59 protein-coding genes (1 of these 59 running past the window's edge) are annotated in these 54,982 nt (G+C 44.9%); 27 read left to right on the forward strand and 32 right to left on the reverse strand.

Annotated elements, in window-relative coordinates; translation table 11 throughout:
• The 3 genes from AWH66_RS04305 to AWH66_RS04315 form a co-directional block, all read left to right on the forward strand.
• Positions 1-300, forward strand: partial view of a hybrid sensor histidine kinase/response regulator gene (locus AWH66_RS04305; protein ID WP_063604295.1) — the final stretch only. 3,126 nt of this gene lie to the left of the window's left edge; 300 of the gene's 3,426 nt are visible here — the last part of the coding sequence; the start codon falls outside the window, past its left edge; the stop codon is at positions 298-300.
• A 161-nt stretch (positions 301-461) separates the two neighbouring features.
• Positions 462-794 (forward strand): DUF3316 domain-containing protein, encoded by a 333-nt coding sequence (locus AWH66_RS04310; RefSeq protein WP_063604296.1) that lies wholly within the window; start codon positions 462-464, stop codon positions 792-794.
• A gap of 254 nt (positions 795-1,048) precedes the next feature.
• A complete protein-coding gene (locus AWH66_RS04315; protein ID WP_063604298.1) occupies positions 1,049-1,384 on the forward strand; it encodes a DUF3316 domain-containing protein in 336 nt (111 codons plus the stop codon).
• Positions 1,385-1,450: 66 nt separating this feature from the next.
• On the opposite strand, the gene AWH66_RS04320 is transcribed toward AWH66_RS04315, so the two are convergent.
• The 6 genes from AWH66_RS04320 to aspA all read right to left on the reverse strand — a co-directional run bounded on the left by AWH66_RS04320 (position 1,451) and on the right by aspA (position 9,365).
• Entirely contained in the window at positions 1,451-3,154 is a 1,704-nt protein-coding gene (locus tag AWH66_RS04320; RefSeq protein ID WP_006075414.1) for a sodium:solute symporter family protein, read from the reverse strand.
• Between the two features lie 11 nt (positions 3,155-3,165).
• Positions 3,166-3,432, reverse strand: coding sequence for a DUF4212 domain-containing protein (locus tag AWH66_RS04325; RefSeq protein WP_006075415.1), 267 nt, complete (start codon positions 3,430-3,432; stop codon positions 3,166-3,168).
• A 323-nt stretch (positions 3,433-3,755) separates the two neighbouring features.
• Positions 3,756-4,391, reverse strand: coding sequence for a response regulator transcription factor (locus AWH66_RS04330; protein WP_063604300.1), 636 nt, complete (start codon positions 4,389-4,391; stop codon positions 3,756-3,758).
• A 109-nt stretch (positions 4,392-4,500) separates the two neighbouring features.
• Entirely contained in the window at positions 4,501-6,318 is a 1,818-nt protein-coding gene (locus tag AWH66_RS04335; protein WP_063604302.1) for a protein-disulfide reductase DsbD, read from the reverse strand.
• 136 nt (positions 6,319-6,454) lie between these two features.
• Positions 6,455-7,765, reverse strand: a complete 1,311-nt coding sequence (locus tag AWH66_RS04340) for an anaerobic C4-dicarboxylate transporter (protein ID WP_063604304.1) — start codon at positions 7,763-7,765, stop codon at positions 6,455-6,457.
• A 148-nt stretch (positions 7,766-7,913) separates the two neighbouring features.
• Positions 7,914-9,365, reverse strand: a complete 1,452-nt coding sequence (aspA, locus tag AWH66_RS04345) for an aspartate ammonia-lyase (protein ID WP_063604305.1) — start codon at positions 9,363-9,365, stop codon at positions 7,914-7,916.
• A gap of 352 nt (positions 9,366-9,717) precedes the next feature.
• Here aspA and AWH66_RS04350 point away from each other — a divergent pair, with 352 nt between their 5' ends.
• The 3 genes from AWH66_RS04350 to mutM are packed head-to-tail and all read left to right on the forward strand — an operon-like array spanning position 9,718 to position 11,548.
• Complete coding sequence (locus AWH66_RS04350) at positions 9,718-10,221, forward strand: FxsA family protein (RefSeq protein WP_031493359.1); 504 nt, start codon at positions 9,718-9,720, stop codon at positions 10,219-10,221.
• A gap of 4 nt (positions 10,222-10,225) precedes the next feature.
• On the forward strand, positions 10,226-10,729 hold the full coding sequence (locus AWH66_RS04355) for a hypothetical protein (protein ID WP_063604307.1): 504 nt from the start codon (positions 10,226-10,228) through the stop codon (positions 10,727-10,729).
• Positions 10,730-10,738: 9 nt separating this feature from the next.
• Positions 10,739-11,548, forward strand: a complete 810-nt coding sequence (gene mutM / locus AWH66_RS04360) for a bifunctional DNA-formamidopyrimidine glycosylase/DNA-(apurinic or apyrimidinic site) lyase (protein WP_063604309.1) — start codon at positions 10,739-10,741, stop codon at positions 11,546-11,548.
• A gap of 70 nt (positions 11,549-11,618) precedes the next feature.
• Here the strand turns inward: mutM and lpxM are convergent, their stop codons facing one another.
• The 4 genes from lpxM to coaBC all read right to left on the reverse strand — a co-directional run bounded on the left by lpxM (position 11,619) and on the right by coaBC (position 15,554).
• Positions 11,619-12,575 (reverse strand): lauroyl-Kdo(2)-lipid IV(A) myristoyltransferase, encoded by a 957-nt coding sequence (gene lpxM, locus AWH66_RS04365; RefSeq protein WP_063604310.1) that lies wholly within the window; start codon positions 12,573-12,575, stop codon positions 11,619-11,621.
• Positions 12,576-12,587: 12 nt separating this feature from the next.
• Positions 12,588-13,529 (reverse strand): LpxL/LpxP family Kdo(2)-lipid IV(A) lauroyl/palmitoleoyl acyltransferase, encoded by a 942-nt coding sequence (gene lpxL, locus AWH66_RS04370; protein ID WP_063604311.1) that lies wholly within the window; start codon positions 13,527-13,529, stop codon positions 12,588-12,590.
• 5 nt (positions 13,530-13,534) lie between these two features.
• A complete protein-coding gene (gene slmA, locus AWH66_RS04375) occupies positions 13,535-14,125 on the reverse strand; it encodes a nucleoid occlusion factor SlmA (RefSeq protein WP_006075426.1) in 591 nt (196 codons plus the stop codon).
• A gap of 220 nt (positions 14,126-14,345) precedes the next feature.
• Positions 14,346-15,554 (reverse strand): bifunctional phosphopantothenoylcysteine decarboxylase/phosphopantothenate--cysteine ligase CoaBC, encoded by a 1,209-nt coding sequence (gene coaBC / locus AWH66_RS04380; protein ID WP_063604313.1) that lies wholly within the window; start codon positions 15,552-15,554, stop codon positions 14,346-14,348.
• A gap of 210 nt (positions 15,555-15,764) precedes the next feature.
• Between coaBC and radC the strand changes: the two genes are divergently transcribed.
• From radC to rpmG, 3 genes are all read left to right on the forward strand, one after another.
• Positions 15,765-16,439 carry a RadC family protein gene (gene radC, locus AWH66_RS04385; RefSeq protein ID WP_063604315.1) on the forward strand — a complete coding sequence of 225 codons (675 nt, stop codon included), beginning with the start codon at positions 15,765-15,767 and terminating at the stop codon, positions 16,437-16,439.
• Between the two features lie 299 nt (positions 16,440-16,738).
• Positions 16,739-16,975, forward strand: coding sequence for a 50S ribosomal protein L28 (gene rpmB, locus AWH66_RS04390; protein ID WP_004728407.1), 237 nt, complete (start codon positions 16,739-16,741; stop codon positions 16,973-16,975).
• A gap of 13 nt (positions 16,976-16,988) precedes the next feature.
• Positions 16,989-17,156, forward strand: coding sequence for a 50S ribosomal protein L33 (gene rpmG, locus AWH66_RS04395; protein WP_002535344.1), 168 nt, complete (start codon positions 16,989-16,991; stop codon positions 17,154-17,156).
• Positions 17,157-17,235: 79 nt separating this feature from the next.
• Here the strand turns inward: rpmG and trmL are convergent, their stop codons facing one another.
• The 4 genes from trmL to AWH66_RS04415 all read right to left on the reverse strand — a co-directional run bounded on the left by trmL (position 17,236) and on the right by AWH66_RS04415 (position 21,213).
• A complete protein-coding gene (gene trmL / locus AWH66_RS04400; RefSeq protein ID WP_063604316.1) occupies positions 17,236-17,712 on the reverse strand; it encodes a tRNA (uridine(34)/cytosine(34)/5-carboxymethylaminomethyluridine(34)-2'-O)-methyltransferase TrmL in 477 nt (158 codons plus the stop codon).
• 205 nt (positions 17,713-17,917) lie between these two features.
• Positions 17,918-19,042 (reverse strand): M14 family metallopeptidase, encoded by a 1,125-nt coding sequence (locus AWH66_RS04405; RefSeq protein ID WP_063604318.1) that lies wholly within the window; start codon positions 19,040-19,042, stop codon positions 17,918-17,920.
• Positions 19,043-19,141: 99 nt separating this feature from the next.
• Positions 19,142-20,527: an envelope stress sensor histidine kinase CpxA gene (cpxA, locus tag AWH66_RS04410; protein ID WP_063604320.1), complete on the reverse strand. Its 1,386-nt coding sequence runs from the start codon at positions 20,525-20,527 to the stop codon at positions 19,142-19,144.
• 2 nt (positions 20,528-20,529) lie between these two features.
• Positions 20,530-21,213, reverse strand: a complete 684-nt coding sequence (locus AWH66_RS04415) for a response regulator (protein WP_063604321.1) — start codon at positions 21,211-21,213, stop codon at positions 20,530-20,532.
• A 171-nt stretch (positions 21,214-21,384) separates the two neighbouring features.
• On the opposite strand from AWH66_RS04415, the gene AWH66_RS04420 reads away from it, so the two are divergent.
• The 3 genes from AWH66_RS04420 to pfkA all read left to right on the forward strand — a co-directional run bounded on the left by AWH66_RS04420 (position 21,385) and on the right by pfkA (position 24,274).
• Positions 21,385-21,906 (forward strand): CpxP family protein, encoded by a 522-nt coding sequence (locus tag AWH66_RS04420; protein ID WP_063604323.1) that lies wholly within the window; start codon positions 21,385-21,387, stop codon positions 21,904-21,906.
• A 218-nt stretch (positions 21,907-22,124) separates the two neighbouring features.
• Positions 22,125-23,036, forward strand: coding sequence for a CDF family cation-efflux transporter FieF (gene fieF, locus AWH66_RS04425; protein WP_063604325.1), 912 nt, complete (start codon positions 22,125-22,127; stop codon positions 23,034-23,036).
• 275 nt (positions 23,037-23,311) lie between these two features.
• Positions 23,312-24,274, forward strand: a complete 963-nt coding sequence (pfkA, locus tag AWH66_RS04430) for a 6-phosphofructokinase (protein ID WP_062461752.1) — start codon at positions 23,312-23,314, stop codon at positions 24,272-24,274.
• A 122-nt stretch (positions 24,275-24,396) separates the two neighbouring features.
• Here the strand turns inward: pfkA and tpiA are convergent, their stop codons facing one another.
• Positions 24,397-25,170, reverse strand: a complete 774-nt coding sequence (gene tpiA / locus AWH66_RS04435) for a triose-phosphate isomerase (RefSeq protein ID WP_063604327.1) — start codon at positions 25,168-25,170, stop codon at positions 24,397-24,399.
• 253 nt (positions 25,171-25,423) lie between these two features.
• Here tpiA and AWH66_RS04440 point away from each other — a divergent pair, with 253 nt between their 5' ends.
• Together AWH66_RS04440 and AWH66_RS04445 are read left to right on the forward strand one after the other, a co-directional pair.
• A complete protein-coding gene (locus AWH66_RS04440; RefSeq protein WP_038223817.1) occupies positions 25,424-25,771 on the forward strand; it encodes a 5-carboxymethyl-2-hydroxymuconate Delta-isomerase in 348 nt (115 codons plus the stop codon).
• 14 nt (positions 25,772-25,785) lie between these two features.
• Positions 25,786-26,211, forward strand: a complete 426-nt coding sequence (locus tag AWH66_RS04445; RefSeq protein ID WP_063604329.1) for a DUF805 domain-containing protein — start codon at positions 25,786-25,788, stop codon at positions 26,209-26,211.
• A 49-nt stretch (positions 26,212-26,260) separates the two neighbouring features.
• On the opposite strand, the gene AWH66_RS04450 is transcribed toward AWH66_RS04445, so the two are convergent.
• The 3 genes from AWH66_RS04450 to glpX form a co-directional block, all read right to left on the reverse strand.
• Positions 26,261-26,590 carry a DUF3135 domain-containing protein gene (locus AWH66_RS04450; protein WP_063604331.1) on the reverse strand — a complete coding sequence of 110 codons (330 nt, stop codon included), beginning with the start codon at positions 26,588-26,590 and terminating at the stop codon, positions 26,261-26,263.
• Positions 26,591-26,722: 132 nt separating this feature from the next.
• Complete coding sequence (locus tag AWH66_RS04455) at positions 26,723-27,343, reverse strand: helix-turn-helix transcriptional regulator (protein WP_063604333.1); 621 nt, start codon at positions 27,341-27,343, stop codon at positions 26,723-26,725.
• Positions 27,344-27,491: 148 nt separating this feature from the next.
• Entirely contained in the window at positions 27,492-28,499 is a 1,008-nt protein-coding gene (glpX, locus tag AWH66_RS04460; protein WP_063604335.1) for a class II fructose-bisphosphatase, read from the reverse strand.
• Between the two features lie 341 nt (positions 28,500-28,840).
• On the opposite strand from glpX, the gene zapB reads away from it, so the two are divergent.
• The 3 genes from zapB (at position 28,841) to AWH66_RS04475 (ending at position 30,978) form a co-directional block, all read left to right on the forward strand.
• Entirely contained in the window at positions 28,841-29,083 is a 243-nt protein-coding gene (gene zapB, locus AWH66_RS04465; protein ID WP_006075487.1) for a cell division protein ZapB, read from the forward strand.
• A 146-nt stretch (positions 29,084-29,229) separates the two neighbouring features.
• Positions 29,230-29,883, forward strand: coding sequence for a TetR/AcrR family transcriptional regulator (locus AWH66_RS04470; protein ID WP_006075488.1), 654 nt, complete (start codon positions 29,230-29,232; stop codon positions 29,881-29,883).
• Positions 29,884-29,982: 99 nt separating this feature from the next.
• A complete protein-coding gene (locus AWH66_RS04475; RefSeq protein ID WP_083399952.1) occupies positions 29,983-30,978 on the forward strand; it encodes an acetyltransferase in 996 nt (331 codons plus the stop codon).
• Positions 30,979-30,999: 21 nt separating this feature from the next.
• Here the strand turns inward: AWH66_RS04475 and AWH66_RS04480 are convergent, their stop codons facing one another.
• Together AWH66_RS04480 and gpmM are read right to left on the reverse strand one after the other, a co-directional pair.
• The gene (locus AWH66_RS04480; RefSeq protein ID WP_063604337.1) at positions 31,000-32,130 is read right to left on the reverse strand and encodes a murein hydrolase activator EnvC family protein; all 1,131 of its coding nucleotides are present in this window, start codon (positions 32,128-32,130) and stop codon (positions 31,000-31,002) included.
• Between the two features lie 156 nt (positions 32,131-32,286).
• The gene (gene gpmM, locus AWH66_RS04485) at positions 32,287-33,819 is read right to left on the reverse strand and encodes a 2,3-bisphosphoglycerate-independent phosphoglycerate mutase (RefSeq protein ID WP_063604339.1); all 1,533 of its coding nucleotides are present in this window, start codon (positions 33,817-33,819) and stop codon (positions 32,287-32,289) included.
• A 396-nt stretch (positions 33,820-34,215) separates the two neighbouring features.
• Between gpmM and AWH66_RS04490 the strand changes: the two genes are divergently transcribed.
• The 4 genes from AWH66_RS04490 (at position 34,216) to cysE (ending at position 37,313) form a co-directional block, all read left to right on the forward strand.
• Complete coding sequence (locus tag AWH66_RS04490; RefSeq protein WP_063604341.1) at positions 34,216-34,650, forward strand: rhodanese-like domain-containing protein; 435 nt, start codon at positions 34,216-34,218, stop codon at positions 34,648-34,650.
• A gap of 159 nt (positions 34,651-34,809) precedes the next feature.
• Positions 34,810-35,277 carry a protein-export chaperone SecB gene (gene secB, locus AWH66_RS04495; RefSeq protein ID WP_031493038.1) on the forward strand — a complete coding sequence of 156 codons (468 nt, stop codon included), beginning with the start codon at positions 34,810-34,812 and terminating at the stop codon, positions 35,275-35,277.
• 152 nt (positions 35,278-35,429) lie between these two features.
• Positions 35,430-36,452, forward strand: a complete 1,023-nt coding sequence (gene gpsA / locus AWH66_RS04500) for an NAD(P)H-dependent glycerol-3-phosphate dehydrogenase (RefSeq protein WP_062461770.1) — start codon at positions 35,430-35,432, stop codon at positions 36,450-36,452.
• A gap of 39 nt (positions 36,453-36,491) precedes the next feature.
• Positions 36,492-37,313 (forward strand): serine O-acetyltransferase, encoded by an 822-nt coding sequence (cysE, locus tag AWH66_RS04505; RefSeq protein WP_038223802.1) that lies wholly within the window; start codon positions 36,492-36,494, stop codon positions 37,311-37,313.
• A 58-nt stretch (positions 37,314-37,371) separates the two neighbouring features.
• Here cysE and AWH66_RS04510 read toward each other — a convergent pair whose 3' ends face one another.
• On the reverse strand, positions 37,372-38,715 hold the full coding sequence (locus AWH66_RS04510) for an MATE family efflux transporter (RefSeq protein WP_063604342.1): 1,344 nt from the start codon (positions 38,713-38,715) through the stop codon (positions 37,372-37,374).
• A 232-nt stretch (positions 38,716-38,947) separates the two neighbouring features.
• Here AWH66_RS04510 and AWH66_RS04515 point away from each other — a divergent pair, with 232 nt between their 5' ends.
• The 3 genes from AWH66_RS04515 to AWH66_RS04525 all read left to right on the forward strand — a co-directional run bounded on the left by AWH66_RS04515 (position 38,948) and on the right by AWH66_RS04525 (position 41,698).
• A complete protein-coding gene (locus AWH66_RS04515) occupies positions 38,948-39,238 on the forward strand; it encodes a co-chaperone GroES (protein WP_031493033.1) in 291 nt (96 codons plus the stop codon).
• Positions 39,239-39,306: 68 nt separating this feature from the next.
• Positions 39,307-40,944 (forward strand): chaperonin GroEL, encoded by a 1,638-nt coding sequence (groL, locus tag AWH66_RS04520; RefSeq protein WP_063604343.1) that lies wholly within the window; start codon positions 39,307-39,309, stop codon positions 40,942-40,944.
• Positions 40,945-41,134: 190 nt separating this feature from the next.
• Positions 41,135-41,698: a VC2662 family protein gene (locus AWH66_RS04525; protein WP_006075442.1), complete on the forward strand. Its 564-nt coding sequence runs from the start codon at positions 41,135-41,137 to the stop codon at positions 41,696-41,698.
• Between the two features lie 44 nt (positions 41,699-41,742).
• On the opposite strand, the gene AWH66_RS04530 is transcribed toward AWH66_RS04525, so the two are convergent.
• Together AWH66_RS04530 and epmB are read right to left on the reverse strand one after the other, a co-directional pair.
• The gene (locus AWH66_RS04530; RefSeq protein WP_081836363.1) at positions 41,743-42,165 is read right to left on the reverse strand and encodes an MgtC/SapB family protein; all 423 of its coding nucleotides are present in this window, start codon (positions 42,163-42,165) and stop codon (positions 41,743-41,745) included.
• A 152-nt stretch (positions 42,166-42,317) separates the two neighbouring features.
• Positions 42,318-43,340 (reverse strand): EF-P beta-lysylation protein EpmB, encoded by a 1,023-nt coding sequence (gene epmB / locus AWH66_RS04535; protein WP_063604344.1) that lies wholly within the window; start codon positions 43,338-43,340, stop codon positions 42,318-42,320.
• A 34-nt stretch (positions 43,341-43,374) separates the two neighbouring features.
• On the opposite strand from epmB, the gene efp reads away from it, so the two are divergent.
• Entirely contained in the window at positions 43,375-43,941 is a 567-nt protein-coding gene (gene efp, locus AWH66_RS04540; RefSeq protein WP_006075445.1) for an elongation factor P, read from the forward strand.
• Between the two features lie 60 nt (positions 43,942-44,001).
• Here efp and AWH66_RS04545 read toward each other — a convergent pair whose 3' ends face one another.
• From AWH66_RS04545 to frdA, 5 genes are all read right to left on the reverse strand, one after another.
• On the reverse strand, positions 44,002-44,697 hold the full coding sequence (locus AWH66_RS04545; protein ID WP_063604345.1) for a VV20781 family protein: 696 nt from the start codon (positions 44,695-44,697) through the stop codon (positions 44,002-44,004).
• 154 nt (positions 44,698-44,851) lie between these two features.
• Entirely contained in the window at positions 44,852-45,214 is a 363-nt protein-coding gene (gene frdD, locus AWH66_RS04550) for a fumarate reductase subunit FrdD (RefSeq protein ID WP_006075447.1), read from the reverse strand.
• A 10-nt stretch (positions 45,215-45,224) separates the two neighbouring features.
• Complete coding sequence (frdC, locus tag AWH66_RS04555; RefSeq protein ID WP_006075448.1) at positions 45,225-45,608, reverse strand: fumarate reductase subunit FrdC; 384 nt, start codon at positions 45,606-45,608, stop codon at positions 45,225-45,227.
• Between the two features lies 1 nt (position 45,609).
• Complete coding sequence (locus AWH66_RS04560; protein WP_006075449.1) at positions 45,610-46,350, reverse strand: succinate dehydrogenase/fumarate reductase iron-sulfur subunit; 741 nt, start codon at positions 46,348-46,350, stop codon at positions 45,610-45,612.
• Positions 46,350-48,167, reverse strand: coding sequence for a fumarate reductase (quinol) flavoprotein subunit (gene frdA / locus AWH66_RS04565; RefSeq protein ID WP_063604346.1), 1,818 nt, complete (start codon positions 48,165-48,167; stop codon positions 46,350-46,352). Before frdA ends, AWH66_RS04560 begins: the two co-directional genes overlap by 1 nt.
• Positions 48,168-48,419: 252 nt before the next feature.
• Here frdA and epmA point away from each other — a divergent pair, with 252 nt between their 5' ends.
• Complete coding sequence (epmA, locus tag AWH66_RS04570) at positions 48,420-49,391, forward strand: elongation factor P--(R)-beta-lysine ligase (protein ID WP_143081465.1); 972 nt, start codon at positions 48,420-48,422, stop codon at positions 49,389-49,391.
• On the opposite strand, the gene AWH66_RS04575 is transcribed toward epmA, so the two are convergent.
• The 4 genes from AWH66_RS04575 to rsgA form a co-directional block, all read right to left on the reverse strand.
• Complete coding sequence (locus AWH66_RS04575; protein WP_063604348.1) at positions 49,388-50,284, reverse strand: DMT family transporter; 897 nt, start codon at positions 50,282-50,284, stop codon at positions 49,388-49,390. The two genes, epmA and AWH66_RS04575, sit on opposite strands and share 4 nt — an antisense overlap.
• Positions 50,285-50,397: 113 nt before the next feature.
• The gene (locus AWH66_RS04580) at positions 50,398-51,813 is read right to left on the reverse strand and encodes an SLC13 family permease (protein ID WP_063604349.1); all 1,416 of its coding nucleotides are present in this window, start codon (positions 51,811-51,813) and stop codon (positions 50,398-50,400) included.
• Positions 51,814-52,033: 220 nt separating this feature from the next.
• Positions 52,034-52,924 (reverse strand): archaetidylserine decarboxylase, encoded by an 891-nt coding sequence (gene asd, locus AWH66_RS04585; protein WP_063604351.1) that lies wholly within the window; start codon positions 52,922-52,924, stop codon positions 52,034-52,036.
• Between the two features lie 132 nt (positions 52,925-53,056).
• Positions 53,057-54,112: a small ribosomal subunit biogenesis GTPase RsgA gene (gene rsgA, locus AWH66_RS04590; protein ID WP_038223784.1), complete on the reverse strand. Its 1,056-nt coding sequence runs from the start codon at positions 54,110-54,112 to the stop codon at positions 53,057-53,059.
• Between the two features lie 99 nt (positions 54,113-54,211).
• Here rsgA and orn point away from each other — a divergent pair, with 99 nt between their 5' ends.
• Entirely contained in the window at positions 54,212-54,757 is a 546-nt protein-coding gene (orn, locus tag AWH66_RS04595) for an oligoribonuclease (RefSeq protein WP_006075671.1), read from the forward strand.
• Positions 54,758-54,982 lie beyond the last annotated feature (225 nt).

Consider the following 54,982-nt stretch of genomic DNA (forward strand, 5'->3'; position numbering starts at 1 on the left):
ACCTTACTAGCTCGATGGGGGTGTGATGTTCGAACGGCATTGGATCTGGTTGCAAGTCTTAAGCATTTAGAAGAGGGGTGGGAGCCTGATGTCATTCTATCGGATTACCGATTAGACAATGGACGTACTGGGTTGGAAGTGCTTCAACAGTTTAGGTTAAGAATGGGTGATTCATTTAATGGTGTTATTATTAGTGCCGATAGAACGGACTCTATGTTAGAAGGCATTAAGTCGAATGGCTTCAAGTTTATTGCTAAACCTGTTAAGCCATTAAAGTTGAGAGCTATATTAAGTCAATAAAATGTCAGAGAAAATTCAATTGTTATGGTTATGTTTTCTCCTTTTCTATGTCTTTACTAAATATGTTGTTGTCTTTACCTTCGTTGACAGACTCTTTACAAATGAGTCGGTAATCTAGACTTCACTCACAGAGAGTCAGCCAACAATAAAAAGGTGAATACATGAAAAAACTACTAGCCATCACATCAATAGTTTTAGTTTCTGGAAGTGTGTTTGCAGGAAGCGACTTAGGCAATACGGAAATTAGAACATCAGCTTTCGACTCGAAGCAACAAGCTTATGAAGCTGGGTACGACCTGATAAAAGACCTAAAAGCAATGCCACATGGCGAACTTGCTCACGAGTTAAAACTCAATGGCCATGATACGGAATTTAATAGTATTGAACTAAATGACACAGAAATTGTGGTTCAGGAATTTGCGGAAAAACAAGGTGTTATTAAATATCGTGCTCTTGTTGATGTAAATTATCAATATGACGAGAAAGATAGTTAATATCACGAAGGTCTTATATATCGAGATGCGTTAATCTGAATTGGTTATCTAATCGTAGAAAAGCAACAAAACTATCATTATTAATGATAATGAATGTCATTATGTGTTGTATTTTTACTACCTTTGGATTACTTAATTTTTAGTAAGTATGCACCGTAATTAAGTTGGAGTCCGTTGAAGTACTTAGCTTAACACCAACATTTTTGAATGTACGGTGAGGGGATATCCCCAAAAGGAAACAATGAGGTGAAATTATGAAAAAACTAGCACTTATTACAGCATCATTAGTTATGTCTTCTGCCGCTATGGCAACCACTACGAGTTTGGTAGGCGATGCCGACTTCCGTACAGAGGGATTTAGCACTAAAGAGCAAGCTTATGAAGCAGGTTTTAAAATGGTCAACGATTTGAAATCTACCCCATCTACCGATTTAGTGTATAAACTCCGAGTAAACGAGAATGATTTGCTTCGCAACTCCATCGAAGTCCAAGATGCTCAAGTTACCGTAGAAGAGTTCGCGGAGAACAGCGGTAACATCATGTATCGTGCCGTTATTGATGTCGATTACTCTTACAAGGAGCGCTCATAAGAGCTCCGTTAAATGTAAAGGCCACCGCAATTTTGCGGTGGCCTTTTACGTTTTGGTTTTACGATATTAGTGGTCGTGTGCTGCGCCCGCACCTTTCGGGTAGCGGATTGACTCAACCATATCTTGTACTTCTTTTGGCACTTCTGCGGTGAACTTGTTAACGATGATAGAAACCGTAAAGTTCAAACACATACCTAGCGTACCGATACCTTCTGGGCTGATTCCGAATAACCAGTTATCAGGTGTATTTGCTGCTGGGTTTACGAACTTGAAGTAGATGATGTAAGCTGCAGTGAACAAGATACCTGAAAGCATACCTGCGATCGCACCTTCTTTATTCATCTTCTTATAGAAGATACCTAGGATAATAGCCGGGAAGAAGGAAGCCGCTGCTAAGCCGAAGGCGAACGCGACTACCTGAGCCACAAATCCTGGTGGGTTGATACCTAGGTAACCTGCACCTATTACGGCGAGTGCGGCGCCTATCCGGGCATACATCAATTCTTGCTTGTCGGTCATATCGGGTTTAAAGCCTTTCTTGAGCAAGTCGTGCGAGACGGCCGTAGAGATAACAAGCAGTAGACCCGCTGCGGTAGAAAGTGCGGCGGCAAGACCACCAGCAGCCAGCAATGCGACTACCCAGTTTGGTAATTGAGCAAGCTCTGGAGAAGCCAGTACAATGATGTCACGGTTAATCTTCATCTCATTGCGTTCGTCGCCTGAGTAGAACATTCTGCCGTCACCGTTTTTATCTTCCCAACCTACTAGGCCAGTGCTTTCCCAGTTTTTATACCAGCTTGGTGCTTCAGCTGCGGCGACACCTTTCATGTCTGGGCCGTTGATCGTGTCAATCATGTTAACGCGAGCGAAGGCTGCTACTGCTGGCGCAGTGGTATAAAGTAGCGAGATAAAGACAAGTGCCCAACCTGCTGAGATACGTGCATCTTTTACGCGAGGTACTGTGAAAAAGCGAATAATAACGTGAGGTAGACCCGCAGTACCAACCATTAGAGCAGCACAGATAAAGAAGACGTCGACCATACTCTTCGAGCCGTCAGTATAGGCGGTAAAGCCAAGCTCTTGAGTCAGCCCATCAAGCTTATCGAGTAAGTAGGTTTCAGATCCCGAGATAGTTGAACCAAAGCCCACTTGTGGGAAGACTGAGCCTGTCATCATAAGTGAAGTGAATACGGCTGGTACTAAGAATGCAAAAATCAACACACAGTATTGAGCCACCTGAGTATACGTGATGCCTTTCATCCCACCCATTACCGCGTAGAAGAAGACGATCGCCATACCGATAACGATACCAAGGTTAATGTCTACCTCTAGGAAGCGCGAGAATACAACACCAACCCCACGCATTTGTCCTGCCACGTAAGTGAAAGAAACGAAAATTGCGCAGAATACTGCTACCATACGTGCCGTTTTAGAGTAGTAACGATCACCGATAAAGTCAGGCACGGTAAATTTGCCGAACTTACGTAGGTATGGGGCTAGACATAGAGCAAGTAGAACATAACCACCGGTCCAACCCATTAGATATACCGCACCATCGTAACCGATGAATGAGATAATACCTGCCATTGAGATAAATGATGCGGCCGACATCCAGTCAGCTGCCGTAGCCATACCGTTCGCTACAGGGTGAACACCACCGCCAGCGACATAAAATTCACTTGTTGAACCTGCGCGTGCCCAAATCGCAATACCGATATAGAGTGCGAAGGTGATACCAACAAGAATAAACGTCCAAGTTTGAATATCCATTAGTGTGCCTCTTAGTCTTCCTGTACGTTATATTTCTTGTCGAGAGCGTTCATACGAGCGACATAAACAAAAATCAGTGCAACAAAGGTGTAGATTGAACCTTGTTGTGCAAACCAGAAGCCCAGTTTAAATCCGCCAAACTGAATAGCGTTAAGTGCGTCAACAAACAGGATTCCTGCGCCGTAAGATACGATGAACCAAACGGCTAATAGGGATCCCATGATTCCTAGATTTTCCTTCCAATAGGCTTGAGCTTGTTCTGATGATTCGAACGCCATGGCCTTCTCCTTTTGTGTGGTGTTAACGTATTGTTACGTTTAATAAGGTAGCAGGCTAAAGGCGATAACTCAGTGCAACTTTAGTCGACAGCAGAAAATGATTAAGCACATATAAAACAAAGCGTTGATGATTTTTGGCGTGAAAGTGTGATGTTAATTTGATGTTAAATTAGCCAAAGGTCTAACGTTTATCGATAAGATTGGAAATAAAAGTAGTTGAATGAGGTAGGAATTTATTGCAAATACTGCATGAAAAGGCCTTCAGAGCGCATAAGAATTGGCTCTGAAGGGAGTCGTTAAGTAAGTTGAGGAGCGCAAAAGAGCTAGCTGTCGGATTCCATTTGCTGCAATAGAATTACCGCTTGGGTGCGATTCTTTACGCCGAGCTTTCTGAAAATTGCCGTCATATGTGCTTTGATAGTGGCTTCAGAAACATTCAAATCATAAGCAATCTGCTTGTTGAGTAAGCCGTCAGACAGCATACCTAACACTTTATATTGTTGTGGGGTAAGTGTTGCCAGTTTTTCAGCAAGATCATTGTTTTCTGCGCTATCAATTAGCAGTTCAGCTGGGAAATAAGGCTCTCCACCTAAAACCTGGTTCAAGGCATTAATCAATTCACGCATATCGCTGGATTTGGGAATAAAACCAAATGCACCATGCGTTTTCGCTTGAGAGACGATACTTGGTTCTTCACTGGCAGAGATGACTACTACCGGAATATCCGGATAGTCAGCTCGCAGGTGAATTAGCCCTGACATGCCGTTGGCTCCTGGCATCTTAAGATCAAGCAAGATCAAATCTGGTTCATCATTCTTGGCAAGCAATCCAAGTAGCGAATCCAAGGAATCAGCTTCTAGTAGATTGGCACCACTTATCGCCATATGCACGGATTGGAAAAGTGCATTCCTAAAGAGTGGGTGATCATCAGCGATAATAATGGTGTAGCTGGGTTCCATAACATCTCAACTTTTTACGAAAGTGTTAATTTATATTATTAATTCAGACGGCTCTTTGAACAAATGAATCAATGCAAAACTCTGATGAGAATCGAATTTTTATTGCCTATCATGGGTTCAAAGTATCAATCAGCTGGTTTTTACGAAGATGTTGCAAAAAGTCCTCAGCAGGGACAAAGCCTGTAAGACGAGCGGTGGACACCGCATTGCCTTTTGCATCCCAAAATTCAATCGTAGGGAGTCCAAGCACATCCATCTGCTTAAGCAACTCAATATCTTGAGGTTGGTTTTTAGTGACGTCAGCTTGAAGTAACACAAATTGAGACAACACAGGTTCAACTGAGACATCATGGAAGGTGTACTTCTCGAACTCTTTACACGCCACACACCAGTCGGCATAGAAGTCCAGCATAACGGGTTTTCCGGCTTGTTTCGCTTTGGCGAGCTCCGCACTGAGTTCTTGCACATTACTAATCTGGATAAAGCTGACGGTGACTTCGCTGCTCACATTATTGCTAGTGTAGCCAAACCAATGATTTAGCAGAGGTTGTGCTGAAGCAAATAAACCTAAGATGGCTAGTATCCCAACACAGCTTTGTTTCCAACCGCCGAAAGGTAACGTGTTTTTCTGATGATAAAGCCAGCCAAAGGCAGATATGCCCAGTACTGACCAAAGCACGGTACTCCAAAACTCAGGCAGTAGCCTTTCAAGCAGGAAGATTGGCGCCGCGAGTAAGACAAAACCAAACAGTATTTTAACTCGCTCCATCCAGTTGCCCGCTTTAGGCAGTAGTTTATTTCCAAATACCGCGGCAGCCATAAGAGGGATGCCCATACCTAGGGCCAGAGCATAAAGCGCGATACCGCCAGTCAGTAAATCTCCACTTTGCGCTACATACAACAACGCACCTGATAGTGGAGCCGTAGTGCAAGGAGAGCAGACTAAACCTGAGATAGCTCCCATGGCGAAGACACCAATCAAGTTGCCGCCTTGCTGTTTATTACTGAGATTATTGAGCCAAGTTTGCAGTCCGCTTGGGAGCTGTAGGGTATACAAACCAAACATAGATAATGATAAAGCGACAAACAAAGCACTGAGGCCGATCAGCACATACGGATGCTGCATCGCGGCTTGAAACTGCATGCCAGCAGAGGCGACGATGAGCCCCAGTAAAGTGTAAGTTAACGCCATACCTTGCACATATATGAGGGATAATACGAGTGCTTGTTTATGGCTACGCTTACCACCGCCCAACACGATGCTGGTTAGGATAGGGTACATAGGCAGCACACAAGGCGTGAAGGCTAGCCCCATACCTAACAGTAAGAATAGTGCAGGTGTCCACCAGTTTTGGGCCAGTTTATCAGTCAGTTCACTATCTCGAGTTTGTGAGGGAGTGGCGTTAGTAATATCCGCGGCTGATGCTTTAACGACATTCGCGTTATCGAGGGTAGTTGCACTGTCAAAATCGAATGGGCTGATGTCTATGACACGTGTTTCTGGTGGATAGCAGAAGCCTGCTTTCGCACAGCCTTGGTACTGCACAATGAGCTTGGCTCCTGTCTGATATTGACTCAATGGTACTTCGACAAAAAGTGGCTCTGTGTAGATATTGACGTCGCCGAAAAACTCATCTTTATACGGTGTTCCGTCTTCCATCTTGATGTTGCCAATAGCGACATTTTCGCCACTGATTGCAATACGCTCTTGATAAAGGTAATAGTCCTCTTTGACCTGCCAATCGATGAACACTTTATTACCTTGTTGGTAGAAGTTCATAGGGAAAGCTTCATCAACAGGGACAAAAGTATTGGCGGCGTTTGGAGCGAAAGCCGGTGCATTATTGGAGTTGCCAAACAGCGCCCAGCTCGGAGTAGAGAAGGCAATAGTGAAAAGTAAGATGAACTGAGACAATATTCGGTACATACAAGCCAAGTAAACGCGATCGTGAATAAGTTGAGGTTATATTAACTTAGGACAGGAAGATAGGCTGTTTTGTTTCAACTCAGGTAAAAAAAGAGCCGCGTCTCCACGCAGCTCTCATTTTTAGAACAGCCTAAGGTTAGCCAATCAAAATACCGCCAAAGGCAAAGCCTAGTGCAACCGCTGTTGCGATAGTTGCCACACCAGGAATGAAGAATGGGTGGTTAAAGACTAGATTACCGATTCTCGTTGAACCTGTGTCATCCATTTCTACCGCCGCCAATAATGTTGGGTACGTTGGAAGAACGAATAGCGCACTAACCGCTGCAAATGAGGCAACCGCTGTGAGAGGAGCAACACCAATAGCCAATGCTGCTGGCATAAGTGCAACTGTCGTTGCGCCTTGAGAATAAAGCAGCATAGAAGCAAAGAACAGCACTAGCGCTAGCATCCATGGGTAGTCAGCAAGTAGCGCGCCTGCAAATTCTTTGATGCCGTCCACGTGTGCGTTAACGAATGTTGAGCCTAACCATGCAACACCTAGTACGCACACACATGCTGTCATGCCTGAGCGGAAGGTGGCAGCTGAAGGAATTTTAGATGCATCGATCTTAGTGGTTAGCGTGATGATGGCTGCCGCTGCTAACATCACCGTCATAATTGCTTCGTTACGTCCAAGTGCAGGGTCTTCAATCAAACCAATAGAGCCAGAGATAGCCGCTGCGTAACAAACAACGAAGGCAATCGCACCTAGGAAGATGTAGGTTGCTTTCTTCGCTGTCGGTAGGATCTCACGTTTTTGCGTTGTGTTTAGTTTGATAAGGCCTTGAGCTAGTCGCTCTTGATAAACCGGATCATCTTTAAGCTCACTACCCATGAAGTTAGCAACAAACGCACCGACCATACAAGCGATAAAGGTGGTTGGGATGCAAACCGCAAGTAGTGTTAAGTAGTCAACGCCCATCGGCGCTAGCATAGCAGCAAAAGCAACAACAGCAGCTGAGATTGGAGACGCTGTAATCGCGATTTGGGAAGCGACAACGGCGATTGAAAGTGGGCGAGATGGACGGACACCTTGACCTTTTGCCACTTCTGCAATAACCGGTAGTGTAGAGAAAGCGGTATGACCTGTGCCAGCCATGAGTGTCATCAAGAAAGTTACAATTGGAGCGTAAAAGGTAATCCTTTCTGGATGTTTGCGAAGAAAGTCTTCAGCAACTTGTACTAACCAGTCCATACCACCAGCAACCTGCATTGCGGCAATAGCAGTAATGACCGACATGATAATTAGGATAACATCCACCGGGATGTAAGCTTGGCTTGTCGGTACGCCTAAGACCAAAGATAGGGCAATAACACCCGCACCACCCGCTAAACCAATTCCAATACCGCCTATACGTGCACCTAAATAGATAAACAGTAGTACGACGGCCAGTTCTATAGCAACCATAGCAATTCCTCGCATTATATCTTTGAGTCATTTATGTAAACGACAGAAGATATTTGTTTGTGTCGTGTTATTCGAATTTTATAAAGTTTTTAATTTGGCAAAGTAACAACTAAAAAGGCTCCCCAAAAGGAGAGCCTTAGCAGCAGTATTACTCGTAGCGTTTCGCTTTATACTGAGGTTTCATCAGATTGTCTACTGAGAATATGTCATCGAGCTCTTCTTCTGAAAGTAGCCCTCTCTCAAGCACTACTTCGCGAACACTCTTACCAGTTTCAGCACAAATCTTACCTACAATGTCGCCTTCGTGGTGACCAATGTATGGGTTTAGGTAAGTCACAATGCCAATAGAGTTAAAGACATAGCCCTCACAGACTTCTTTATTAACGGTGATGCCATCCACACATTTATCACGAAGGTTAATGCAAGCATTTTTCAGAATCTCAAGTGATTCAAACATGCTCTGTGCTATTACGGGCTCCATCACGTTAAGTTGAAGCTGTCCACCTTCCGCTGCAAATGAGATAGTGTTGTCATTACCAAGTACTTTGAAGCACACCTGGTTAACCACCTCAGGCACTACAGGGTTTACTTTAGCTGGCATAATTGATGAACCAGCTTGCAGTTCAGGTAGGTTCAGTTCGTTCAAACCTGTACGCGGGCCTGAAGACAACAAACGAAGATCATTACAGATCTTAGATAGCTTAACCGCCAAGCGTTTTAGTGCGCCGTGTGTCATTACATAAGCACCACAGTCAGAGGTTGCTTCAATCAAGTCTTCAGCTGGAACACATTCTAGCCCAGTGACCTCAGTCAGGTGTTTAACGGCTAACTCTTGATAACCTTCTGCTGCGTTCAGGCCTGTACCGATAGCTGTTGCGCCTAGGTTGACTTCAAGCAGTAGCTTAGAGGTGTAATCTAGGTTACGAATTTCTTCGTTCAAAGTGACGGCCCAAGCGTGGAATTCTTGGCCCACTGTCATAGGAACTGCATCTTGCAGCTGAGTACGACCCATTTTTAGAATCGTAGAGAACTCTTGACTCTTGTCTTCAAATGAACCTTTTAGATACTCAATAGCATCAATGAGCTTACGAACACTATTGTAAACCGCGATGCGGAACCCTGTTGGGTATGCACAGTTGGTAGACTGGCTCTTATTTACATGGTCGTTAGGGTTGATGAACTCATACTGACCCTTTTCTTTACCCATCAGCTCTAACGCAACGTTAGCAATAACTTCGTTGGTGTTCATGTTAACAGAAGTGCCTGCGCCGCCTTGGAACACGTCAGATGGGAATTGGTCCATGCACTTGCCAGTTTCCAAAATAACATCACATGCTTGAATGATGAATTGAGCGATGTCTTTTGGAATGACGCCTAGTTCTCTGTTGGCTAGTGCGGCTGCTTTCTTGGTCATTACCATACCGCGAACAAAGTCGGGTACATCAGAAATGGTAACGTTGGAGATATTAAAGTTTTCGATAGCGCGCAGCGTGTGAATGCCATAATAAGCATCCGCCGGGACATGACGTTGGCCTAATAGATCTTCTTCAATACGAGTGGCTTGAGTTGCTACAGGATTAGCGTGTATGGTTGTAGCCATATTTTGGATCCTTAGATTATTGTTCTGCGTTGATTACAGTATATTTGCCAAATCTGTTTTAAGAATCCATTCGCCAGAATAATTGGCTAGTTATTACGTCCTGACTTATGGGGTACATATTACTCAAAGTAGCACATAAAAATAGTATCCAGATCACCTTTTTCACCGAAAGTTTGCACAACGTTGCGTAACGAGTCGGAGATGCGATAACCATCAAAAAAATTCATGAATTTATTGTTCAAATTTATACTTTGTAAAACTAAATCTGTGCTTTAGGTAGGTGAAACTGAGCATTTTATTTGTGGTTTGGTTCTAGGTCAGCGTAAACTGACATCAAACCAAGGAGGACGTTGTGTTTCCGATATTATTATTACTGTTTATTTTTGTACCAATTATCGAAATTGGGTTGTTTATTCAAGTCGGTGGTTTCTTAGGATTGTGGCCAACCATCGGGTTAGTTTTACTAACGGCTTTTGTGGGTGCGTCTTTAGTAAGAAGCCAAGGTTTGCAAACGCTAATGTCGGTGCAAACGCGACTTCAGCAAGGTGAAATGCCTGCACAACAAATTGTTGAAGGTGTCATGCTAGCGGTATCGGGTGTTCTACTGCTTACCCCTGGCTTTATGACGGATGCACTTGGTATGTTGGTCCTATTACCGGCACCGCGTGCAGCGATAGCGAAATATCTGATGAGTAAAATGGTAGTAAAAACCATGTCTAACGGAGGTTTTCACCAAGGCGGCTTCCAAGGTCATGATCCTTTCCAACAAAATCCTTTCGACAAGCACCAAGATGGCAATACTTTTGAAGGTGAATACGAGCGTAAGGATGACGATGATCGTAACAAGCTAAACTAACGCGATGTTTAAACGTTTTAAGCTCACCAAGCGTCGTTGGAACAACATATTAATTGTCGCCATCTCGGCGTTTATGTTGTTGATGGCGGCGCCGAATCTCATTAAGCAGTATCTTATTGAGCAAGACGTCGAGCCTCAGGTTTTAAGTGGATTGGTGCTGGATCCAAATGCCAACCCAATTGAAATCAACTACGCAGGCATACAGTTTTATCTTGATGACGAGACTTGGCATGCCATTCCTGAAAAATGGACCTCAGACGCAGCTAATGTCATTCAGCGATGGCGAGCCATTCACGGCACTCCAGTGGATGAGAAGACCTACGCTAAACTAAAACCTGTATTGGAAAACCCAATGACGGTGGAGGTGTGGTATCAAGAGAAAGAAGAGCCTCAACGTATTACGGCCTATCAGCTTGAAAAATTCTGGCTGCTGAATACCTACGACGAAAATTGGGTTGCAGTCAGCTTTGAAGCCAGTAGTCTAATACCTACCGAATCCAATCAATAAAGGGCTCTTATGCCAGAGTTACCTGAAGTAGAAGTGTCTCGTCTTGGGATCAGTCCACACTTATTGGATGAGACCATTAAAGAAATTGTGGTGCGCCAAAGACAATTGCGCTGGTTGATCCCGCAAGAAATTCATCAGTTACATGGGCAAGCGATCACGTCGATTCGTCGTCGAGCTAAATATTTGCTGATAGACACCGACAAAGGAACGGCAATTGTTCACCTTGGTATGTCGGGCAGTTTACGTGTTCTTGAGAACCCACCTGAAGCGGAGAAGCACGATCACGTTGATTTGGTTTTGAGTAACGGTAAAATGATGCGTTACAACGATCCACGTCGCTTTGGGGCTTGGCTCTGGTGCGCGCCTGGAGAAGCTCATGAACTCCTTGCTAACTGTGGTCCAGAGCCATTGACTGAAGAGTTTTGTGCCGATTGGATGTTGGAGAAAGCAAGAAACAAACGCGTGGCGGTAAAAACCTTCATCATGAATAACGCCAATGTTGTGGGGGTAGGCAATATTTACGCTTGTGAGTCATTGTTTAGCGCAGGAATACACCCAACAACGCCCGCTCATAAAGTGACTTTGACTCAGTGGCAATTACTCGTTTCAGAAATAAAGCGTGTTTTAGCACAGGCGATCACTCAAGGTGGCACGACGTTAAAAGATTTTTCTCAATCGGATGGTAAGCCAGGGTACTTTGCTCAAGAGTTGCAAGTCTATGGACGAGTTAACGAACCTTGCCATCAGTGCGGAGAACCAATAGAACAAATGAAAATCGGGCAGAGAAATACTTTTTTTTGTTCCCATTGTCAGCAGTAATATTGTGCCTTGTATTCAAACAAAAGCGCTTGCCTCGGCAAGCGCTTTTGTTTTTGATTGATGCTGGCGGCTAGATATTGTCGTAGATACGAACACCATCGCGTTGAGTTTCGAGAAGGTATAGGTTCCACATGTACTGTTCAGGTTTATCTCGTAGCAAATCTTCAATCGCTTTATTCATCGCCCGTGCATCTTGCTCTTCATCGCCCGTGGAGAAATTGTCGATAGCAGGCAGAATATGCACTTCGTATTTGCTGGTTTTGTCGTTATAGGCAGGCAGGACGGGCACTACTTTCGCTCGCGATAATCGAGACATTTTGCCAAAGCCTTTCAATGTGGCTTTTTCAGTGGCAAAGAAAGGCACAAATACTGAGTTTTGTGGACCGTGGTCCTCATCAGGCAGCCAATATCCGATATACCCATCTTTAATAGAGCGCACGAATGGTTTCACTCCAGCACTACGAGCAAAGATACGACCACCATATTGCATACGCTGAACATGCATCAGCCAGTCACCAATAGGGTTGTTTTGTGGCTTCATAATCGTTGCTACTTTGTAACCTTGCGCAGCGAGCATCACCGCCGGGTAATCAACAGCCCATGCGTGTGGTGCTAAGATAATCACATTCTCACCAGCATCTAATAAAGGCATCAGATTTTCTTCACCGATCATAACGCCACGCTGCTGGTTGTGTTTAGTTGAGCGAATCAAAAATTCCGAATATCCCAACAAGTATTGACCCGCTTTAGCAAACGTCTCTTCGACAATATGCTGGATCTCTTGCTCGGACTTTTCTGGAAAACACTTTTGTAGATTAAGGCGCGTACGTCTTACGACACGGCCATTCTTGCCAACGATAATACCCGAGATATAACGGGCAAATTTGTCGCGTGGTTTAGCGGGTACAAAAGCCAGCAAAACAGCAAAGAGAATACCGAGCCAAGTTCCCCAGTGTTTTGGGTGTAAGAATGCCCATTGGAATTTTGGGTTATAGAGGTTTTTATCTATATTTTCTTGATTACTCATAAGGCTTCACAGTTAAAGGTAGCGTGAGTTAGTTTGAGTTTCATCTGGCACAGATTTGAATCGCTTGTGCATCCACAGCCACTGCTCTGGCGCTCTTAGGATAATTTGCTCGACATATTGGTTCATCAGGGCTGCTGCAGCAACTTCATCCTTCTTCGGGTATTCATCTTCAATGGATTGATTGGCGATGATTTCATATTTGCCCTTTTTGTTCCTAAACCCAGAGCCAGGAACAAGAGCGCATTTGCTTGTATAAGCCAAAATACTAGTACCTGTTGTTGTACAAGTTTCTTTTACGGCGAAGAAAGGTACAAAAACGCTTTTATTGTGGCCATAGTCTTGATCTGGTAAATAGAACAAGCGGTGACCTTGACGCATTACGCGGATCATCGACTTGAGGTCTGTACGATAGATTAATTTATTGCCATTTCGGGTTCTGCCTCGATATTGGATGAACTCATAAACAGGGTTGCTATGAGGACGATAAGCCCCATAACCAGGAAGCCCTAACACTGCGAAAGCTCGGGCGGTAATTTCGAGATTTAACGCATGTACACAGCACAGAAGTACACCTTTACCTTCAGCTTCATGCTTTTCAAGCGCACTGATGTCTTTTGCAACTAAAATACGCTTGAAGCGCCATGTTGGCCAAAACCAGGTAATTCCTGTTTCAATCAGAGCCATACCGGAGTTTTTAAAGTTCTCTTCGACAAAAGTATCAAGCTCTTGCTCATTCATCCCTGGAAAGGCGAGCTCAAGATTTCGCCGAGCGACTTTCGCTCTTTTCTTGCCATAGCGCATCCCAAATTTGCCCAAACCTCGGCCTAACTTGAAGAGGAGAGAATAAGGAAGCAAATTTACAATCAGCGCCAGTAGACCAAATCCGAACCATACTCCCCAATATTTAGGATGAAGTAACGACAAGGTAAAGTCTGGCTTTTTATCTGTTTTCATTCGGTTTACTGCAATTGTAGTTTGAGCAACGCCCAGTATTCATCAAAGGTGGACGTTGGCGTGTATTTAAAGTCAGAGCGAACAAAGCGGTTTAAGCTACCTTCAACTTGACCAAGGAGTTGTGCTGCTAGAATTTTATCATCAACGGGGAAGCTCTTACCTTCGCGAATTTTGCGCTCACGAAGGATTTGACGTAAAGATGTCTCAATTCTTTCATAAAGCTGATTAATTCGGTCGCGTAATCGTTCATTCTCAAACATTAGAGCATGACCAGAAAGAATGCGACTTAATCCTGGGTTGCGCTCGGAGAAGACGAGAATCAATTGAAGTACGAGACGAATGCGTGTCAGAGTGTCTTTTTCTTCATCGAGAATGCGATTAATTCGAGACATTAAAGATTCTTCAATAAACTCGATAAGCCCTTCGAACATACGGGCCTTGCTGGGAAAATGACGATAGAGGGCTGCTTCAGACACCCCAACTTGCTTGGCAAGCTTTGCGGTGGTGATGCGAGATGTTCCTTCATTAGACTCAAGCATTTGAGCGAGTGCTTGAAGGATTTCCTCTTTTCTATTCGACTTTTTCGTAGCGGACATAAATCCTTTTCCTTTTGATTACTGCATGCCAATTTCAGCACGATATCGCCCATAAGTAGATCTGTTAGTGTACCTAAGCGGCTTATAACTACACAATTCAACGTGGTAAATGGTTGAACTGTGTAACAATCTCTGTTTTGGAAAGTGCATTAACGGAAAGGCAATCTGTGAGAAGCAGTTTGCCTATAAGTAACACAAACAGCGTTGCCACCTTATCTCATTAGATTGATGCTAGCTGCTCTGAGATTGTTTCCAAAATGGCGTGACTTAACTCAGTTTTCATTGCGTTGCCTAATGACTTGCTACCGCCTTGCCAATATACGGTAATCGCATTTGAGTCACTGTTAAAGCCTTGACCTACGATAGACACATCATTTGCACAAATCATATCCAGATTCTTACGTTGGAGCTTATCTAAGGCGTATGTTTCGACATCTTGAGTCTCAGCGGCAAAGCCTACGGTAAAAGGACGTGACGCTGATAACGAAGCTACTGACGCAATGATGTCAGGATTCTTCACCATAGTGATGTGCATATCATCGTTATCTGCAGTTTTCTTGATTTTTTGAGTGGCAATATCAACGGGGCGATAGTCGGCTACAGCGGCGCAGCCGATGAAGATATCGTGCTGGGTAGCATTGGCCATGGCTGCTTGATGCATCTCTTCAGCACTGACAACGTTAATGCGCTGTACTCCATTTGGTGTTGGGAGAGAAACTGGACCTGAAATCAACGTGACCTTAGCCCCGAACTGTTGCGCTGCTTGAGCTAAAGCGAAGCCCATTTTTCCAGAGCTGTGGTTAGAAATATAACGGACAGGGTCGATAGCCTCACGAGTTGGCCCTGCGGTAATAACAATCGACTTGCCTGACAACGGCTTAGGACCAAAGAACTGCTCACATTTTTCGACTAATTGCATTGGCTCAAGCATGCGTCCTGGACCAACGTCGCCGCAGGCTTGTTCTCCAGCTGCAGGCCCCCAGATCATCATTTCTCGACGTGTGAGTGTGGCGATGTTTTCTTGAGTCGCTACGTTAAGGTACATTTGTTGATTCATTGCCGGTGATACGGCAACAGGAGCGTCGGTAGCCAGAACCAGCGTTGACAGTAAGTCATTCCCCATACCTGCTGATATTCTAGCAATAAGGTCGGCAGTCGCTGGTGCTAGAAGAACAAGGTCAGCCCACTTAGCTAATTCAATATGACCCATGGAAGCTTCGGCTGCAGGGTCGAGTAAACTATCGGAAACTGGTCTGCCGGAAACGGCTTGCATAGTGAGAGGGGTAATGAACTCTTTGGCCGCTTTCGTCATGACGATTTGCACTTCTGCGCCGCGCTCAATGAGTCGACGCGTTAGCTCTGCACATTTATAGGCTGCGATACCACCGCTAATGCCCAATAGTATTTTCTTTCCAGCTAATGTTTGCATAACCAGCTCCTTAAATTTTTCTGCGGCTAAGATAGCAAATGCGTTGATGTCCCGCCACTTTCAAAGGGCTTACCTTCAAAACTGCTGTTTGATAAACCGCGCAGTTACATACTAATGAGTATTGATTCGCAGCTTATTTGTTGCCACCTGTCTATTTATCGCCAATTAAGTAATAAAGCAGAGACCTAAGTTCTACTTTAACTATCTATCATGGTTCTAAAACACCTCCCTAGTGAATCATTACCCCGAGAGAAGCTGCTAAATAGAGGTAGTCACGCTCTGAGTGATGCTGAGCTGCTCGCCATTTTTCTGCGCACAGGAACAAGAGGTATGAATGTAGTGCAACTGGCAGATGCTTTGTTGTCAGACTTTGGTTCTTTAAGAGCTTTGTTTACTGCTAATCAGGAGACATTTTGTCAGCGTAAAGGGTTGGGGCTGGCAAAATACGTTCAGTTGCAAGCTGTGTTGGAAATGAGCCAGCGCTATTTATGCGAGACCATACAGCGAGGAGATAGCTTAAATAGTCCAGAGCAGACCAAACATTATTTAATGAGTGTGCTGCGAGATAGGCATAGAGAAGCTTTCTATGTTCTGTTTCTAGACAACCAGAACCGTGTCATTGCCGATGAAATTATGTTTGAAGGTACGATAGATGCTGCGTCTGTTTATCCTAGGGAAGTGGTAAAGCGCGCTCTGCATCATAATGCGGCGGCTTTAATCCTTGCTCACAATCATCCTTCGGGCGTGGCAGAGCCTAGTCAGGCCGATAGGCGTATCACTAGACGATTAGCTGATGCGCTCGGCTTAGTCGATATTCGAATCTTGGACCATTTTGTCGTAGGGGATGGGGAAGTGGTCTCTTTTGCGGAAAGAGGCTGGATTTAACTGCTTAAATAGAAGAAAGTACATTTTATTGTAATAACTGTGATACAGAGCTTTTGTTTTGGTGATTTTCTGCTATGATTCGCGCACTAAATTATCAACCAACATCAGCTCAAAGTGAAAAAGATCAGCAAATTCTTAAAAAAGGATCTGTTCGGGTCTTGAGCAATGCATGTCAAGTTAGTATAATGCGCGACCTTTGATAGCCTTGTATGGGTATTCCATAATGGTTATGGCCTCTTATAATTGAGGTTCGGCCACCAAGGTTGATATCGAGCTGAAACGATTTGGAGAAGACATTCATGTCCCGAGTATGCCAAGTAACTGGTAAGCGTCCTGTAACGGGTAACAACCGTTCACACGCACGAAATGCTACCAAGCGTCGTTTTCTGCCGAACCTACAAACTCATCGTTTCTGGGTAGAAAGCGAAAAACGCTTTGTTAAACTACGTCTGACCGCTAAGGGTATGCGTATTATTGATAAGAAAGGCATCGATGCTGTTCTTGTTGATATCCGTGCTCGTGGCGAGAACGTATAAGAGGAATTAAGCAATGGCTAAAGGCATTCGTGAGAAAATTCGTCTAGTATCATCTGCTGGTACTGGTCACTTCTACACAACTGACAAGAACAAGCGTAACATGCCAGGCAAATTTGAGATCAAAAAGTTTGATCCAGTTGTTCGCCAACACGTTATGTACAAAGAAGCTAAAATCAAGTAATTGATTAGTTTCTTCTTGTTACGTATTGAAAACCCAGCCTAGTGCTGGGTTTTTTATTATCTGAAACTTAATAAAACGCCTAAACTGCGCCTTCAAATCCAAACTGACGCCATGCCTCATAAGCAATAATTGCCACAGCGTTGGATAAATTCAAGCTACGAGCGTCCGGCATCATCGGAATACGAATGCGTTGTTCCATAGGTAAGCTCTCAATTACCTCAGCGGGCAACCCGCGCGTCTCTGGACCAAATAACAGAACATCACCTTGCTGATATTGAGCGTCGGTATGGTGCCCCGTTGTTTTTGTGGTACAGGCAAATAAGCGGTAGTTAGGGTTGTGCTCTTCAAGGTAGGTGACAAAGGCGGCGTAGTCTTTATGACGTTTGACGCGAGCTAGATCATGATAGTCGAGACCGGCGCGACGCACTTTCTTCTCTTCTAAATCAAAACCAAGCGGCTCAATTAGGTGTAAGTTCGCGCCACAGTTGGCACAAAGTCGGATAATATTTCCGGTGTTTGGAGCGATTTCAGGCTCATAAAGGGCAATATCAAACATATAGGGTGTCGACTCAAATAAAATAATGAGATGAGTATACCCGAAGTGATTAGAACGTGAGGCGACTAATTACAATAATGACGTCATCCCTGCGCAGGCAGGGATCTACCTAAAGCGATCACTCGACCTTAAGAAAATTCCTGCCTGCACATGTATATGTACACAGGTAGTGACGAGAGAACAAAAAATGATGATCGTTCCCAGATTACAGCTTATCAGTGACCGCTAATGTCGCTGCCAACATATCACGACCAAACATAATGCTTCGTTCTGGTGACCAACCGTAGAAAGGATCTGGATAGTTGTTGTTATCCTTAAATGGCATTTCAATAGTGTAAGACAAACACTTGAATTGCTCTGCAACCCAATTAGAGCCAACCGTTAGGTTAGCCTTGCCCGGTTCATCCTTATCATAGCCATAGTCGTCTTGGAACTCAGGTGTGATAGTCAGTAGTGCCTGTTTGAATGCCGATTCCAGTGATGCTAAGCGCTCATCATAAGACGGGATCCCTTCAGAGCCAGCAGCAAAGTTGTATGGAATTGCCTCGTCGCCGTGAATATCAAGGAACATATCCACACCGGTTTGCAGCATGCGTTCGCGTACTAAGTAGACTTCAGGGCTCTGATCCATAGAAGGCATTTGCCATTCACGGTTAAGGTTCACACCCACTGCATTGGTTCTAAGGTGGCCGCGAATGCTGCCATCAGGGTTCATATTTGGTACCACATACACAACGGCTTGCTCGAGTAAGGCTTGAGCGGCGGTATCGCTGTCATCAACAAGACGCTGAATCAGGCCTTCAATAAACCATTCCGCCATAGACTCACCAGGATGCTGGCGTGCAATGATCCAAATGTTCTTCTTACCTTCTTCTGGCTCACCAAACGTTAGCAACGACATATCGTTACCATCAAGAGTATGGCCTAGAGTTTCAAGAGTGCAATGGTGCTCGTTTTGAGCCATGTGCAATAAGTCGAGATGACGATCGTAGCTATAAGGAGCAAAGTAAGCGAAGTACATTGAGCTTCTCTCCGGGAGGAAGCTACAGCTCAAGGTGTCACCGTCAAAGTCACAAGGAATACGGAACCACTCCTCACGATCGTAGGACGCGACAATATCGTAGCCCTTCCAGCCCTCTGGATAGGCCGACTTAGCTAAGTCTATGATCTTAATAGTATGTGCTAGCTCAGGTGTTGACTCCAAGCGAAAGTGAAACCACTGATAAAATTCTGACTGATTGTCGTTGACGATTTTAAGTTGGATATCATCTTTGTCATCGGCTTTGACGACTTGGATATTGCCACTTTCAAAGTTGCTGAAGATTTTCATCGGCTGAGTTCTCTTTATTCTGTGTATTGAGCAAGACGTCGAGGCTACCACATACCGCGCCTATTTGAGTATAAATACAATGTCAGATTCGTGCCGACTTTATAGCGGGAGCTCAACATGCATCTTTAAACCGCCTAAATGGCTTCGCGATGCTGTTATCTGACCACTATGCTGCAAGATTGCGCTCTGTGTTATAGCAAGTCCTAAACCTGTGCCTCCGGAATCTCGATCGCGAGCCGTTGATACTCGGTAGAACGGACGAAAAATATCCTTAAGCTCGTCATCTGGTACACCTGGACCGTCATCCTCTACAGTAATCAGCAATGTCTCTTTATGAGTAGACAAGGTGATATCAATGGTAGTTGTGCCGTAGCGAATGGCATTTCTTACGATGTTCTCAATAGCGCTCATAAGCAGTTTTGGGTTACCAGTGACTGTGACATCCGGGATATTGGTAAAGCGTAAGGTCTTGCCTACTTGCTCTGCTTCAAACTCAGCATCGCTGAAGATCTCCTCCCATAGGCTGCTGGCAGGTTGTGATTCGCGTGTGACATGGCTGTCAGTATTCATGCGTGACAGTTCTAAAAGCTCGCCAATCATCTGCTCTAACCGTTGTGCTTCGGTATCAATGCGCAACAGTTCTTGGCTTTCACCTTGCTTACGAGTTGCGAGTGCCGTTGCCATTCTCAAGCGAGTGAGTGGCGAGCGTAGTTCGTGAGAAATATCGGACAATAAACGCTGCTGTCCAGAGATCATTTGATTCACGGCCATTACCATTTGGTTAAAGCTGCTGCCTGCTTGCTTGAACTCGGATGTGCCTTTTTCCAATTCAGGATCCTGTTTGAACTCGCCGTTTGCCACTCGCTTCGCTGCACGCTCCAATCTTCTTGCGGGTTGGCTTAGTGCCCATGCGAGCCACAAGAGTAGTGGGGTACTGACCGCCATCACGGCAAATAGCAGTTGGAATGGCTTATCAAACATTCGCAGTAAGAACGGTGGCGGCTCAGTCCAACGTAAGCCTATATAAAGATAAAAATCTTGGTTGGCTAACTTAATTGGAACGGGACCTGCGAGCATGTAGCGGCCATACAATTTCTGCATCGGTGTATCGAATGAGTCGACAGAGGTGATAAAATTCTTGAGGATTTTGGTCTTAAAATCTGGGTGTTTCTGCGTACTGAGAATATTACCTTCTTGATCGACGATAAACATACTTGGGCTACGTGGCTTACGGTTACCCATATGTTTAGGTTCAGGTTTATCAAGCTGATAGATAATACGCCCAAGGTTGGTTTGCCCTGCAAAACGTTTTTCTACTTTATCTCTTAAGGACAATAACTGTTGTAGTGGCTCTCCGGAGATCTCTTTAGTGACGCGCGGATCAAGGTGCGGCAAAGCGAGTACCGCAATGAGGACCAATAACATGGTGAACCAGAATATAGCAAAGATACGGCCATAAAGGCTGGTTATCTTGGGCAGTTTCATTATTACTCCTTAACCAACAAATATCCGCGTCCACGTAGTGTCTTGATACGTGGTTTGCCATCGGCTTTTTCTGGGAGTTTTTTGCGTAGATTCGAGACATGCATATCGACGGCGCGATCGAAAGCAGACAACCTTTTCCCTAACACATCAAGACTAAGAGACTCTTTGGTTAAGGTCTCCCCTGGTTTTTGTACGAAATAGTGTAACAGTGCAAATTCTGTAGTAGTTAAGTCTAGTAACAGCCCTTGGCAGTGAGCTTCTTGTTTGCCTGGGAAAACTTGAATGTCGTCGAACGACAGGCAATCAGCAGCTGCTGATTCTGGCTTAGATTGAGTACGGCGAAGAATCGCCTTAATGCGAGCGAGCAGTTCTCGATCACTAAACGGTTTCGGTAAGTAGTCATCGGCACCAAGCTCTAGACCGATAACACGATCTATTTCCTCACCTTTAGCCGTCAGCATTAGAACCGGGGTTTCCCAGTTTTCGCGTAGTTTCTTTAGGGTGTCCATACCATTGAGTCGTGGCATCATGACATCCATCAATACCAGATCGATATCCTGATGCATTGTCTCTAATCCAGCGATTCCGTCATTAGCTTCAGAGATCTCAAACCCTTCAAAGCTCAATATGTCTTTAAGTAAGCTGGTTAGCTCGGTATCGTCATCAATGATAAGTATGTGTGCCATAAACTACCTCTGTCTTGTCCTGTGCCCTGTAATAATAAAGCGTTAAATATCAGAAAAAGCGATCTTTACGATTCTTTACGCTCACTGTACGTTACTTTACTCACCAGACCCTATTCTATACTCAAGCGCTGCAGAGGCAGCCATGGTATGAATCACATAAGGGTAAAGATTATGAAATTTTCAAAAAAACTGGTTATCGCTGCAACGGTTCTTCCACTAGCACTAGGTTCAGCAAGCGCATTGGCATACGGTGGTGGCAAAGGTGGTCATCATGGTAAAGGCGGCGAAGGAATGTGCGGTGGCTTCGATGGCAAGCGTATGTTCCGAGAGCTTGACTTGACGGATGCTCAGAAAGAGCAAATGAAAGAATTTCGTCAGGCAAACAAAGAAGCAATGAAAGCAAAGTTCTCTGGTGACTTTGCTGCTAAGAAAGCGGATATGCAAGCTCGCCAACAGAAGATGCAAGAGCTAGTGCTTGCTGACAATTTTGATGCAGATGCAGCGAACGCGCTTGCTTCAGAAATGGTACAGCAACAAACAGAGCGTCGTGTTCAAATGCTCGAGAAGCAACACGAGATGCTTAATATCCTAACGCCAGAGCAAAAAGCGAAGTTCAAAGAGCTTCAGCAGGAGCGAATGGAAAAGTGTTTCTCTAAAATGGAGTCTCGTGCGGAAAAACGTGCTGCTCAGTAACCATAACGAATTCTTAGTTCGATAATATATAGCCCCTCTGAGCCTCTTAGTCAGAGGGGTTTTCGTTTATACGATGCACCAAAGTATTCTGTCTTCAGAGCTTTGCCCGAATATTTGTCACTATTTTGTGTGACATCCAGCACGCTTTTTCTATTTTTGTCATCATTTATCAGTATACTTATACCGTGTTAGCAACAAGACAGGGAACGAGTGCAAGCATGACAAAGGGCAACTACGCTAAGTTGGTGACTACCGCAGCATGGGCTGCTACCACGATCGCGACTATCCTTCTGATTACTAAAGTAATTACATGGTGGATAACAGGTTCTGTTAGTCTGCTCGCGTCAGTGATCGACTCACTGCTAGATATTGCAGCATCAGTGGTTAATTTATTGGTGGTGCGTTACTCACTGCAACCTGCTGACAAAGAACATACTTTTGGGCATGGTAAGGCGGAGTCGTTAGCTGCTCTAGCACAAGCTATGTTCATTTCAGGCTCTGCTTGCTTTCTTATCTTAAACGGCGTTGATCGTTTCTTTAGACCTCATGAATTGAACTCGCCTGAGCTTGGCATCTATGTCAGCTTTTTTGCGCTAGTGGTCACGTCCGGTTTAGTTGCATTTCAGAAATATGTGGTGCGTGAGACAGGCAGTCAGGCGATAGCGGCGGACTCTTTGCACTATCAAACTGACTTGTATATGAACGCCGCTATTATGATCGCGCTCGCCTTGAGTTGGTATGGCATAGGTCAAGCAGACTCAGTATTTGCCATTGGCATTGGTATCTTCATACTGGTAAGCGCCGTTAAGATGGCTTATGAAGCAATACAGTCATTGCTTGATAGACAGCTTCCTGAAGAAGAACTCGTCAGAATTCGAGAAGTGTGTAATGAGGTTGACGGTGTCATCGGCGTCCACCAACTGCGAACGCGAATGTCTGGACCAGTGCGTTTTATTCAACTGCATTTAGAGTTAGATGATAACTTGCGCCTGATTGATGCTCATAGAATTGCCGATTGTGCAGAAGAGCGATTGATGCTGGAGTTTCCTGAAGCAGATGTCATTATCCATCAAGATCCTTACTCTGTTGTGTTATCGGAAGAAAAACAGCAAAAAGAGCAGGGCTGGTAACCAATACGTAAACAAAAGTGACTGTGAAAGCATTGAGAATGGCAACTTCAAAATCGATTGTCTATTATCAAGGCTCATGATAAAAAAGTGCGATTCTGATGTGAATCAACACAATAGTTCTTATAAACTGTAATACTCTTACATAAGTAATAAAGTTACGTCGGTGATGTTTTGGGGAACACATCGAAAAATCGTAGCAATAACAACAAATTCCGTGTATCGCTACTAGGCGGTACACTCAAAATTGAAATTAGATTGCCAAATCGAGGGTGAGCATGATTAAGAAAATCGGTGTTTTGACAAGTGGTGGTGATGCACCAGGTATGAATGCTGCGGTACGTGGCGTAGTTCGTACGGCTTTGTCAGCGGATTTAGAAGTATACGGCGTGTACGACGGTTACCTAGGTCTGTATGAAGACCGTATCCAAAAGCTGGATCGTTCAAGCGTTTCTGACGTTATCAACCGTGGTGGTACTTTCTTAGGTTCTGCACGCTTCCCAGAGTTTAAAGAAGTGGAAGTCCGCGAAAAAGCGATTGAAAACCTTAAGAAACACGGTATCGATGCTCTAGTCGTTATCGGTGGTGACGGTTCGTACATGGGTGCGAAGAAGCTGACTGAAATGGGTTACCCATGTATTGGTCTACCAGGCACTATCGATAACGATATCGCAGGTACTGACTACACAATTGGTTACCTAACTGCGCTTAACACTGTTATTGATGCGATTGACCGTCTACGTGACACGTCTTCATCTCACCAACGTATCTCAATCGTTGAAATCATGGGCCGCCACTGCGGTGACTTAACGCTTATGTCTGCGATTGCTGGTGGTTGTGAGTACATCATCACACCAGAAACTGGCTTGAACAAAGATCAGCTTATCAACAATATCCAAGACGGTATTGCGAAAGGTAAGAAGCACGCTATCATCGCGCTGACTGAGCTTATGATGGATGCTAACGAACTGGCTAAAGAGATCGAGACTGCAACTGGTCGTGAAACTCGTGCAACGGTTCTAGGTCACATTCAACGTGGTGGTCGTCCAACTGCGTTTGACCGCGTACTAGCGTCTCGCATGGGTAACTATGCAGTACACCTTCTAATGGAAGGTCATGGTGGTCGTTGTGTGGGTATCCAGAAAGAGCAATTGGTACACCATGACATCATTGATGCGATCGAGAACATGAAGCGTCCAGTTCGCGATGACCTATTCAAGGTTGCTGAAGAGTTGTTCTAACTGACAGCGATTCTAAAGATAACAAACCGCGGCTTAAGTCGCGGTTTTTATTTGCCTCAACAAAATGAAGGCATAAAAAAACAGGCTCGATTGAGCCTGTTTTTCAGTAATGCGATAAGCGATTACTTAGCTTTTGCTGCTGCCGCTGCTTTAGCGATTGCTGCGAAGCTCTTAGCATCTAGAGATGCACCACCAACTAGAGCACCGTCGATATCTGGTTGTGAGAAGTATGCTTCAGCGTTCTCTGGCTTAACAGAACCACCGTATTGAATGATTACTTGCTCAGCAACTGCAGCGTCTTTTTCTGCGATTAGAGCGCGGATAGAAGCGTGGATGCGTTGTGCATCTTCAGCTGTTGCTGCTTTACCAGTACCGATAGCCCAGATTGGTTCGTATGCGATGATAGCGTCGTTTAGCGCTTCAACACCGTATGCGTCGATTACTGCGTTGATTTGACGTGCGCAAACTGCTTCAGTTTCGCCCGCTTCGTTTTGAGCTTCAGATTCACCGATACAGAAAACTGGCGTTAGGCCGTTTTCTTTTAGGAAAGCAAATTTCTTAGCGATGAACTCGTCAGATTCGTTGTGGTATTCACGACGCTCTGAGTGACCGATGATGATGTGAGAAGCACCAAAGTCTTTAAGCATTTCTGGAGACATGTCGCCAGTGAATGCACCGCTGTTGTTTAGGTCTGTGTTTTGTGCACCAAGAATGATCTTGTTGCCGCCTTCAGCGATTACGCGCTCTGCTAGGTCGATGTATAGTGCAGGTGGAGCTACCGCCACGTCTACACCAGTTACGCCTTCAAGTTCAGCGTTTAGGCCAGTTAGCAGCTCAGTTACCATTGCTTTGCTGCCGTTGAGTTTCCAGTTACCCATAACTACAGGTTGACGCATGAGATTTTCTCCAAAATCAGTGTTTGTAAAAAACGAATGTAAAAAATAAACGTGATTACGAAAGAATATAACAGATTAATTCATGTAGATCATGATTGGGGTCATTTCTTTATCGCTTTGACGTTTTATCCTAGTAAACAAGCCCAGAAGCTCACCTCAGTGATCCAGTAAACAGAATAATAGAATACTTCTCGGAATTTTCCTTATAGCTTGTTATACCTTGTCGCTTGATGGTTAAAAATAGGGATGTACCATGCCAAACCTTGTACTAGAGTACTCAAATACAGCGGACGAAAGACTGAATGTTCAGGGGTTGCTGGAAGACTTACACAGAGTCACGCTAAACTGTGGATTATTCGAGAAAGATTCTGTGAAATCACGCTCTTTACGTAGCCACAATTGGTTGATTGGTGAGTATGGAGACAGTGAAGATTTTGTTCATATTAGCTTTGAGCTATTGTCAGGTCGCACTGAGGAACAGAAAAGAGAGCTTTCGAGAAAGTTAATGGAAGTACTTCGAGAGCAGGCGGGACATATCAAAAGCTTGACGGTCAATGTCCGTGATATGGATAAAAGCTGCTTTCAAAAAATTACCAATTAAAAAGAGATTATGTGATGTCGTTTAAATCGTTACTGTTTTCGTTTCAAGGTCGTGTGGGACGCAAAACATTCTGGATGTGGAATGTCTGTTATTACCTTGCCATTATGATTTTTGCTCAAGGTATGAACGTACTGTTCCCAGCATTGGTACATATTCTGTTGCCAATCTTCTTGCTCATTATCTTGATTCCAGATTTAGCGATTACGGCAAAACGTTGGCATGATCGTAATAAATCGAGTTGGTGGCTACTGCTGAATATCCCATTGGTCTTTGGTCGAATGAGCCTGCCGACATTGGATCCAGCAACCGCAGCTCAGCCGTCCATGATACAAAGTCTGATCTCCTTTGCAGCGTTGGCTTGTGGTTTGTGGATATTAGTGGAATGTGGCTTTATGAAAGGCACAGAAGGCGAAAACCAGTATGGGCGAGAGCCTCAATAAAATTGACGAACAATCAAAAAGGGAAGCATGGCTTCCCTTTTTTGTAGGTTTAGCGCCATTCTTCAGGCTTAGAGAAAGGCAAAATATCGGCGCTTTTGCTGTTCTCTGATGCTTCTCCATTTAAGGCTTGAGAGAATTTAACGATTTGACGATGCAATTCTTGACGTAATAACACATTGGCGTGAATGGGGTTTTTGGCGCGCTGTAAAACACGTTCAATGTGAGATTGTTGAGCGTGCAGTCGAGGCTGCATCTCATCAGAGCAGGTAGAGATAAACTGCTGGGACAAGTTGTGGCGTAGTCGACTCAACTTCTCGGGGTTGTCCTTGGCCATTGCGGCTAGTTCATCGAATGACGGCAGAGTAATAGGCGTTACCATGTGCGTTCCTCACCAAAAGAATCTCCATGCATATAATCAGCGTAGGAGTTAATGAGAAAAGACAAAATAAAACTGTAAATAGTCTCAGGAGTGAGACGAGCCAGCAGCGTTGCTATGAGCTCTTTATTGAAGTTAGCTTCTGTTGCTAAAGATATATACGCAGCGACGAGCACCTTGAACAATATGTTCGTCTCGTTGAACCGAAATATCGTTACCAACGAGGGCTTGAAAGACATTCAGCTCAGACTGACACAGAGTTTCACAGCGTTGTGCGGCTTTACAGATTGGGCAATGATTTTCTATTAAGACAAAGCCATCTTCAACCTGTTGAAATTCAGCCATATACCCATCCTTATCGCGCAGTTCAGTGAGTTTCTCTACTTTACTTTGTAGGTCGGGAAGGCTGTCAAAATGAGGACGATAAGTCGCGAGGGTGTTTGTTTCGCGCTCTTTGGATACTTTATTGAGTCCTTCAGCACCAAACACTTGTTCAATTGCATCAATAAACTGAACCGTTAAATCACTGTGGCGATCGGAAAACTGAGCATGCCCTTTGGCAGTGAGTGACCAATGTCGATTCGGTCGACCTACTTTAACTTTAACATCTTCAAAACGCAGAAATCCCTCCTCTTCTAGGCCCTGCAAATGTTGCCTAGCGCCCATCGTGGTGATGTTTAAACGTGAAGCAATCTGTTTAGCGGTGACCGCTCCTTCTCGTTTTATGATGTCAATAATCTGGTCAGTGGCTTTCATTAGTGCGTCCGTTTCTCTTAAATCAGCCTATGGATAACGATAGTTGGGTATTATGGCGAATAAGGTTAATAAAGCAAATTATTTACTATCTTCATAATAGATGAAAAAAACGCTGGCTACAGCCAGCGCTTTATCTCAATAATGGCGATTATAAGATGATATCGCGAATCTCTGGGTCTTTACGCTCTAAATAGTGCGTTGATTTAATACGGCGAATCGTGCGGCAGCGGCCACGAATAAGCAGTGTTTCACTGGTCGCGATATTACCTTGACGTGTGATACCTTCAAGCAGGTCACCTTTAGTAATGCCCGTCGCCGAGAACACCACATTGTCACTACGCGCCATGTCTTCCATGCGAAGCACAATGTTTGCTTTGACACCCATTTGTGCGCAGCGCTCCAGTTCAAGTTCACCCGCTTTACGGTTTTCTTCGTTATCGCCTTTCACTTCATGACGTGGAAGTAAGCGACCATGCATATCACCATCTAGAGCACGAATAACAGCGGCAGAAACCACGCCTTCTGGTGCGCCACCAATGCAATACATGACATCCACTTCACTATCTGGCATGCAAGTTAGGATAGACGCGGCTACATCACCATCTGGCACAGCAAAAACACGTACGCCCATGGCTTGCATTTCAGCGATAACACCATCATGACGTGGCTTTGCCAGTGTCGTAACCACAAGCGTATCAAGAGATTTGCCTAAGGCCGCTGCAATGTTGGTTAAGTTTTCAGAAAGTGGTTTCTCTAGGTCGATAACCCCTTTAGCGCCAGGGCCCACTACCAACTTTTCCATGTACATATCAGGTGCTTTCAAGAAGCTACCTTTTTCACCAGCGGCTAGAACCGCAAGTGCATTCGACTGGCCCATTGCTGTCATGCGAGTACCTTCAATAGGGTCAACCGCGATATCAACAGCGTCACCACCAATACCAACTTGCTCACCGATATACAGCATAGGTGCATCATCAATCTCACCTTCACCAATAACGATTTCACCTTCGATATCGGTTTTGTTCAGTAGGCTGCGCATGACTTCTACTGCGGCACCATCCGCAGCGTTCTTATCGCCACGTCCAAGCCATTTATAACCTGCTAGGGCTGCACCTTCGGTAACTCGTGAAAAAGCCATTGCTAAATCGCGCTTCATACTGACTCCAATTAAATGAAAAATGACAAAAGGATTTATGGCGCGAATTCTAGCATACCCAGAAGGAAACGTTTGCTTTTTTGTGGTTTTGGTCGCTATCTTGTCGCTAAGTTATGATTACTCATTGAGAAAATATAGGGCGAAAGTTCAGAGCAGAGTGATAGCTGGGAAGGTTTGACAAGGTTTAGGTAAAGCTTGTGTCATTTTGCGATGCTTTTTTGACCGAATAGTGAAAAATCTGCAATATAGGGCGTGTCTATCTTCTCTATGCTGAGTAGAATGGGACAATATAGAGTATGAAGTCTTTTCATGTCACAGAATTAAATTAAGGGTAGGCCGAGATGTCTTTTGAAGTACTGGAACAACTAGAAGCAAAAATTCAAACTGCAGTTGACACAATCGCGCTTCTTCAAATGGAAGTTGAAGAACTGAAAGAAGAAAAAGTGCAACTAGCAAATCAAGCGGAAGAGCTACGTAATAGCCGTGAAGAATTGGTTCAAAAGACTGAGCAAATGCAACGTGAGCACGGCCAATGGCAAGAACGTATTCGTAACCTGCTTGGCAAAATGGACGAAGTAGAGTAATTCATTCGTCAAACGTATTCGAAAGCACTCATTTGAGTGCTTTTTTTATATCATTTGGTCTAACCAGTGCGACTCACCGTCTCATGACTTTTCGTACACAACTTGAGCACGTATACTAACCCCAACTAGGGAAAGGAAAAGTTAGAATGAAAACACGTGACAAAATAGTGTATGCCGCCCTCGACTTATTTAATTTAGATGGCGAGCGCAACGTGACGACCAACCATATTGCTGCTCATATCGAGATTAGCCCAGGTAACCTCTATTACCACTTTCGCAATAAACAAGAGATAGTGAGAGAGATCTTTGCGCTGTACTCGCAAGAGCTCATTGAACGTTTTACTCCTATCCAAGGTCAGCAAGAAAGTTTGGCGCTCCTCAAGCACTATCTTGATTCTATCTTTAATCTAATGTGGAAATATCGTTTCTTCTACGCCAACCTGCCAGAGATTCTGCAACGTGATCCTAAGCTGCACGAAGAGTACATTGAGGTTCAGGAGCGATTGCAGGGTAATTTAGTTAATATCCTAAGAGCCTTTGTTGAACTCGATTTATTGACGATTAACGAGAAAGAGCTCAAGTCATTGGTGACCACTCTGCATATGATGGCGGTTGGTTGGCTGAGCTACCAATCAGCGATGTCACCGAAAACTCAAATTACTGAAGAGGTGATTCAGCAGGGCATGCTACATATGATTAATGTCGTGAAGCCACTATCAACGGCAAAAGGCCGTGAACAGCTGTCTCTACTAGAAGATGGTGTAAAAATGATGGGGTCGACAGACAGTCGCTCCCTCTAACGGCATGATATATAGCCAATTCATCTTGTTACAAACCCTACTATCTTAGTAGGGTTTGTTGTTTTAGATACTAGGTTAATTGTGGAGAGTGGTGACGGGATGGCTGATAACGGAATGAAAGCAAAAGCACACTATGATGTATTTAATGGCGATGCTGATGGTATTTTGTCATTGCTGCAATTGCGATTAGCTCAGCCGAAAGAAGCACGGCTGATCTCAGGGATTAAGCGTGATATTGCGCTATTACAACGAGTCCCCGTCGCAGAAGCAGACTCTGTCACAGTACTCGACATCTCCATGGATAAAAACCAAAACGCTTTAGATGAGCTTTTGGATCATGATGTTCCTATTACTTATATCGATCACCACAAAGCATCAACTATTCCTCACCATGACATTTTGGATGTGTATATCGACCTTGATGCCAATACGTGCACCGCACTGATTGTAGATAAGCTATTACAAGGCCAGTTTCGAACTTGGGCGATTGCTGCAGCCTACGGAGATAATATGTTGAGTCGTGCAGAGCATTTAGCGGATGAGCTTAAACTCACGCACGAGCAACGACACTTTCTCAAGCAATTAGGAACCTTGGTGAATTACAACGGTTATGGAGAGAGCTTAGCTGATCTGCATTTTGACCCAGTCATCCTTTATCAGGCATTATTGGCGTACCCCGACCCGTTTGATTGCCAGAAAGACGCCTCTTCTCCGTATTACACTCTTAAATCGGCGTTTGAGAATGATGAAATAGCGTTAGAGGGAACGGAAACTGTCTTTGAGTCGGACATCTTGAAAGTGGTAAAGCTGCCAGCAACGCCAGCGGCGAGGAGAATGTCGGGGACTTGGATAAATCGCTTGGCGAATGAGGCGCCTGACCAAGCCCATATTTCGTTAGTGCCGAGAAGCGGTTCGAGCAAAAGCGCTAGTTATACTGTTTCAGTCAGAGCTCCGTTGAACAATAAGCAAGGCGCTGCTGAGATTTGTAGTCAGTTTGCCACAGGTGGTGGGCGAGAGGCGGCAGGGGGCATCAATGAGTTGCCAGAGCATGAGGTAGAGCGACTGATTCAAGTCGCTCAAGAGTGTTATCGCTAAGTACCCACACTTGGTTTTACGTTATCGTTTTAGCCAGCTTTTTGGGTTTTGTACTTTACTGTTGCGGCGGATTTCGAAATACAGCGATGAGGTTGATTGACCGCCCGTGTCACCAGCTAGTGCGATGGTCTCTCCTGCGGAGACTTTATCCCCTTCTTTTTTCAGCAATGTCTGGTTATAACCATAAAGCGTCATGTCACCTTTACCATGGTCCAATAGTACTACCAGTCCGTAGCCGCGTAGGTAGTCGGCGAAGACGACAGTACCAGAATACACAGACTTTATAGATTCTCCGTACTTGGCTTGAATGACCATGCCTTTCCAGTTCACTTGTCCAGTTTGCTTGGTCCCAAAGCTATGTAGAACTTTCCCTTTCACCGGCCAAGGCAGCTTACCTTTCTGTCGAGCCAGACCATCCATAGGTACTTGATTGCGCTTAGCGGCTTTGGCAATTTCCGCCTTCAAGCGTGTTTCATTACGTTGCAGTTCAGCTAGGTAGGTCTTATCGCTTGAGATGCTCTTTCTGATTTTAGATACCGTACTTTTGCGACTGGCTTGGTTTTTCGCAAGAGAGTTTCGCTTGTCTTTTTGTTGCTCGAGTAATTGTGCAATTTGATTACGTTCAAGCTCAAGGGCACGTTCACTTTCTGCCAGCTCCAGTTCAGTTTGTGCTAATTTCTCCAAAGTCTCAGCACGTGCTTTAGCAAGATATTGGTAGTACTGGCTAATACGGTCTTCATCTGGATTGGTACTAAACACACTTGAGGCTGAGTTATTCTGCTTTGTCACGTAATAGGTTTGCACCAACTCGGCGAGGATCTTTTGCTGCTGTTTTTTTTGCTCGGTGAGCTCTTCGACTTGTTGATGAAAACTATCGAGGTTGCGATTAGCTTGAGCAAGTTGAGCGGTGGTCGATTTTATCTCTTTCTCAATGTTAGAAATGCCGACTTCTTGCTGACGCAAAGACTTTTGTAATTTATCGAGCTCTTTTTGCTGCGCAGACAGTTCTTTCTGTTGGCGTGTAATTTCGCTCTTTACGCCAGTCAGTTCATTTTGATTGGCTAAAGTGAGAGTCGGGTACGTAACAAGCCCGATGCTAAGAATCCATGCCGATATAGAGGGGATGAAAGGCGTTTTATTATTGGGTTTCATTCTACTTCCGTTAAAAATACCGACCAAGTTTGTTCGTGCCCAGATGCGCAACCACCATTATATCCACACTTAGGGTCAGAGGTGCAAGCATACAAAAACGCCGATGCGTATGCACCGGCGTTTTATCAAGCTTATGTCATTACTTTGCTAAGCTGATTACTTAACCAGTACGTCGCCAGACATTTCTGCTGGAATTTCCATGCCAGTCATAGAAAGCATAGTTGGAGCTAGATCAGACAGCTTACCGCCTTCTTTGAACTCAACCGCTTTATCACCAACGTAGATCAGCGGTACTGGTAGGTTAGTGTGAGCAGTGTGAGTACCACCTGTCTCAGGGTCCACCATCATTTCAGCGTTACCGTGGTCAGCAGTGATCAGCATTTGACCGCCAACTTCTTTAATCGCTTCAACCACTTTACCTACGCTTGTGTCTAGAGCTTCAATCGCTTGCTCAGCCGCTTCGTAAACACCTGTGTGACCAACCATATCTGCGTTTGGATAGTTACAGATAATAGTGTCGTATTTACCTGACTTGATTGCTGCAACCATTTTTTCAGTTAGCTCTTCAGAGCTCATTTCTGGTTGTAGGTCATAAGTAGCCACTTTTGGAGAAGCAACAAGTTGACGCTCTTCGCCGTCAAATTCGTTCTCAACACCACCGTTGAAGAAGAAGGTTACGTGTGCGTACTTTTCTGTCTCTGAGATACGTAGCTGAGTTTTGCCAGCTTTAGATAGCCACTCACCGTAAGTGTTTTCAAGAGAGGCTGGTGGGAATGCACACGCTAGTGGGATATCAGCTGCATACTGAGTCAGCATAACGAAGTCAACCGCTGGGAAGACTTTACGCTCGAAGCCATCAAATGCAGGTACGAATGCACGAGTAATTTCACGAGCACGGTCAGCACGGTAGTTCATGAAGATAACCGCATCGCCATCAACGATAGCAGCAGACTCTTGGCCTTCTGCACGAATTTCTGTTGGCGCAACGAATTCATCGTTTTCATCACGAGAGTAAGCCGCTTCTAGACCCGCAACTGCAGAATCAAATGTGAAGGCGCCTTCTGCTTGAGTCAGTAGGTCGTAGGCTTTTTCTACGCGATCCCAGTTGTTATCACGATCCATTGCATAGTAACGACCAACAAGAGACGCTACACGGCCTTTGCCTAACTCTGCAAATAGAGCGTCAAAGCGTTGCAGTGAACCTTCCGCGCTACGTGGTGGTGTGTCACGGCCGTCTAGGAAGCAGTGTAGGTAGATTTTCTCTGCGCCACGCTCTGCGGCCATTTTCACTGCAGCGTAGATGTGATCTTCGTGAGAGTGAACACCACCTGGAGACATAAGACCCATTAGGTGAACCGCTTTACCTGCCGCGATAGCTTTATCCATTGCCGCAACAAGGATTTCGTTTTGACCGAATTCACCGTCAGCAATAGACTTTGTGATGCGAGTAAGGTCTTGATATACCACGCGACCAGCACCAATATTGGTGTGACCCACTTCTGAGTTACCCATTTGACCATCCGGTAGACCTACGTCCATGCCAGAAGCCGAAATTAGTGTACGTGGATTGTTTGCCCACAAGCCGTCCATTACTGGAGTTTTTGCGTTGTTGATTGCGTTGCTTGCGTTGTCTTCACGGTAACCCCAACCGTCAAGAATCACTAGAGCCATTGGCTTCTTAGCTGACATAGTTATAACCTCGTCAAATCGATAGTAACTTTACAGAAAACAAATTAGCGTAATTTTACTACACTTTTTAACCAAAACTGTAGTGGCAGATCAAATAATGTTTGTGATTGCCGTTACTTGTTTTCAGTTTTGGACAGTTGAAACCACTAATAGTTTTCCGCGTGAGGTAATCATAGACGCTATTTTTGGATGATTCCTCGCCTTTGTTTCTATTAATACGCCTCTACTAGCTGGTTTGGCTAATTGGTTTTCTCTATCTCTGTAATAGTAATGTCGCCCGCGTTGAGGAGAGGGATCTCAATTCTTTGTTCGAAACATTTTCCCCTCTCGCCAGAGCACGTCTAAGCCGCTATACTCCTCGACTGATTTAATGTTCAACTATTAAGAGCGCAAGCTATGCAAGAATATTTAGAATTTTTTCAACAAAACATGATCATGGCACTAGTGTGGGTTGCACTATTCGTCGCTCTGATTGCCAACATCTTCAAATCAGCAAATGCTGCATATAAAGAAGTATCGGCTGCGCAAGTGACTCATATGATGAACCGTGAGAATGGTTTAGTGGTTGATATTCGTTCAAAAGACGACTTCAAACGTGGCCATATTACTGACTCGGTAAACGTGCTGCCGTCTGATATTAAGTCAGGTTCAATCCCAAGCCTTGAAAACCATAAATCAGACCCAATCATTGTAGTGTGTAAGACTGGACAAACAGCGCAAGAGAGCGCGAACCTGCTAGCAAAAGCAGGGTTTGAGAAAGTTTTCTTGCTGAAAAATGGTCTGACGGCATGGAGCGAAGCGAACCTGCCACTGATCAAAGGCAAAAAGTAATCGAGAATTTTGAGTAATTTCGCGGCAGTTATGACTAAGGGATGTGATAAGTGCCACGGAATTAACGGCTCGCCTAGTCATAGAAGATTGGCTCGGATAGTCTGCAAGACAACTCATAAACGTTTTTGACAATTTTAGACGTATTTAAGGAAAAACATCATGGCTGAAGCAGCTCCACAAGAAGCACAACAAAACTTCGCAATCCAACGCATCTTTCTAAAAGACGTATCTTTTGAAGCGCCTAACTCGCCAGATATGTTCCAGAAAGATTGGAACCCAGATGTTAAGCTAGATCTTGACACTCAAAGCCGTGAACTAGGTCAAGGCATCTATGAAGTCGTTCTTCGCCTAACTGTGACTGTGAAAAACGCAGAAGACACAGCATTTCTATGTGAAGTTCAACAAGGCGGTATCTTCACTGCTGAGCAAATGGAAGCAGGTCAACTTGCACATTGCTTAGGTGCGTTCTGCCCGAACATCCTATTCCCATATGCTCGTGAAACTATTTCTAGCCTAACGATGAAAGGTACGTTCCCTCAACTAAACCTAGCGCCAGTGAACTTTGACGCTCTGTTCATGAACTACCTACAGCAGCAAGCTCAACAAGAAGGCCAAGCAGAAGCTTAATCCTTTTTCGCAGAACATATTTTCTGCATGAGTAAGCGAAGTGAATAGACTTAGCTAATAAAAATGCACAGCGCATCGCGATGTGCATTTTTTATTTTCTCCGTACGGAGTAGACTAACTACATTGAGCCATAACGAAAATTTGGTGGTGTTATGAATAACGCATATGGAAAAGAAATCGCAATGACCGTTATCGGTGCGGGTTCTTATGGAACTTCGTTAGCGATCTCTCTTGCTCGTAACGGAGCAAACGTGGTGATTTGGGGACACGAACCTGAACACATGGCGAAGCTTGAAGCAGACAGAGCCAATCATGAGTTCTTGCCTGGGATTGAATTTCCAGAAACGTTGATTGTCGAGTCTGACTTGAACAAAGCCGTTCAAGCCAGTCGCGATCTTTTGGTTGTGGTACCGAGCCATGTATTTGGTATTGTGCTTAACAGCATCAAGCCTCACCTTCGTCAAGACAGCCGCATCTGCTGGGCAACCAAGGGCTTAGAGCCTGAAACGGGTCGACTGTTGAAAGATGTTGCTCATGACATTATTGGTGATGACTATCCGTTGGCAGTGCTTTCTGGACCTACCTTTGCCAAAGAGTTGGCGGCGGGGCTTCCAACTGCGATTGCTGTGGCCTCTCCAAATGCCGAGTTTGTGGCTGATCTTCAAGAAAAAATCCACTGTAGTAAAACCTTCCGTGTTTATGCCAACGATGACTTTACTGGCATGCAATTGGGCGGTGCGGTGAAAAACGTGATTGCGATTGGTGCGGGTATGTCGGACGGTATCGGTTTTGGTGCAAACGCACGTACCGCATTGATTACCCGAGGCCTAGCTGAAATGACACGTCTAGGTGCAGCCTTGGGTGCTAAGCCGGATACCTTTATGGGTATGGCAGGCCTTGGTGATCTAGTACTGACTTGTACAGATAACCAGTCTCGTAACCGCCGTTTTGGCTTGGCACTTGGTCAGGGTAAAGATGTGGATACGGCTCAGACAGAGATCGGTCAGGTTGTTGAAGGTTATCGCAATACCAAAGAGGTATGGTTGTTATCTCAGCGTATGGGTGTGGAAATGCCAATTGTTGACCAAATCTATCAAGTACTGTATCAAGGTAAAGACGCAAGACTTGCAGCGCAAGATTTGCTTGCTAGGGATAAAAAAGCGGAGCAACAATAACGCTCTGTTGGTGATTGAGTACCAGTCGTAGGACAAGAAATGAAACACTGTGAAAAGAAGAATGTCTGGGAGTGCATTGTAAGAGAAGCGCGCGAACAAGCAGAGCAAGAGCCGATGCTTGCGAGTTTCTATCATGCCACCATAATCAACCACGAAAGCTTTGGTGCAGCATTGAGCTACATTTTGGCCAATAAGCTGAAGACCGCGTCAATGCCAGCAATGGCAGTACGTGAAGTGGTTGAGCAAGCGTTTAATGCTGATCCATCAATTACTGATGCAGCTGCTTGTGACATTTGTGCGACAGTGAATCGAGATCCTGCGGTTGCTATGTACTCAATGCCGCTACTTTATCTGAAAGGCTACCATGCACTACAAGGCTATCGTGTCGCCAATTGGCTATGGAACCAAGGACGCATGGCTCTTGCGACCTATTTGCAAAACCAAATATCCGTTGCGTGTCAGGTAGACATCCACCCTGCGGCTCGCATTGGTAAAGGCATTATGCTTGACCATGCCACGGGGATTGTCATTGGTGAAACTGCAGTTGTTGAAAACGATGTTTCCATCTTACAGAACGTGACGTTAGGCGGTACCGGTAAAGAGTGCGGTGATCGACATCCTAAGATTCGTGAAGGCGTTATGATTGGCGCTGGGGCGAAGATTCTAGGTAATATTGAAGTCGGTAAGGGAGCCAAAATTGGTTCTTGCTCTGTGGTACTTCAGCCAGTACCTCCGCATACTACTGCTGCTGGTGTTCCTGCAAAGATTGTCGGTAAACCGAAAACTGATAAACCATCACTAGATATGGATCAGCAATTTAACGGTAAATCACAAACCTTTATGGGCGGTGATGGTATTTAAACAAACCTGAGAAATGAATCAAAAGCGTAGAGCCAAGGTATCAGCCTTGGCTTTATTTTTAACTAGCTTGGTACAGATGTTTTTTTCTCACGCCAAGCGCATAAAGATACGCCAATACTCCGCCTAGAACATTACCGACCGCAACACCAATAAACATACCTTCGACACTATAATAATGGCTGCCTAAAGCGGCAGCTGGCAAAGTGAAGACAAACAGTCTCATCGCACTCCACATGAAGGCTTTGTTCGGTTCATGTAGTGCATTCATACCACTACCCAACATCATGATGATCCCTTGGAATCCATAGCTGAATGGTACTACGAGTAAGTAATGCCAAAGAATGTCTCTTACGGCTTGTTCTTGGGAAAACAGCGCAGAAATTGGAATGCTGAGTGGTACCATCATTGCAAAGATAAACAGCTGGAATACGATCGAAAACCGCATACTCAAAAATAAGCCAGCAAAACTTCGGTCAGGCTGTTTGGCGCCAAAGTTCTGCGACATAAATGGCGTTAGTGCAGAGCTTAGCGAGATTAAAACCAAAATTAGAATCGACTCAACGCGCTGTGCAGCTCCATAAGCGGCGACCGCAGCGGTGCCATGAGAAGACAGCATCTTCATTAAGATTGCACCTGAGATCGGAGACATGGCGGTTGATAGCCCTGATGGTGTTCCAATGCGTAGTATAGCGATCCAATCTTGCCAGATTTCTGTAGGCTTGAGCTTACCCAATAACTTTTCGCGTTTGATGAGCACAAACAGCGAGCCAGACAGGGCTCCAAACCAAGCAATGCCGCTAGCAATGGCAGCACCTTGAATGCCCAGCTCTGGAAAAGGACCTACACCAAAGATCAACAGAGGGTCGAGTACGCCATTAATGAAACCGGACAGCATCATGATTTTGGCAGGGGTTTTGGTATCGCCAGTAGCCCGAATCGCGCTGTTTCCTGCCATCGGAATAACCAGTAATGGTACCGTTAAATACCAGATCACCATGTACTCGCTGATTAATGGAATGATGTTATCGCTAGCACCAAGCAGTTTAAATAGTGGCTCTATGGTTAGCAGCCCAAAGGCTGAAGCAATGGTGACGAGTACCACCGCGAGCAGTAATCCGTGAGTGGCAAAACGAGCCGCGTTTTGAGTATTTCCTTGTCCCAGTAATCGCCCAATATTGGTAGAGAGTCCCATACCAATACCCATCGTGATGCAATTGACCCCAAACGTCACTGGGAAGGTAAAACTGATGGCGGCCAGAGCTTGTGTACCAAGCAGCGAAATAAAGAAGGTATCAACGAGGTTAAATGCCAAGATTGCAACCATGCCAAATACCATAGGAACAGTCATGTTTCTAAGGACAGTAGAGATGGGAGCGGAAAGTAGGCCGTGTTTATCTTGCATGGCATTCAGTGCTGATGAAACAGGCGCTTAGAATACAGCAATTGATGAGTTGGTGCGAGAATGGGTTTGGTAAGGGCGGTCATTCACTAGCCAAAGCTCATTTTCGTTATTTTTGTCACAATTTTTTGTCATGCTGCCCTTGGGATCGTAGAAAACGTCCCCAACATATTCAACACAAGGCCTTGAAGGCTATCTAATAAGCTAAATGGAAAATAATCAGGAGAATCGACCGATGAATATCCGTCCTCTACACGACCGAGTTATCGTTGAGCGCCAAGAAGTTGAATCTAAATCTGCTGGCGGCATCGTTCTAACTGGTTCTGCTGCAGAAAAATCGACACGTGGTACTGTTTTGGCTGTGGGCAAAGGCCGCATCTTAGAAAACGGTACAGTACAGCCATTGGACGTGAAAGTAGGTGATACGGTGATCTTTGCTGAAGGCTACGGCACGAAAACAGAAAAGATCGACGGTAAAGAAGTTCTGATCATGTCTGAAAATGACATCATGGCTATCGTTGAATAATTAAGTAGACGTTGAGTAATTTTTTACTCTAAACAAGCTATCCACTGAATTTAGATAAGGAAATAACAATGGCTGCTAAAGACGTTAAGTTTGGCAACGACGCACGAATCAAAATGCTAGAAGGTGTAAACGTTCTAGCTGACGCAGTAAAAGTTACGCTAGGCCCTAAAGGTCGTAACGTAGTTCTAGACAAATCTTTCGGTGCACCAACTATCACTAAAGATGGTGTATCTGTAGCGCGTGAAATTGAACTGGAAGACAAGTTCCAGAACATGGGCGCACAAATGGTGAAAGAAGTTGCTTCTCAAGCAAACGATGCTGCAGGTGACGGGACAACAACTGCTACTGTACTAGCTCAATCTATCATTTCTGAAGGCCTAAAAGCGGTTGCCGCTGGCATGAACCCAATGGACCTTAAACGTGGTATCGATAAAGCTGTCGCTGCTGCGGTTGAAGAGCTAAAAGCCCTATCTGTTGAGTGTAAAGACACTAAAGCGATTGCTCAGGTTGGTACTATCTCTGCAAACTCTGACTCTACGGTTGGTAACATCATTGCTGAAGCAATGGAAAAAGTAGGTCGTGATGGCGTTATTACTGTTGAAGAAGGTCAGGCTCTACAAGATGAGCTAGACGTAGTAGAAGGTATGCAATTCGATCGCGGCTACCTATCTCCTTATTTCATCAACAACCAAGAAGCTGGTAGCGTTGATCTAGAGAGCCCGTTCATTCTTCTTATCGATAAGAAAGTTTCGAACATCCGTGAGCTTCTACCAACTCTTGAAGCAGTAGCTAAAGCATCTCGTCCACTGCTTATCATTGCAGAAGACGTAGAAGGCGAAGCGCTAGCAACGCTTGTTGTGAACAACATGCGCGGTATCGTAAAAGTAGCGGCGGTTAAAGCACCTGGTTTCGGTGATCGTCGTAAGTCTATGCTTCAAGACATCGCTATCCTAACTGGCGGTACAGTAATTTCTGAAGAAATCGGTCTAGACCTTGAGAAAGTGACGCTAGAAGATCTAGGTCAAGCTAAGCGTGTAACCATCACTAAAGAAAACTCAACCATCATCGATGGTGCGGGTGAAGAAGCGATGATTCAAGGTCGTGTTGCACAAATTCGTCAACAGATCGAAGAAGCAACGTCTGACTACGATAAAGAGAAACTTCAAGAGCGTGTCGCTAAACTTGCTGGCGGTGTAGCTGTTATCAAAGTTGGTGCTGCAACTGAAGTTGAAATGAAAGAGAAGAAAGACCGAGTTGAAGACGCACTTCACGCTACTCGCGCTGCTGTTGAAGAAGGCGTAGTGGCTGGTGGTGGTGTTGCACTTATCCGTGCTGCATCTAAAGTTGCTGGTCTTGAGGGTGACAACGAAGAGCAAACAGTGGGTATCCGCGTTGCACTTCGCGCAATGGAAGCACCAATTCGTCAAATCACAGCGAACGCAGGTGATGAAGAGTCTGTAGTAGCGAACAACGTGAAAGCGGGTGAAGGTAGCTACGGTTACAATGCTGCAACGGGTGAATATGGCGATATGATTGATATGGGTATTCTAGACCCAACAAAAGTAACGCGTTCTGCACTTCAGTTTGCTGCGTCTGTTGCTGGTCTAATGATCACAACGGAAGCAATGGTAACAGATATTCCTCAGAAAGATGCACCAGCAATGCCTGATATGGGCGGTATGGGTGGCATGCCTGGTATGATGTAATTCGCATCAGAATGTTCTGACAAGCCGAAGGGAAACCTTCGGCTTTTTTGTATCTGGTTCAATAATAACCAAGTAATTTGTGAGAATGTTGCTGAATATGACATTTCACTGACAAATTGTATGGTTGTCCTTTTTAGCATCGTCTAAACTTATCGTTCGACAACAAGAAAATGTCAGTGGAGACAATATAATGAAAAAAGTCATTTCAGCCCTAGCAGTGGCAGCAGCGGTAGCTTCACCAATGGCGTTAGCAGACAGCACGCCAGTTATGTTCTCATCACTAAACGGCTTTAACGCACCTGATGCAAATGCAGTTGGTGGTGTTCGTTTAGCAGTACTTCATGGTCAAGTGAATGAAGTAAAAGGTGTCGACTTCTCTGTTCTAGGTATGTCTGAAACTCAACGTACAACAGGTGTGAACTTCGGTCTATTCTTCGGTGCGTCTAAAGTCACTCAAGAGATGAAAGGTGCTTCTTTAGGTATCTTCAACTGGAACACAGGTTCAACAACGGGTGTTAACCTTGGTGCGGTTAACGTAACTAACGACGTGAAAGGTCTGAACTGGAGTGCAGTGAACTACTCTGAAGGCTATACAATGGCTGACATCGGTCTTGCTAGCTTCTCAAACAAGTCTAACTTCCAGTTTGGTTTCTTCAACAAAACCAACACTATCGACGGTGTTCAGATTGGTCTGATCAACTGTGCAGATAACGGTTTCTTCAAGTGCTTCCCAATCATCAACTTCGCGAAGTAATTTGAATTGATTCGTCAAAAAAGCCCTGATTAATCAGGGCTTTTTTATTTTCTCATTCGATTGCGATTCTGCATGGTTTGATGAACGCCACGGCGTAAGCTTTTAAAGCTGCTTTCAATCTTATCTACACCTAATAGGACCGTTAATGCCAAAACAGTTAGAATGATCGATTCTTTATGGTGACCGAGTCCAATCATCATTCCTAGCCCTGCCAAAACCCAGATAACGGCTGCTGAGGTTACGCCATGAATTTTCCCGTCTTGAGTCATCATCACCCCCGCACCTAAAAAGCCGACGCCAGTAATGATTTGCCCTAATACCCGCGCTTGATCAAGCGTATTCGGAGAAAGGGATACTGCCATGGACATAAACAAGTATGTCCCCGACACAATCAGGATCGCGGTACGAATACCAACGGGTTTTCCTCGCGTTTGGCGCTCAAGGCCTACTAAGGCACCATTGAGCATACAAGCCCCAAGTGCTGACCATGAAAAAGGCCCTAAGTCGAGCAGTTGTGTATTGAATAACTGTGTCAGTTCCACATTGCCTCCTAAAAAGCGCAGTATCTGACTATTAGACCGTCTGATCGAACAAAAATATTTTGTCGAGACGGAAAAGATTACTCGAGATGTAAATCCAGTGGTGTCTTGCTGGCTCTACCGCCTTCTTCTCGCGTCAGTTTAGGGACTAAATACCCAGATACTTGTTTAATCAGTCCTTGAATGATGGCTTTGGCTTCGTCATCGCTAATAAAGAAGTGTGCTGCACCTTGAACCTTATCCAACACGTGAAGGTAATAAGGCAATATGCCCGCAGAAAACAGCGCATGACTGAGCTCAAACTGAGCATCAACAGAATCATTGACACCTTTTAGCAGCACTCCTTGGTTCAACAATGTTGTGCCTGTGTCCTTAATACGTGCCATTGAGGCAGAGAATTCAGAATTCACTTCATTAGCGTGGTTGATATGTGTAACCAAAATAGTATTCAGTCGAGTCTGTTTAAGAAGGTGACACAACTCTTCTGTAATGCGCTTTGGGATCACTACAGGTAATCTGGAGTGAATGCGAAGTGTTTTTAAATGATGAATAGATTCTGCTTGTTGAACAAGCCATGTTAACTCAGAATCTTTGGCCATCAGTGGGTCGCCGCCTGACAAAATGATCTCGTCGATCTCTGGATGAGCCGCAATATAGTCGAGTGCAATTTGCCAGTTAGCTTTACCGCCTTTGTTATCCTCGTAGGGGAAATGACGACGGAAGCAGTAGCGACAATTCACAGCGCAGCCACCTTTGACAATTAGCAGCGCGCGATTGTGATACTTGTGCAGTAGACCGGGCACTGCTGCATCTTGTTCTTCTAAGGGATCTTCAGAGTAACCGTTGTGAACTTCAAACTCTTGGCTTAATGGTAAAACTTGCCTTAATAGAGGGTCGTACGGGTTGCCTTTTTCCATACGATCGACAAAGCTTTGTGGAACACGCATTGGGAAAAGACGTCGAGCGGTTAAGCCGTTTTCCCACGGAGTCGCATCAATTTCTAGCTGCTTAAGCAGTTCATAAGGGTCTGAGATCGCATTCGATAGCTGTTTGAGCCAGTTTTGCTCAACAGAAACAAGATTTCGGGTTATGATAGGCGACATTAAATTTTAACTCGAAGAACACTAAGAGGATACAATGGCTACTGTTAGCACTAATGAATTTAAAGGCGGCCTTAAATTAATGCTGGATAACGAGCCTTGCGTAATTCTAGAAAACGAATACGTGAAGCCAGGTAAAGGTCAGGCATTCAACCGCGTAAAAATTCGTAAGCTACTGTCTGGTAAAGTTCTAGAGAAAACCTTCAAGTCTGGCGAAACTGTTGAAGTTGCTGACGTGATGGACATCGATCTAGATTATCTATACACAGATGGTGAATTCTACCACTTTATGAACAGCGAAACATTCGAACAAATCGCTGCGGAAGTTAAAGCTGTTGGCGATAACGCGAAATGGTTGGTAGAAAACAACACTTGTATGATTACTCTTTGGAATGGTAACCCAATTACCGTGACTCCGCCTAACTTTGTTGAGTTAGAAGTAACTGAAACCGATCCTGGTCTAAAAGGTGATACGCAGGGTACTGGTGGTAAACCAGCAACACTAACGACAGGTGCTGTTGTACGTGTACCGCTATTCATCCAAATCGGTGAAGTAATTAAAGTTGATACTCGTACAGGTGAGTACGTAGGCCGCGTTAAGTAAGCTTACTCTTTGCTGTATGAAGAAAAGGTCGCTTAGGCGACCTTTTTTAATGGAAGCGAATTACTCTTGTGGTCGCCAGCTTAATGCACTGGCTACAGTGCCAAGTGCTAAGGTGTCCATTTCTGCTTGAGGCAGATTGGCTAAGGTTTGTAAGGTAATCGCACCGTTGATTTGTGCTGCCGCGACCTCGACACTACCACGGCTAAAACTATAACCAAGTGGATTATCGACACTCATCATTAAGCCTTCACCATCGTGGATGGATTCCACGTTAAAATGGGTACTGTCTAAGCGAATGAAGCCAGTTTCTTTTTTAGCGGTGGATAAACTAATGGCTTCCGACTTTCTGGCCATTTGATACTCACCAACCGACTTACCATTTTCGCTGATCTCACAAACATAGGGACCGTTGCCACCGAACGAGAAGCTGCCAAGATCCACACTGGTACCGCCACCACTGCAAACGAGCGTCCAAGTTTTACCGATGTCCTTGCGGGTCACCTCTGCAACCATCTCTCCTTCTTTGGTATTAATGGTATTGAACCAAGAGCTAGTGGAAGCACTACGCGAGTATTTACCTTGATACAATCCGGCAAGATCAAAACTGCCCTCAGGACCAAAGCCCCAAAATGTACCATCCGTTTTCAGCATCAGTTTTGGTTGGGCTGCCACGGCATCTGATGTGGTCATATTAACAGTAGAACCACACCCAAAAAGTGCACTAGAAACAAGCAGTGCGCAAATAGACTTCTTCATTGTTACATCTCTTTTTTATTATCAAGCGGCGCGGATTGTATAGAGAGAGTTGGGTTCTGCGTGTAAGCATTTGTCTTCTTAAATGCTGAGTCACAAAAATACTGGTAATAAAAAAGGCAGCGATATCGCTGCCTTTGAGGTTTGTGTCTGTTGTTTAGATCATAAAGATGAAGATAACAGACAAGGCGCTGATTAAGCCTGCAAAGAAGTAGCAAGCGATTTTACCTGCTACACCCGCGTGGATTTTCAGATCGTGCATACCGTGATGCAGGCGGTGCATCGCATGCCACATTGGAAGTGCCAACGTCGCTATGATAAATAGGGCACCAATAATACTCGTAGCAAAATCTGCGACACGTTCATAACTCATAGCTTCTGGGCTTATGATACCCATAGGTACCAGAATACCAAGCACAAGTACCGTTACTGGTGTAATCATGGCAAACCAAGTACCACCAGCACCAAATAGTCCCCACCATACTGGTTCGTCAGAGCGTTTTGGGTTTTGATTAATCACGTTTCACTCCTTATACAATGATGAGAACGACTAGTGAGATAGCGGCTACCGCTGCCCACTGAGTAAGAACGATGGTTTTCTTTTCGACCAACTTGCCTTTCAGCTTGATCGGCATAACTTGCGGCATCATGCTAAAGAAAGTTTGAGCATGGAATAGACTGCCTGCAAGAGCAACGATGTTAATCGCAATGACGATAGGGTTTGCCATAAATTCTAGCCAACCTTGCCAAGCTTCCGGGCCTTTCACTAATGCACCCAAACCAAAAGTTAGGAAGATAGTGAATAGAATAAGAGGCAGTACCGTCGCTTCACGCAACATGTAGAAGCGATAGAATGGATGGTTTTTCCACCACGTGCGTTTGATTTCACGAACATAAGGTTTTCTGTTACTCATTCTACGCCTCCTGTGGTTTTAGCATTGCAATGACGAAGTCTTTAGAAGACTCCACTTTACCTTGGTTAACCGCTGCTGCTGGGTCAACGTTCTTCGGACAGACTTCAGAGCAGTAGCCCACAAACGTACAGCCCCAAGCACCGTTTTCGCCGTTGATCATCTTCATACGCTCTGCGGCACCATTGTCACGGCTATCAAGGTTATAGCGATGAGCAAGAGTCAGTGCTGCTGGACCGATGAACTCTGGGTTTAGACCAAACTGAGGGCAGGCCGCGTAGCAGAGGCCGCAGTTAATGCAGCCAGCAAACTGCTTGTACTTCGCCATTTGCTCAGGTGTTTGGATGTTGGTGCCATCTTCTGGTTTGCGATCATTACCGATGATGTATGGCTTGATAGCTTCAAGGCGCTCGATGAACGGCGTCATATCGACAATCAGGTCTTTCTCGATAGGGAAATTGGCCAAAGGCTCAATCTTCAGACCATTTTGATGGTCACGAAGGAAGCTTTTACAAGCTAACTTAGGCACTCCGTTCACCATGATGCCGCACGAACCACAAATCGCCATACGGCAAGACCAGCGGTAAGACAGATCTTTATCTAGGTGATCTTTGATGTAACCAATCGCATCAAGTACAGACATGGTCTCATCAAACGGAACTTCAAACGTTTGGAAGTAAGGTTCTGAGTCCTTTTCTGGGTCATAACGCAGGATCTCAACTTTCTGAATACGATTAGCTGACATTATGCTTGCTCCTCCGCACTGTTATCTTGAGACGCTTTCGCTTCTGCCGCGGCAGCTTTTTCTGCTGCTTCACCGTACAAGCGCGCTTTAGGTTGCGACTTAGTGATCTTCACATCGCTGTAATCGATGCTTGGCGCGTTATCCTCTTGGAAGAACGCCAGAGAGTGCTTCAGGAAGTTCACATCATCACGCTCAGTACAACCATCGTCTAAACGTTGGTGTGCGCCGCGTGACTCTTTACGCAGGATAGCGGAGTGAACCATAGCTTCTGCAACTTCAAGGCCATAACCCACTTCAATGGCATAAAGAAGGTCAGTGTTGAACACTTTACCTTTGTCTTTGATGCTGATTTTCTTATAACGTTGTTTGAGCTCGGCAATCTTATCTAGCGTGGCTTGCATCAGATCTTCTTGACGGTAAATACCGCAACCCGCTTCCATGGTGTGACCCATTTCAGTACGGATTTCAGCCCAGTTTTCATCGCCTTCTTGGTTCATTAGTGCAGCAATACGAGCTTCTACAGCTTCAACTTGTTGTGCGATAGCAGCGTCATCCCAGCCTTTAAAGGTTTTCGCTCGCTCTACAGCTTGCTCACCTGCAACACGGCCAAATACGACGAATTCAGCTAGAGAGTTAGAGCCTAGGCGGTTAGCTCCGTGCAGACCAACAGAAGCACATTCGCCCACAGCAAATAGGCCTTGAATACGCGTTTCACATTGACCATTGGTCTCGATACCACCCATGGTGTAGTGAACGGTAGGACGGATTGGAATTGGCTCTTTCGCTGGGTCAACGTTCACATAAGCTTTTGCAAGCTCACAGATAAACGGTAGACGCTCCTGTAGATACTCTTCACCAAGGTGGCGAAGATCTAGATGTACAACATCACCAAGTGGATGCTTGATAGTGTTGCCTTTTTGCTGTTCGTGCCAGAATGCTTGTGAAACTTTGTCACGAGGACCCAGTTCCATATATTTGTTCTTCGGCTGGCCAACTGGCGTCTCAGGACCCATGCCGTAATCTTGTAGGTAGCGGTAACCATTCTTGTTGACGATGATACCACCTTCACCACGACAGCCTTCTGTCATCAGGATACCTGTACCAGGAAGACCGGTTGGGTGATATTGGACAAACTCCATGTCACGTAGCGGTACACCATGACGATAGGCCATCGCCATGCCGTCACCAGTTACGATACCGCCATTGGTATTACAGTGATAAACGCGGCCAGCGCCACCTGTTGCAAGCACAACAGACTTGGCTTTAATGGTAACCAGTTCACCTTCAGACATATGAATAGCAATCAGACCTTGAACCTCGCCTTTAACGACAAGTAGGTCAACCACAAAGTATTCGTCAAATCGTTTGATTTGCTCATACTTCATCGAAGTCTGGAACAGAGTGTGTAGCATATGGAAGCCGGTTTTATCAGCGGCAAACCATGTACGTTCAACCTTCATACCACCGAAACGACGAACGTTAACTTCGCCATTTTCCTTACGGCTCCATGGGCAACCCCATTGTTCCATTTGGATCATTTCACGTGTGGCATTTTCTACGAAATATTCGACAACATCCTGTTCACAAAGCCAGTCACCACCACCAACAGTATCGTTGAAGTGGTTATCTAGGCTATCTTCATCCTTGATTACAGCTGCAGAACCACCTTCCGCGGCCACAGTGTGTGAACGCATAGGGTAGACTTTAGAAATCAGAGCAACTTCCATTTCTGGGTTTGCTTCTGCTGCTGCAATGGCAGTACGAAGACCGGCGCCGCCTGCGCCGATGACTGCGATATCTGTGGTAATTGTTTTCACAGTTATCCTCCAGTGTGTGAGAGCGAGTTAGCTCGCGAGTTATAATTAAATGCTTAAGTAAGCTTTTATAGAGTAAGGTTTTATATTAGATAAGCTGTATGGCAAAAAAATTGATTGAGTTAGGTTTTTGCTCCGGAAATGCAAAGAGAAGCATAGTATTTATATGATGTGTGATTAAAATCACGTGTTATTGAGTAGAAATCTCCACAATCGTATAATTATCAATAAACAGAGCTAATGAGTTTAATTATGATTTGCAATGAGTGGCAGCCCACAGCATCTGTGGCTTTGCTGAAAAAAAGAGCGCAAATAATCCATTCAATACGAGACTTTTTCCTATCAAGGAATGTAATGGAAGTGGATACGCCTGCTATGAGTCATGCGACTGTGACAGATATCCATTTACATACGTTCCAAACAGAGTTTGTTGGGCCGGGTTATGCGGATGGTCGTAAGCTGTATTTTATTACTAGTCCTGAATTTCATATGAAGCGTTTGTTGGCGGCGGGCAGTGGCTCTATTTATCAAATCAATAAAGCATTCCGTAATGAAGAAAGCGGTCGCTACCACAACCCTGAGTTCACCATGCTTGAGTGGTATCGCGAAGGCTTTGACCACCATCAGTTAATGGATGAAATGGATGAATTGTTAAAGATGGTGCTGGCGTGTAACGGCGCTGAGCGCATGACATATCAACAGGCGTTTGTTACCCACTTAGGAGTGTGCCCGCTAATGGCGAGTATGTCAGAACTCCGAATGGCGGCTGGAAGCTTAGGGTTAAGTGATATTGCGGATAAAGAACAAGATCGAGATACGCTGTTGCAATTGCTTTTTAGCATGGGAGTAGAAACCAAGATCGGCCAAGACGTTCCTGCGTTTGTATATGACTTTCCTGCCTCACAAGCTGCTCTGGCTAAGGTCAATCCAAACGATGAGCGTGTTGCGGATAGATTTGAAGTCTATTTTAAGGGTATAGAGCTAGCGAATGGTTTTCATGAGCTAGACAACCCAAATGAACAATTGGCTCGCTTTGAAGAGGACAATCGCAAGCGTCAGCAAATGGGACTCCCTCAGCAGCCAATTGATTACCATTTAATAGATGCACTAAAGTCAGGCCTTCCGGCATGTGCTGGCGTTGCTTTAGGTATTGACCGACTCATTATGTTAGCGCTTGGTGCAAAACATATTGATGAAGTGGTTGCGTTTCCGTTTCCGCGCGCTTAACTGACCAATATGCTGGTGCCCGCTACTGCGAGTAGGGCTCCTAACCAAGCGTATTTATTGGGGCGCTGCTTGGTGTACAACCAAAGTAGCGGCAGCACCATAATCGGCGTGGTCGAAGAAAGCAAAGCGACCATCCCCACATTTCCGGTTTGCAATGCAAACAGAATCAGCGTCATGCCTACCGCCATCGCTAAGAAACCGTTAAGTGCCGTGATACCAAATATCGACCAAGTAATAGGGTTAATGCTTTTAGCGTGTCGAGCCCCGGTAAATAGAAACAAGCTATGAGCGATAAAAGCGGTGATCATACGAATAGCAGAGGCAGCGACAGGGTCCACTGCAGTTTGCATCACGGGCTTGGCAATAATTCCACCAAGAGCCTGGCACAAGGCTGCGGTGATACCAAGTCCTACACCAAACCACACATTGCCTTTGATGGTTTCGAGTTCGTTAGCTTTGTGGTTACTCTTCCCACGTCGACCAAAGAAAATAGCCGTAGCAACGCCGGAGAAGACTAGAGCGGAGCCGACCAGCTCTAACGATGTCATGGTTTCTGCAAATAAGAAGTAACCTAAGACTGCCGAGAACACGGCGTGGCAGGAAAATAGCAGCCCCGCTTGTCTCGGTCCCATACGGTTGAGGCAGGCGAATAGGGCAGTATCGCCGATAAAGATACCAATAAGCCCAGAGAGCATCATCGGTGTAATATGACTGGTTTCTACGCTTGACCAGCCACCAGTAATGGCAGCCATCGTGGAGAGTATGATTGCGGTACAACCCATGCGCCAGCGACTATAGGAAAAGGATCCTAGATGCTTGGCTGGGGTGACGGAAATAATGCTAGATACCGCCCATAAAAAAGCGGCGATCAGCGCCAGCCATTCAAATCCCATTGTTATCCCTAACGTGTATTATCCCTGTTAATTCATTAGGTTTTACTATGGCACGGTGAAAACTGCAATGAAATCCTCTTACTTGTAAGCAAGAGGATTTCATTAACCTATGATCAGGTGAGGATGAGCGTTGCTGCATAGACTATGAGCAGGCCGATTACACCAATGATAAGACCGGTTTTTGCCATGTCTTTACTTTCTATAAGCCCGGTTGAGTACGCCAAGGAGTTTGGTGGTGTGGACACTGGTAAAATCATACCGAGGGATGCTGAGAAGGCGACCACTACGAGCAATCCTTGTAATCCGCCAATGCTGGCTAAGCTTTCCATTGATGCACCGATTGCCGCAGCGATAGGCATTAACAGGTTTGCGGTTGCGGTATTGGACATAAAGTTAGCCATTAACCAACACACAATCGACAGCGTAATCACGACAGCAAATGGAGAGAGGGACTCGTAATCAATGGCATGCGCTAATGCTGCGGCCAGTCCGGTTTTATCCAAACCAATCCCAATGGCGATACCACCCGCGACTAACCAAAGTACGTCCCAGTTAATGAGCTTCAGTTCATCTTTACCCATGATGCCTGTTAGCGTAAATACAGCAAGTGGAATGATAGAAACTACATAGGTATTCATGCCATGAAGCTTGGTGGTCATCCATAGTAGTATCGTTGTGGCAAAGGTCACATAGACAACCATAGCCCGCCAGTTTCTCTGGAAAGCGCCTTCCAGTTTGAGCACCATTTTGTCTTCAGAAGATGGAAACAGTTTCTGCAGTAGGAACCAAGCTAATGTGAGCTGAACGATGACAAACGGTAGTCCCATCATCATCCATTGCAAGAAATCAATCGTGTTTTCACCAGTAAGATATTGCAACGCGATAGCGTTTGGTGGTGTTCCGATCGGAGTGGCAATACCCCCGGTGTTGGCGGCAATCGGAATACAAAGTACTAAAGCTTTGATACCCAAGTCACCTTTGGGTGCAGAGGCAACGATAGGACCGAGGAGGGCTAACATCATGACTGTTGTCGCAGTATTAGACATGAACATTGAGAACACAGCCGTAATCAACATTAACCCCAGCATAATGAACTTAGGCTGCTGTCCAAAAGGTTTAAGCAGTACGCGAGCTAGGTTGTTATCAAGTTCGTATTTTGAAGCGGCGATTGCAAGCGCGAAGCCGCCCATAAACAGAATAATAATTGGTGATGAGAAGGCACTGAAAATATCAGTGTAAGCCATCAGTTCACCAAGTTCATGACCTGCTGGTGGCGTGCGGAATAAGTGAAGTCCTTTGTCAGAAATCATGATCAACTCAAGCGCAATGATCAGAATTGAGGTGGCAAAGACTGGTACGGGTTCGAGTACCCATAACAAAGCGGCGAGTAGAAAGATGGCTAATAATCGGTGCTGAATCAGCGTGAGGTCATCAATCGGAATCCAATCAATAGGCATCATCAGGACGCCTAACGGCACTAAAAAGCAGATGAATAGCTTAATGAGTGTCCCAGTATGTATCTTCGGCATAGGGGCGGTCACCATGGTGGATATTTAAACTGCACCTAGGTTAAAAGATATTCTAATTGGGGTCTTAGACTGGTGTTAAAGTTTTGAAAAGTCGAGGGAAGATTCGTAAGGTGTTTTGCTTTGCGTCAAAATCTGAATGGCTATTTACCACGGGATTTTAAAGCGAAGTGTCGTTATATCATCTAAACAAAAAACGGTGCCGAGGCACCGTTTAGGTTTGTTATTCGTCGTCTTGTAACACACTTTCCGTATGGTTTTGCTGATGAGCGTAAGGGGTGCCCATCACGGTTGGAGCGTTATTCTGCATGCTGTCATCAAAGCGAATGCTGTCTTTAGCAAATAAGTTGATGACCGTTGAGCCTAGTTTGAAGCGACCCATCTCTTCGCCTTTCTTCAGCACGACTGACTTATCACCTTCTGCAGGGTAGTCCCAGGTGTAAACAGTATTACCGCGAGGTGGTGTTACTGTGCCAGCCCAGATAAGCTCAATACTGCCCACGATCGTTGCCCCAACCAGTACTTGAGCCATTGGCCCAAACTCAGTATCGAAAATACACACAACGCGCTCATTTCGGGCGAATAGGTTAGGTACATTTTCGGCCGTCAATGGGTTTACAGAGAACAGATCGCCTGGAACATAAATCATCTGACGCAAAGTGCCATCGCATGGCATGTGCACTCGATGGTAGTCCCTAGGCGATAGATAGAGAGTCGCAAATTCGCCTTCAGCAAATTCAGCCGCTAAATCAGCATTGCCACCAAGTAACTCCTGCGCGGTATAGTCGTGGTTCTTCGCTTGGATAAGCTTACCGTCAGTGATTGGCCCAAATTGGCTCACGCATGCGTCTGCAGGATGGGAAATCACCGTTTCACCTTCTGCAATTGGACGCATTCCCGGCTTCAGCTCACGCACAAAAAACTCATTGAAGGTTTTGAAGTGAGCTGGATCTGCGTGCAAAGCTTCATCCATATTGACGTTATATTGCTTGATAAACCAACGAATGATCGCTGTTGTTAGACCGCCTGCTTTTGCTGATGCCAGTTTACCTACCAAACGGGTCAAGCCGTGCTGAGGTATCCAGTATTGCAGTCCAACTTTAATCTTATCCATTGTTTACTATTCCAACATTAATTGAGTGTTATTAATTCAGGGCGCGAGATACTAATGTAATTCGCCCTAAATGTCAGCAATTTGTGAATGATACACGGTCAGAGTGTTAATCTCGCCCATGTTCTAGGGTTATCACAAATCGGCTTTTTTGTTTCTAGAGTATTGGCGGTTCGCTTTGCCTTCGCTCATGCTATCGATAATTCGATGGTAGTTATCAAAGCGTACTTGGTCGATTTTACCTTCTTCTACTGCTTCACGAAGGATGCAACCAGGATCATCTAGGTGTTTACAGTCCCTGAACTTACAACCACCTAGATAGGGCTTGAACTCAACAAAGGCTTCGGTGACTTCATTTGGTTCTAAGTGCCACAAGCCAAACTCACGTACCCCTGGAGAGTCGATAAGATCGCCGCCTGATGGGAAATGGTACAATCTTGCTGCTGTCGTGGTGTGTTGGCCTAAACCAGAGTTAGTGGAAACTTCACCTTCCTCTACATCGAGTTCTGGCATCAGGGCGTTAACCAAGCTTGATTTGCCTACACCAGATTGACCAACAAAAATATTGATCTTGTCTTTTAAGTGAGTCTCGAGCTCTTCTATGCCTTCGCCACTCTCTTTACTGACCAGCAATACTTTGTAACCGATGTTCTTGTAGACATCTAAAAGCTGGTAAAACGTCTCGCGATCTTGCTCTGGAAGTAGGTCTATTTTATTTAGAACCACAAGTGGCGCGATTTCTAATGTTTCAGAGGCAATCAAATAGCGATCGATGATGTTTAAAGACAACTCTGGCACTACAGCAGAGACGATCACCATTTGGTCAACGTTTGCTGCTACGGGCTTGAGACCGTCATAGTAGTCAGGTCTAGTTAGCATTGAGGTTCGTGGCTCTACAGCTTCTACAACGCCAGAAATACCATGCATAGATTCAAGGCCAACTCGCCATTTAACGCGATCGCCAGACACCAAAGATTCTATGCCGCGCCTTAAGTTACAGCGGTGAATTTCTTTAGTTTCGAGATCTTCAATGTCGGCATGTTGCCCAAAACGCGTGATAACAAGCCCCTGCTTGACTGCACCAAGCATGGTTTCATCCCACTGGACCGTTTCTTCCTTTGCCAGTTTTTTCTTTTGGTTGCTGCGTACACGACGCACCTGACCTTTGGTTAGTTTTTTCTTTTTCGCCACGATATTTCAATGATGCAATTTGCATCAAACCATTTGGGTTACTGAATTTAATTTCGGTATAGTACCTCTTTTAGCAGAAAACAAATAGACGAGGGCATTATGTCTTTCAGTGATGACAACTTGATCTGGGTTGATTTAGAGATGACAGGACTGGATCCTGAGCAACATAAAATTATCGAAATCGCCAGTATAGTGACGGACAGTGAGTTAAACATTCTTGCTGAAGGCCCAGTAATCGCCATTCACCAATCGGATGAAGAGTTGGCAAAAATGGATGATTGGTGCACTAATACCCATACCGCAAGTGGGCTGGTGGCTCGCGTTAAAGACAGTGAATACGATGAAGCGGAAGCCATTAAACAAACCATCACGTTTTTGGAGCAATGGGTACCAAAAGGAAAATCACCGATCTGTGGCAACAGTATTGGCCAAGACCGACGTTTTCTCTACAAACACATGCCGGAACTTGAAGAGTATTTCCATTATCGATACGTGGATGTCAGTACGTTAAAAGAATTGACTCGTCGCTGGAAACCGGAAGTCCTTGATGGTTTTTCTAAACAAGGAACCCATCTAGCGTTGGACGATATTCGTGAGTCTATTGCTGAACTCAAATATTATCGTGAGACTATTTTTACTATCTGATCTTCGAATATTTGTTAAAAAGACAAGTTTAGGGCTGTAGTTGGCGGAAAAATAACGTATTTTTGTGTGCTTTTTCATCAAACGAAAAAAAAGTTGGTTTTTTTGCTGATAAGGACTTGCATCACAAAAAAATGCTCTTATAATTCGCAGCCCTGAACGACGAAAGACGTTCAATGCGACACTAGCTCAGTTGGTAGAGCGCAACCTTGCCAAGGTTGAGGTCAC

Origin of the sequence: Vibrio barjaei, from assembly GCF_001639065.2 — a bacterium.
GTDB lineage: Bacteria > Pseudomonadota > Gammaproteobacteria > Enterobacterales > Vibrionaceae > Vibrio > Vibrio barjaei.

Bases quoted from the DNA above. Each gene is read 5' to 3' on its own strand.
- AWH66_RS04310 (WP_063604296.1), top strand. From the start codon at position 462: ATGAAAAAACTACTAGCCATCACATCAATAGTTTTAGTTTCTGGAAGT.
- AWH66_RS04315 (WP_063604298.1), top strand. From the start codon at position 1,049: ATGAAAAAACTAGCACTTATTACAGCATCATTAGTTATGTCTTCTGCC.
- AWH66_RS04320 (WP_006075414.1), bottom strand. From the start codon at position 3,154: ATGGATATTCAAACTTGGACGTTTATTCTTGTTGGTATCACCTTCGCA.
- AWH66_RS04325 (WP_006075415.1), bottom strand. From the start codon at position 3,432: ATGGCGTTCGAATCATCAGAACAAGCTCAAGCCTATTGGAAGGAAAAT.
- AWH66_RS04330 (WP_063604300.1), bottom strand. From the start codon at position 4,391: ATGGAACCCAGCTACACCATTATTATCGCTGATGATCACCCACTCTTT.
- AWH66_RS04335 (WP_063604302.1), bottom strand. From the start codon at position 6,318: ATGTACCGAATATTGTCTCAGTTCATCTTACTTTTCACTATTGCCTTC.
- AWH66_RS04340 (WP_063604304.1), bottom strand. From the start codon at position 7,765: ATGGTTGCTATAGAACTGGCCGTCGTACTACTGTTTATCTATTTAGGT.
- aspA (WP_063604305.1), bottom strand. From the start codon at position 9,365: ATGGCTACAACCATACACGCTAATCCTGTAGCAACTCAAGCCACTCGT.
- AWH66_RS04355 (WP_063604307.1), top strand. From the start codon at position 10,226: ATGTTTAAACGTTTTAAGCTCACCAAGCGTCGTTGGAACAACATATTA.
- mutM (WP_063604309.1), top strand. From the start codon at position 10,739: ATGCCAGAGTTACCTGAAGTAGAAGTGTCTCGTCTTGGGATCAGTCCA.
- lpxM (WP_063604310.1), bottom strand. From the start codon at position 12,575: ATGAGTAATCAAGAAAATATAGATAAAAACCTCTATAACCCAAAATTC.
- lpxL (WP_063604311.1), bottom strand. From the start codon at position 13,529: ATGAAAACAGATAAAAAGCCAGACTTTACCTTGTCGTTACTTCATCCT.
- slmA (WP_006075426.1), bottom strand. From the start codon at position 14,125: ATGTCCGCTACGAAAAAGTCGAATAGAAAAGAGGAAATCCTTCAAGCA.
- coaBC (WP_063604313.1), bottom strand. From the start codon at position 15,554: ATGCAAACATTAGCTGGAAAGAAAATACTATTGGGCATTAGCGGTGGT.
- radC (WP_063604315.1), top strand. From the start codon at position 15,765: ATGGTTCTAAAACACCTCCCTAGTGAATCATTACCCCGAGAGAAGCTG.
- rpmB (WP_004728407.1), top strand. From the start codon at position 16,739: ATGTCCCGAGTATGCCAAGTAACTGGTAAGCGTCCTGTAACGGGTAAC.
- rpmG (WP_002535344.1), top strand. From the start codon at position 16,989: ATGGCTAAAGGCATTCGTGAGAAAATTCGTCTAGTATCATCTGCTGGT.
- trmL (WP_063604316.1), bottom strand. From the start codon at position 17,712: ATGTTTGATATTGCCCTTTATGAGCCTGAAATCGCTCCAAACACCGGA.
- AWH66_RS04405 (WP_063604318.1), bottom strand. From the start codon at position 19,042: ATGAAAATCTTCAGCAACTTTGAAAGTGGCAATATCCAAGTCGTCAAA.
- cpxA (WP_063604320.1), bottom strand. From the start codon at position 20,527: ATGAAACTGCCCAAGATAACCAGCCTTTATGGCCGTATCTTTGCTATA.
- AWH66_RS04415 (WP_063604321.1), bottom strand. From the start codon at position 21,213: ATGGCACACATACTTATCATTGATGACGATACCGAGCTAACCAGCTTA.
- AWH66_RS04420 (WP_063604323.1), top strand. From the start codon at position 21,385: ATGAAATTTTCAAAAAAACTGGTTATCGCTGCAACGGTTCTTCCACTA.
- fieF (WP_063604325.1), top strand. From the start codon at position 22,125: ATGACAAAGGGCAACTACGCTAAGTTGGTGACTACCGCAGCATGGGCT.
- pfkA (WP_062461752.1), top strand. From the start codon at position 23,312: ATGATTAAGAAAATCGGTGTTTTGACAAGTGGTGGTGATGCACCAGGT.
- tpiA (WP_063604327.1), bottom strand. From the start codon at position 25,170: ATGCGTCAACCTGTAGTTATGGGTAACTGGAAACTCAACGGCAGCAAA.
- AWH66_RS04440 (WP_038223817.1), top strand. From the start codon at position 25,424: ATGCCAAACCTTGTACTAGAGTACTCAAATACAGCGGACGAAAGACTG.
- AWH66_RS04445 (WP_063604329.1), top strand. From the start codon at position 25,786: ATGTCGTTTAAATCGTTACTGTTTTCGTTTCAAGGTCGTGTGGGACGC.
- AWH66_RS04450 (WP_063604331.1), bottom strand. From the start codon at position 26,590: ATGGTAACGCCTATTACTCTGCCGTCATTCGATGAACTAGCCGCAATG.
- AWH66_RS04455 (WP_063604333.1), bottom strand. From the start codon at position 27,343: ATGAAAGCCACTGACCAGATTATTGACATCATAAAACGAGAAGGAGCG.
- glpX (WP_063604335.1), bottom strand. From the start codon at position 28,499: ATGAAGCGCGATTTAGCAATGGCTTTTTCACGAGTTACCGAAGGTGCA.
- zapB (WP_006075487.1), top strand. From the start codon at position 28,841: ATGTCTTTTGAAGTACTGGAACAACTAGAAGCAAAAATTCAAACTGCA.
- AWH66_RS04470 (WP_006075488.1), top strand. From the start codon at position 29,230: ATGAAAACACGTGACAAAATAGTGTATGCCGCCCTCGACTTATTTAAT.
- AWH66_RS04475 (WP_083399952.1), top strand. From the start codon at position 29,983: ATGGCTGATAACGGAATGAAAGCAAAAGCACACTATGATGTATTTAAT.
- AWH66_RS04480 (WP_063604337.1), bottom strand. From the start codon at position 32,130: ATGAAACCCAATAATAAAACGCCTTTCATCCCCTCTATATCGGCATGG.
- gpmM (WP_063604339.1), bottom strand. From the start codon at position 33,819: ATGTCAGCTAAGAAGCCAATGGCTCTAGTGATTCTTGACGGTTGGGGT.
- AWH66_RS04490 (WP_063604341.1), top strand. From the start codon at position 34,216: ATGCAAGAATATTTAGAATTTTTTCAACAAAACATGATCATGGCACTA.
- secB (WP_031493038.1), top strand. From the start codon at position 34,810: ATGGCTGAAGCAGCTCCACAAGAAGCACAACAAAACTTCGCAATCCAA.
- gpsA (WP_062461770.1), top strand. From the start codon at position 35,430: ATGAATAACGCATATGGAAAAGAAATCGCAATGACCGTTATCGGTGCG.
- cysE (WP_038223802.1), top strand. From the start codon at position 36,492: ATGAAACACTGTGAAAAGAAGAATGTCTGGGAGTGCATTGTAAGAGAA.
- AWH66_RS04510 (WP_063604342.1), bottom strand. From the start codon at position 38,715: ATGCAAGATAAACACGGCCTACTTTCCGCTCCCATCTCTACTGTCCTT.
- AWH66_RS04515 (WP_031493033.1), top strand. From the start codon at position 38,948: ATGAATATCCGTCCTCTACACGACCGAGTTATCGTTGAGCGCCAAGAA.
- groL (WP_063604343.1), top strand. From the start codon at position 39,307: ATGGCTGCTAAAGACGTTAAGTTTGGCAACGACGCACGAATCAAAATG.
- AWH66_RS04525 (WP_006075442.1), top strand. From the start codon at position 41,135: ATGAAAAAAGTCATTTCAGCCCTAGCAGTGGCAGCAGCGGTAGCTTCA.
- AWH66_RS04530 (WP_081836363.1), bottom strand. From the start codon at position 42,165: ATGCTCAATGGTGCCTTAGTAGGCCTTGAGCGCCAAACGCGAGGAAAA.
- epmB (WP_063604344.1), bottom strand. From the start codon at position 43,340: ATGTCGCCTATCATAACCCGAAATCTTGTTTCTGTTGAGCAAAACTGG.
- efp (WP_006075445.1), top strand. From the start codon at position 43,375: ATGGCTACTGTTAGCACTAATGAATTTAAAGGCGGCCTTAAATTAATG.
- AWH66_RS04545 (WP_063604345.1), bottom strand. From the start codon at position 44,697: ATGAAGAAGTCTATTTGCGCACTGCTTGTTTCTAGTGCACTTTTTGGG.
- frdC (WP_006075448.1), bottom strand. From the start codon at position 45,608: ATGAGTAACAGAAAACCTTATGTTCGTGAAATCAAACGCACGTGGTGG.
- AWH66_RS04560 (WP_006075449.1), bottom strand. From the start codon at position 46,350: ATGTCAGCTAATCGTATTCAGAAAGTTGAGATCCTGCGTTATGACCCA.
- AWH66_RS04575 (WP_063604348.1), bottom strand. From the start codon at position 50,284: ATGGGATTTGAATGGCTGGCGCTGATCGCCGCTTTTTTATGGGCGGTA.
- AWH66_RS04580 (WP_063604349.1), bottom strand. From the start codon at position 51,813: ATGCCGAAGATACATACTGGGACACTCATTAAGCTATTCATCTGCTTT.
- asd (WP_063604351.1), bottom strand. From the start codon at position 52,924: ATGGATAAGATTAAAGTTGGACTGCAATACTGGATACCTCAGCACGGC.
- orn (WP_006075671.1), top strand. From the start codon at position 54,212: ATGTCTTTCAGTGATGACAACTTGATCTGGGTTGATTTAGAGATGACA.